Below are 56240 nucleotides of genomic sequence, written 5' to 3'. Positions count from 1 at the left end.
GGGTACGCACCGCTGCCGACTCTACATACAATTATTTTGATCATGCTTTTATTCAGCGTGGCACAGAAAAGAAGAAGCGCAAGCCAATCACGGCTGACCCCCTGATATCGCTCGTTTTCCGGCGCCGTTCTATGCTTTGCTGTGCAAACAAACTCCAGCAACTGGGAACAACTATGCCTATCCGAAATGCAAGTGCCGTATGGGAAGGGACTCTGAAGGCGGGCGCCGGCCGTCTGAAGACCGAAAGCGGAAGCTTCGAGGGGCGCTACACTGCCGCCTCTCGTTTCGAGGAAGAGGAAGGAACCAATCCGGAGGAGCTCATCGGAGCGGCTCACGCCGGTTGTTTCTCCCAGGCCTTGTCGCTCTCCCTGGAGCAGGCCGGTTTCAAGCCTGAACGGATCGAAACCAGTGCCCGGGTCCACCTCGACAAGGTACCCGACGGTTTTGCCATCACCCGGGTCGAGCTCACCACCAAGGCACGTGTCCCGAACATTCCCGAAGCGACCTTTCAGAGTGAAGCCGAAAAGGCCAAGCAGACCTGCCCCGTTTCCCAAGCGCTGAAGGCCATCGATATCACCCTGGATGCACATCTCGAGATATAAGCGGTTTCTCAAGGAGATCCAGTGATCAGGACAAGCGGCAGTGGCACTCGAGGAGAGCGGATGAAGTCTTCGGTGGGCTGGGAACCACTCGGGATGGGCTGAGTACCCGCGATTTCGATCGAAGGCACATACAGCTTTGGGCTAACAAGTACGTCAAACGGATCGGTGCCGAGAGGCAAGCGTCAATATCACCCACGGCCCGATCCCCTCGTTCAACTGGCCGCCGATGTCGATGAACCTGAAAGTGGCGGATGCCGAAATGCTGGAGGGTACAGCGACAGGCGATCGGGTGATGTTCCAGCTAAAGAGACTCCCGCCGCAGGAGTATGTGATTATCGAGATGAAGGTGGAAGAGTAGCGACAAGACCGGTTCGAGGCGCCCTGACGGGCGCCTCGTTGCATCAGCCCACCTTGTTTTCGTGGGTCAACAACCGGTCCAGATGATTGGCAAAGGATTGTCGATCACTCTGACTCAGCGGCGGCGGCCCTCCGGTATCGATCCCGGTGGCTCGCAGCGTCTCCATGAAGTCCCTCATGGTCAGACGCTCTTTGATGTTGTCGGCCGAATACATCTCGCCGCGCGGATTGAGAGCATGTCCTCCTTTTTCAATCACCTCGGCGGCCAGGGGGATGTCACCGGTAACCACCAGGTCGCCAGCCTCGAGCTGGTTGACGATCTCGTTGTCGGCAACATCGAAACCCGATGGGACTTGAACAAAACTGATGAGGGGTGAGGGTGGTATGCGTAAGGTGTGGTTGGCTACCAGCGTCAGCTCCAGACCGGTTCGCTCTGACGCTCTGAAAAGAATATCTTTAATGACTGCGGGACATGCGTCTGCGTCTACCCATATTTTCATTGGCATCACTTCCGTTGAGTGCATGTGCAACCCTATAAGAACCCGTCCCGCCATCGAATGCAAATCGTCCCTGTGCGCGATTCGACATTTCTGGCGTGGTAATGGATAAGCAGAGCCAATCGGCCGATGCTAGTAGTCCCTGAGCAAGCAGAGATTTCATGCGCAACCGGAAAATCAAAATATGGGTACTTGGGCTGGTGCTGACGATGACGATGACTGGATGTGCAAAGTCCTATTACCATGGTCCCGAATCCGATCATTTCGATGGCGAGCAGTTTTTCAACGCTGGTCCACCGCGTGATATCGGCATCCGGGATCTGCTCCGCTGGCGCTTCACCCGCGATCCGCCGGAGTGGCCGGAATCGGTGGAGGTCACGCCCGACCGCCCCCCGCAGCGCATAGATGGCGAACAACTGCGGGTCAGCTTCGTCGGACACACCACGCTGTTGATCCAGACCCGCGGCCTAAACATCCTGACCGATCCGGTCTGGTCGGAGCGTGCCAGCCCTTTTTCCTGGATCGGCCCACGTCGAGTCACACCACCCGGTGTGGCCTTTGATGACCTCCCGCCGATCGATATCGTACTGGTGAGCCACAATCACTACGACCACCTGGACCTCGCGACACTGAATCGGCTATGGAAGCGTGACCGGCCTCGCGTGATCGTTCCGCTCGGCAACGACACCATCATTCACCGGGAACATCCCGACCTTCGCGTGGAAGCCTACGACTGGGAAGATGAAGTAGCCCTGTCCGACGACGTGCATTTGCGTCTGGCGCCGATGTTCCACTGGTCGGCGCGCAGTTTGCTGGATCGCAATCGCGCCCTGTGGGCTGCCTTTCTGTTGAAGACGCCGGATGGAAATATCTATTTCGTCGGTGATTCGGGATGGGGTGAAGGACGCTACTTCGAGGATGCCGGTGAACGCTTCGGACCGATTCGGCTGGCTGTCCTGCCGATCGGCGACTACAAACCCCGCTGGTTCATGTCCTATGGGCACATGAACCCGGACGAAGCCGTACGTGCACACCGGAATATCGGCGCCCACCACAGCCTGGCGAGTCACTTCGACACCTTTCCCCTGGCCGACACGGCCTATGGGGAACCTCCGGAGGACCTGGCCCGGGCACGGGAGGCGCACGGCGTATCCGAGGAAGCCCTGCGCGCACTGCCTCCCGGAAGCGTGTGGTGGGTACCGCCTGTGTAAACGCGTTTGCCGCCCCGAAGGGATGCAATGGAGACGGGCCGTGCCCACCGCACTACTCTGCCGTCATTCGTTCCCGGGCGCATTGCGCTCATCAAGACACTCCCTACCGCCCATTTCGAAGTCGCGACAGACCTGCGGGCGTCGGGCGTAGATGGTGCACCGCATCGTTTCGCGGTCGACTGCCGTGCACCAGCCATCATCACGACGGTACATGACCTGTCCCCCCCAGTCGGTCCAATCGGTCATCGACTCGGGCACATCGTTGTCGTCGATGAGCAGGACCTGCAGCCGACAGCAATTGGCCTTGCAGGTTTCACAGGTGACATTATCAGGGTCTGAGGGCTGCATGCAGCCATTGTCGCACGTCCGGGGTCGTTGGGGTCTGCTTGTTGAACACAGTCACCCCTAACGTGTTCTTCTGGACAGGGCGGCGAACCCGGTCACGGATTCCGGTCCTCTGCTCGTGTGAAAATCCCGATCTGGTACACCCCATGGAGAATGCGTTGTGCGAAAAATGATAAAAATCGGCGCGATTGCCTGCCTCCTCTCGTTTTCAGGGGCGATAACGGCCGCCGATGTGAGCGGTCGCGCGAATATAGGTCTGGATGAGGCGGATGTAAGCATCACCTTCGGGTCGGACAAAGAGCACGAAAGAAGCCGAACAAGGGCGCGGTCCAACCCGAACATTCCTGCCGGGCACAGGCCCCCTCCCGGGGAGTGCCGTATCTGGTATCACGGGCGCGAGCCGGGACAGCAACCCCCTCCCGGCAACTGTCGCAAATTGCATAAAGAGGTACCACGCGGTGCCAGCCTGGTACGAGATTGAAACCGGGTTGTCCACGCGAACCCGGCACCACTCCCTGGACAATGATAGGTTTGGGCCACGCGGTGACAAAGAAACCGAATCTGAAAAACAGCGATGAAAAAAAAGATACCCACTATTGGACTCACGTGCTCGCTACTGCTGCTTGCTGCGTGTGGCGGACCAAAGACGCCTCAGGAAGTCACGCAATCCTTCTGGACCGCCGTCAGCCGGGGCGATGTTGAGGGGATCGTCGGGCATTCCACCCTCAGCGACATCGAGGGCTACGACCGGTTCTCCCGCGATGACTGGGAGAATGTCGAACTGTCATGGGGCAAGGTGGTCATCGATACAACTGATGCCGAAATTGTCACCAGACTGTCAGACCCGGAGGCTCCCGACGACGACCTGACGTTTTCGACCCACCTGGTTCGTCAGGGCGAACAATGGAGGGTGGATTACACCCGCACCGCCGATGAACTCCGGGCCAGAGCTGCACTGGAGGGCCTCGTCAACAGCGTCGGCGCTCTCGGCCGGGAGATCTCCAGTCAGTTCGGCCACGCCTCCCGCGAACTGGATGCCAACATCAAGAGCATGGCGGAGCAGGTGCGTACCTTTTCCCGATCGCTGCAGGAAGACGCCTCCGAACGTGTGGAACACTATGGAGCGGAGCTGGAGAGGCACATCGGTGAGCTGGCCGACTCGATCGAGCGTGCCCTGAAGGAACACCGGGACAAGACCACGGAAGAAGACCAGGACATCCTGCGCGAAGTCGTTAATGATCTGCATGAAAGCAATGACTCCCTGGCCCGTCCCACCACAGAGTCCATCGCCGATAGCAGCGATACCTTACTGACTGCACACCAGCGGCTCGATACGATTGAAGGCGACGAATTCAATTCGTACAAACAGCGCTGGCAGGACTGGAGAGCAAAGATCCAATCGAAAATGGAAGAGCTACTCAGCCCTCCGCCACCGGAACGTGACGATATGTCCCGGTGGCGGCCAGTAAGGCTGCTGGCTAAAAACGGTAGCGGACGTAGGCGGCAATCACGTGATTGTCGTAGTTTTGGCCCTCACTGCCGAGAGTGAGCACTGTAGGCAGGGTATCGGGCTCGACCCCATCCACCATCCAGTCATCACTCTCGAACCGTTCGTAGTAGTAGGCAAGCTCGGTCGAAACCGTTTCGCTGAACCGATAGCGAGCCTGTGCCTGGACGTTGGTCACCGAGCTTTCCAGGTCTGGGAAACCGGTCTCGTTCCTGATGCCGATCTTTCCGGTGGCATCGGAGCGGACGTAGTCGAGGCTCAGGTTCAGCCCTTTCTGGGTGAAGCTGTCGTGGAAGACCTCCCAGGATACCCCGACGCCGGCACTGTTGATGGCGTCCTCCGTGGTAGCGAACCAGTCGGGAACCGAAAAGTCCTGACTGCCGGTCTGCTCGTTGTCGTGGACTTCCCGGCTAGCGAAGCCATGGAAACTCAGGCTTCTACTGACCAGCACCGTGGCATCGAAGCTGACGCTGGTGTCACGGCTCGAGCGCAGCCCGATGGCCCCATCGGTATAGTCGTTGTCCCTAAAAGCGAGTTCGACTCCGAAGTCGATGTGTTCTCGCGGTGAAACGGTCAGGCGCGCCTCCGCCCGTTCCTGCTCCCGCGACGCCATGTTGAACTTCACCATCAGCGGGTTTTGCTCCGGGATCGCGGCATCCAGAACCCGGTATTCCGACGCATCCCGATCGGCATAAGCGAGGCCGACGACCAACTGGCTGGTCGGGTGGAGGCGGGAGGCGGCTTCAGCCCAGACGGTGGTCTCCTGCGTCTCCTCGACTTCCTCATCGGGCCGTCTCTTCCGGTCGTAATCCGCGCCCGTTGACACCCGCGTCTGCGGCGTCAGCTGATAGCGCCCCTGCAGCGCTAACCGGCTGTCCCTGCGATCGTACTGCCGGTTTTCGCGGGCACCCGGCAGAAAGGCATCGGTACTGACATAGTCGAAGCTGTCGGTAGGCGTCTCATCGTCTCGCTGGTCGTGGCGAAAGTCCGCCTGCAGGGTAAGGCGTTCGCTCCAGGCAGACACCAGCCTCGCATCGAGATTGGTTGTGCGGACTTCACCCTCGAGCGAATCCCGCGGCAACGCGCCCGTAGTGAGAGCGGGATTGACCGTATACGGCAGAAACTCATCATTCTGGGTCATACGCCCCAGCGACAGCTTGGCACTGGCCCGGGTCGCTTCGCTGACGTCATAACGGCCGGACAGGGTCACCTGATGGAACTCATTGTCCGGCGGCAGCGCCAGTTGCCCTTCGTTGGCACCGGTCGGGTCGCCGAAGGGGTTGTCCCAGCGCAGTGACCGGTTTTCCTCCCGGAAAAACGAGCCGTAATAACCGACCTGAACGTTCCAGTGATCCCCTTGATAACCCACCCCCAGATCAAGCTGTTCGGTGGTGTAGTCCACCGGTTCCGGCAGCAGCGTGCTGCGGAACAGCATAGAACCGCCGATGACATTGAGCCCCTCTTTCCTCTCGCGCCGGAAATCGGCTGAATAGCTCCAACGTGAAGTCGGAGTAATCTCCACGCCGACACCGACCCGGCGACGGTCAGTCCGCAACGCTACCGGACGCAGGCTGTTGTCCAACTCGGTCATGCCGTCGGTAGTGCCCGCCTTGACCCAGTTTTCCGGAAGCTGCAGGTCGTTGCCGCCGACTCCCGTAAACGGGGTCTCTGCCCCGTCGCTATAGAGCCGGGGTATCTCCAGGTAGTCGACACCGATCCGGTAGCTACCCTGACGACCACCTTCGAGCCGGACACTCCGGCTGTCCAGCGCCAGACGCGAGCTGTTCAGTCGCCAGTAGGCGGCCTCCTCTCCCCGGTAACGCAAGTCCGCTCCGAGGACGAGGTAGGCGCCGTCGTCGTCATAGCCGGTGTAGTTGCCGAAGCCGAACTGATTTTCGTCCACGGAGCCCACCCCCAACTGCACATCGCCGCTGAGTCCACTCTCGAACAGACAGTACTTGCACTCCCACTCCGACTTGTCCACCTCTCCGGCCTGGTACCACAATTCAGCCGCCGCACCACTGGTCGAAACCCCGATCAGGATCAAGCCGACCACCGGCTGTCCTGCGGAAAAACGTCGATTCAGTCTGGTCATACATCACCTCTTCAGGTTGACCCCGGAGGGGTGGTTGGAGCCGTGCACCTGGGAATGACAATTCATGCAGCTCTGTCCAAGCAGCATCCCCGCAGTGGGCGATGCGCCGGACGTCAGATCGCCGGTAAAGGCAATGCTTGGATGACCCGCCTGTGAATGGCAGCGCTGACACAGCAGAGGCGCCCGCTGCGTCAATAGCGCCGGATGGTTCGAGCCGTGGGGTTGATGGCAGTGGGCGCAGTCTTCGCTAACGGGAGCGTGCTCCCAGAGGAAGGGCCCGCGCTTCTCCGCATGACACTCGTAGCAGGTCTGATTGAGTGTCGAGCGCCGCAGCATCGATTCGGTCAAGGAACCATGGGGTTCATGACAAGAGCCGCAACTCATCGAGCCATAGCGTAGCGGATGGGACGAGGCACGGTAACTCTCCGAACGCTCCCGTGTGTGGCATTGGAAACAGACCTGCGGCTCTTCCGAAGGCGTGAGCACCCGGTCATGGGTAGTATGAATCTGATGACAGTCGGCACAGGCAACCTGTCCGGTCTGGTGGGCACTGCCGCGCCAATCGTTTCGGTGACGGTCATCGTGGCAACTCAGACACACCGCATTCTGCTCGGCCACCGGCGTCTCCGCCCCACGGTGGCCAAAGTCGCGGATCGGCGGCCGCTCTTCCTCCTCGTCATCGATGCTCATGTCGGCGTGTTCGGAACCCGGTCCGTGACACGTCTCGCACTGCAGTTTCGCGAACGGTGTGCGCGGATCCGAGGTCTCGGCATGTTTGGTCTTGAAAATATCCATGACGGGAAACTCGGAGAATTCGTCATGGCACTTCAGACAGCGGTCGGCACCGCGATCAGTATAGGTCGACGAGGTTTCTTCGCTTTCCTGCGCCAATACCGCAAAGCTGGTAGAAATCAGGAACACTAGGGCCGCAATGGCATAAGCCCATTGTTGTCGCATTAGGCACCTCACAGGGTCCACTTCTTATTGGTGCCGGCCTCCCTGCCGGCTCTCTGATGGTTTCGGCCCCCGGCGCAGGCGCCCGAAGGCGCCCGCGCTGGCCTTCACTCGACGCCGTGTATCACGGCAACGTCCGCCGTGCGACCCGGGCCGTGGCAGGTCTCGCAGGTCTCGATGGCTATCAATGCCTGACTACGGGTGGCCTCGAACAACGCACCGTTGTGCTCCATGTGTGCTTGGGCAATGGCCTTGTCGTGGCAGGAGGAGCAGACCGCCGCGGTCGGTGTGATCACCCGATCGTTGGTCGGGTCGGTGTCAACACTCGCCGAATCCGAGTCCGTCCCTGCGTCCGTGGTGTCGATCACGCTCGGCGAGACGTCACCGGAGAGCGGCAGCGCATAGGTGTCACCGTCGTGGCAGGTCTGGCAGTTGCTGAGGATGCCAGGGAACCGAAGCCCACTGTAGTCATGCACACTACCGCGATAACCGTAGAAGAGAACGGGATTCTCGCGAACCTTGGAACCGGTGGCGTGGATGGCATGGACCATCCGCTTGAAGTCGATGGACTCCTCCAGCTTGCCATCGAGACCGCCGCCCCCACCGGCCGGTCGCACGGAGATATCGGTGTTGTTGGGGTTGTGGCAGGTGACACAGATGGCGGTGTCGTTCACCCGATTATTGCCGTGCAGCGACAGGGTTTCATGGCACTGCAGGCACTTGGCATTGTCGACCACCTGTCGCCGCGCCTGGGCGGAACCGTCATTGATGGCGAAATACTCCACGGCACTCGTAATCGGGGTGTTGACGGTCGCACCATCCACATCGGCCTTCGGATAGCCCTCGATGGCCACCGAACCGCTGCCCGCACCTTGTGCCGCAGCCGGCAGGGGATCGGACGTTACCGTGTGCACCCCGGTGCCGGCATCGTAGGAGTGATAGGCCGCGTCCAGGGCACCACCGCTCAGGAAGGCAATCTGCACCGCCTTGGAGACGCCGTTGCCACTATCGGTGTTGGTGTATTCGCTGCTGTCCCAGGCAATATTGAGTCGCAGGTTGCTGGCCGTCCAGTCCGCCTCGGTGAGGTCGTAGGGCGTATCTCCGTTACTCGGGTCGGTAATGGTGAAGTTGGCCGTGACCGTCCCGGTGCTCGCATCATAGCTCGCCTCGGTGATGTTATAGGCGAACCGTTCTCTGGCCACGTGGGTAGGAATCACGTGCGAATCGGCCACCGGACCGGCCCAGCCGCCGTTAGCGTGACAGCCGCTGCACATGCTGTTGTCGGCAACACCGCCCATATGATTGAGCCCGGTGTCGAACTCGACGTCATCGTGGCAGGAGCCGCAGGCTTCGACGCTGGGACGAGTCTTCCAATTGTCCGCGTCCGGGGTATCGCTGTCGGCGCCGTCATGGCACTTGGTGCAGTTGCGCACGTCCTGCGGAAATTGCAGATCGGAATAGTCGTGTTCGCTGTTGCGATAACCAAAAATGCTGTAGGTACCACCTGCCACCACGCTGGGCAGATTGGCCCCCATGTGCAGCTTGTGGAACAGGACCTTGGCATCGATGGTGTTGCCGCTGTTGGCGTCGGCGCTGCCCGGATTATGGCAGGTCACACAGTAGCGGGTGTCGATGCGGCCGCCGCCGTGAAAGGCCAACTTACCGTGGCACTCATTGCACGATTCGGTCATCACGATGTCACGGCTGGAGATGCCGCTGGTCATTCCTGTTGATGGCTGCCAGGTATGGACCGCGTTGGTGACCGGGGCCCCTCCCTCAATCTGCATCGCAATACGATGGGTCCGGGTAGATTCATAATCGACCGCTACCGGAGAAGTCACATTGGTGATATCGGTAGCAAAGGTGTAGCTGTAAGAGCCATCGCCGTTATTGACGAAGGTGCCATCGGTGGCGCTTTCATAGTTGGCCTGCACCTTATCTTCGGTGCCGGGGCCGACGCTGCCCGCCTCTTCAGTCTTGTTGATGTAGCTCTGCCAGGCACTCGGCTCACCATTGGCGCCCGGTTTCAACTGGGCGATGGTAAAGCGCAAATCTCCGGCAGTCAGGCCGGTGAAAGGCATGCCGTCCTGGTCTTCGATATAGAACTCGACGACCGGCGGACTTTCGATTTCAACACTGGAGACCTGGACATCCAGTGCAGTCGCCGTACTCGCCGTGCCTGACGGCCCCGGCGGCCCGGGTTGACCATCGGCGCCGTCCTCGCCATCACCTCCACAGGCGGTTAGGGAAAGAATGAGCGCGAAGGCTATAAGCGCGTGGACATGCTGAAGTGCTAGACGAACGGACATGGGTCACCCCCCTTTAGGTGTTCCCGAGTCCCCTGTGCGACGCTCCTCCTGGAACGATTTCGCGGCGGGCGGTGGGTCCAACGGACCCGGTGCTCTCAAGGCACCTTTTTCCCGGGAATGGATTATCAGATTTAGTTATAAGCACATCAAATTCTGATGCATGACTAACAGATATCACGGACAAAAATCGAAAGCAAGTAACAATCGCCTGTAAGCCACTGAAAAATGGCTGTTTTTGCCTTTTGTCAATTTTTGCACAGCGAATGACTACTACCTCACTGCCGAGGGGCCGAAAAAAAAAGGAAGGAAGAAGAGAGAAGGAAAAAGATTTTTTTCGACTTTGCACTGACATCAGCGGCTCCATACTATGGGCACTAATCAGAATCCTTTCGGTGCCTATGGAACTGCCGACCCACTACCTCATTACGCCATCCCCCGGAGACCGGGCGGAATTCCTTGCAGCTCTTGAGTGCAGCCTGCAGGCGGGGACTCGCCTCATGCAATTGAAAGGGAAGGGAATGGGGACGCAAGAATATGCAGAGCTGGCCCGGGAAGTTATCGATCTGGCGCACCGGCACGGCTGCAAGGTGCTGCTTACCGGAGATCCGGGGCTGGTGGAAAAGCTCGGCGCCGATGGACTGCACCTGGACAGCAAGGCCTTAAAGTCGGCCGTTACGCGACCGGTCCCGCACCCCTACCTGCTCGCCATCTCCGGGCATACACTGGAAGCGCTTGAGAAAGGGGAGGCGATCGGCGCCAGCTTTGCCGTGCTCTCGCCCATCCAATACACCAGCGCGCACCCGGATATCGAACCGCTAGGCTGGGGCGGGTTGATGCGCATTGCCGAACAGCTCGCGTTGCCGCTCTATGCGCTGGGTGGAGTCAGTGCGGACGACGAGCAAGCGGCCATCCAGGCCGGCGCCAGAGGCGTGGCAGGTCATAAGGGCTACTGGAAGGGATAATGGGGGAGGGAGCAGCCGGGCTCCGCCTGAATCAGAGCTTGCACAGTTTCGTCACGGCTGCCGCAGGTTCACCCTGACAACTCCAGCGTATCGTGTTGCCCTCCACGACCGGGCTCAATGTCAGCTTGACCTGGTGCTGCTTGCCGCTAATCACCATCTTTCCCCGCTGGCTCACCTCCAGCGCAGCAATCAGGTCCGGGCACTTGTTTCTGAACTCGCTATCCACGGGCTCTCCCCTGATTACCTGCCGTGCCACCCGTTCACGGAAATCCAGGGTGCACATCAACATCGAGGTCGAGGCGATCTTCGCGAGCGAATCCTCGTCTCTCTTTGGCAGACTCAGCAGCAGTATCCCGAAGAGCAGGACAACGCCGATGATCATGCGGCTAATCATCGGCGTGTCGCCCCAATGCTTTTTTCGAGCGAATACCGAGGCAGACGCAGCGAAGTAAATTTCCTGCCTGTCCCCTGACCGGATACCTGTCTTTGATCAATGTTTTTTAGCGAGCGAATAGTCACTAACGCGACGCCGGACAAGACCGCTCGCCACCATTGCATCCAACTGCTTGCTCAACTGGCCTACCTGCAGACCCTTGCCGCGGAGCTTCTCCCGTAGGAGGCTCTCACTGATATCTTTCCGGTCTTTGAGGATATCGACAATCACTGCCCTGATGTCACTCGATGCAGATGCGGGGGAAGCAGCCTTGGGGCGCAGTCTTCCCGCTTCGGGATCCGTGCGCCTCTGTGTCGCCGCCATCGCGTCATCGGTTCGCTTCACCCGGCGGAGAAGTTCGGCAATTTCGCGGTCCAGTGCATCGGCAGACAGTTTATGCCTCAATATGGTGCGCGCCCGCTTCTCGTGAAGTTCACGGATTTGGGCGTCGACGTTCTGAAGATCCGTGGCGTGCTCCAGCCTCAACTCCTTCTTGCGTTCTTTCAGGCTGGCCAGTTTCGACGACAGTATTTCCTTTTCCATCGGTATCCCCATCTTTCTGTTATACCCTGACAAGATTCCACAGCCCCGATTGCTGGGCCACAGGGTTCTAACGTAGTACCGAACTGCCCGCGAAGCACCCTTTTAACCATGAATTTGTGGGGTTGTGCACGAAAACAGGTATCCCACCCTAACGTGCAACCACCCGTTCCGCCGTACCTGCCCCCAGTATGGAGTGGTACGAGCCGCATCAACGGCATTGCCACCCGTGTGGTGGCACCGCTGCCTCGGCCGTTCACCTTTCCGTAAGCTTCCCCTCGGAGTAGACAGGTAAGAAGTAGAAGCTTCTGGCACAATCATGAGCCAGGAGGTTGCTATGAAGAAGTCGAAATTCTCTGAGACGCAGCTCGTCAGCATCTTGAAGGAGGCCGACGCCGGGGTGCCGGTCAAAGAGGTCTGCCGAAACGATGGCATCAGTTCGGCAACGTACTACAACTTGAAATCGAAATTCGGCGGAATGGACGGCTCGCAGCTCAGACGGCTAAAAGAAATTGAGCAGGAACTGAATCAGATGAGGCGCATGTATGCCGATATGACGCTGGAGAACCGAGCGCTGAAAGATCTCATTGAAAAAAGCTCTAGGGCCGTCCGAACGCCGGGAGGCGGTCGAGTTCCTCGTTGAGGAGCACCACCTTCCGGTCTCCCGCAGTTGCCACAGTGTGGGACTGTCTCGGGCGGCCTACTGCCGCAAGCCGATGGCACCGCAGAAGCGGGATGCGCCGGTCATCGATGCCCTCAACAGCCTGGTTGAAGAACGTCCAACGCGAGGCTTTTGGAAGTGCTTCAAGCTTTTGCGCCGACAGGGCGATCGCTGGAACCACAAGCGGGTCTATCGGGTGTATTGCGCTAGGAAACTCAACAAGAAGCGCCGGGCCAAGCGCCGATTGCCACCAAGGGAACGCCAGCGCCTGTCAGTGCCGGAACAGCCAAACCAGGTCTGGTCGGCAGATTTCATGAGCGATGCCCTTTACTGCGGCCGGCGTTTTCGGACATTCAACATTATCGATGATTTCAACCGTGAGGCCGTCCACATCGAAATCGACACCTCGCTCAACTCTGCACGGCTCATACGGGTCTTCGAACAGGTCAAAACAGAGCGTGGTCTGCCGGAGGTACTTCGAGTCGACAACGGCCCGGAATTCTTGGGTAAGGTGTTCACGGAGTGGGCCGAGACCAATGACATGACCATCCGTTACATCCAACCGGGCAAGCCGAACCAAAAACGGCTACATCGAGCGATTCAACCGAACTTACCGTGAGGAAATCCTCGACGTCTATCTATTCCGAAATTTCGATGAGGTTCGGGAGGCCACCTACTGGTGGACGCTCGAATACAATGAGTAGCGCCCGCACGATTCATTGGGTGATCGGACGCCGCTTGAATGTTTTACTGACTACGTCAGAGGCTCTACTTTAACGGTGTCTACTTGACGGGGAAGCTTACGACCTGAAATCCTTCCCCACGATCGCGACAGAGCCTCGGCCAGACTCAAAGTCTCTACTTCAACACGCACTCATTGATAAGATCGATGGACGAGACTATGCCAAGCATGGATTGCTTATCGGTGATCACCAGGTGGTGTATATGGTTGTTGACCATCAATTCGACCACCTCATTGAGCGATGCGTCCGGGCTTGCTTCGATTACCTTATGTGTACACACCTCCCAAGCATGTCTGGCTTTCGGATTTTGTCCCTTTCTATGAAAGTGCATCAGATCGGGGGCGCTAATCACCCCAAAGCATTTCCCTTCTGAATCGACTACGGGCACGTACGAAAGGTGGCTCGAATTCAGTACCGCCTCGACTTTCTCGATCGCATCGTCAATATCGACGACCGTCAGATTCCGCTGCATCAGGGAGGATATTGGCTTGTCCATATTACAATCCATAGTATCAATCCTTAACACCCGCCTTTCACGGCGGGGCTCTATAGCTCCAGCTTCCACTCAAAAGCATTGTGCACCGCGAGAACCGCTAGCGCAAAATCCTCCATTCAGCCAGCCGGTTCTGTTCTCCCGCCAGTCTTATCGGTTGACGATGGCAAGGCCCCGCGACGGCGCGAAGAGCGACATCCAGCGTGCGAGTGCCGCCTTATCGATATGGATCTCCGACTTGCCCTTCCGAAGACCCCGCAGGATTGCCTGTGCGGCATCATCGGGACTCATCGCCGGAACATTGCTTGGCAGCCGCCCCTTGTGAAAGTTTGTGTCGACTACCGTGAGTAGGGCTTCATGGATTGCGACCCGGGTGTCTTTCAGCGCCCAGCGCAATCCCTGTGTGTACGAGTGAAGCGCCGCCTTCGCCGCACAATAAAAGGCCTGCTCCACCTTCGAAAGGTAAACCAGGCCGGTGGTGACGTTGACGACAGCAGCGTCGGGGCGATCCTGCAGGTGGCCCAGCAGGCTGGTGGTGAGTGCGACCGGGGCGTGAAAATTCAGGGCAAGGTCGGATTCAAGCGCCGCCTCCACACCCTCTCCGGTCTTGAGGTTTGTGGGCGTCTTCCCTCCGGCATTGTTGACGATAATATTGAGCTGAGGGAAGTCCCTGTGCAATCGGTCGACCATCCTTCGTCGTTGTGCCGCATCGGTAATATCGCAAACTTCCGTGACCAGTCCGGGCGTGCTCTCCGCCGCCTGCGCAAGGTTCTTTTCGCTGCGGGCGCAGACGACAACCGTATTGTCGATGACCAGGCGTTTCGCCAATGCCAGTCCTATGCCTTCACTGCCGCCGGTGATAAGAATCGTATTTCCACTCAGGTTCATGTTCGGGTCTCCAGGTGAACAGAGACCTGAGCATCGGACTAATCGTGGCGGGCCGCATTAACCCGGGTTAACCCCAGGCGGTTGCGGATACGGGAGAGGGCGACCTCGGTGATGCCGAGATAAGAAGCGATGTGATAATTCGGAATGGCATCCGCTATCGCCGCGAACTCTTCGCGAAATTTCCGGTAGCGCTCAGTGGCCGAGAGCAGCAAAAAATCCGCCTCCCGTCGCTCCTTCTTGATGACGAGCAATTCAAGCAGACGAACACGCAACCGTTCCCAATCCGGGTATTCCCGGGTGAGTTTGAGAAAATCGCGATACCGGATTTCAAGTCCTTCGGAGGGGGTAAGCGCCTGAATGGAAAACGGTGAGGGGCAGCCGTCAACCAACGATGAAATACTGCTCAGCACCTGACCCCGCCCGGAAAACGACTTATTGAACTCACGGCCGTCCCCGTCGAGGTAGTAATAACGCGCAATGCCCGAGGTGAGGAAAAGCAGGCTCTCGACCCTGTTCCCCGCTTCTACTGCATGCTCACCTTTTTGCAGCGTCACAGGCAAGAACAGGGGCACGCCTGCTGCCCATGATGGTTCAGCGATGGGCACTAGCGGCTCCAGATCGGTACGCAATTGTTTCAGGGCTTTGCTGAGGTCCACTGAGTCACATGCCTTGGCAGAGGTTGTGGTCTAGACCGGGTCCCGTTCTTTGCAGGATACGCCTTGCCGAGGAGCACTCCCCCTTGCCTCGGAATGATGCCCGTCGCATCTGGAATCCTACCGCAGCAGATACGCGTTCGGTAGCCGCATGACGTTAACGGGCGCCGGAATCACCTAAGCGTCGGAATGCCCAACTCCAAGCACAAGCAGTCAACAAATTCTCCGCTTCGCTTGCGGGTCGCCCCAGGCCTCTGCCAATTCGGAACGGACTCACGAAACGACATACCGCCGTTCCGGTGGCCAGTAGGGTCCCGAAGGGAACTGCCATTCGATGAGGTGCGGTGGCTCCCCTTTATTCCCGGGAGAGCCAGCCCTTGCGCCGGAAATAGAGCAGCATCCCTCCCGCGACGAAGAGCATGATCACCAACACCACCGGGTAGCCGTAGTACCAGTAAAGCTCGGGCATAGCCCACGGGCTTTCAGGATTATGAAAGTTCATCCCATAAACCCCGGCGATGAATGTCAGGGGGACGAAGAGGGTGGCGATGACCGTGAGCACCCGCATGGCCTCGGAGAGCCGGTTGTTAACAGCCGACAGATGCACTTCCAGTATCGAGCTGGCCATGTCCCGGTATACCTCGATCAGCTCCATCTTTCAGAGGCGGCTTATGCCCATGGCGGAATTGAAATCGTCGTAGCGTTTCTGGTCGGGGCACTGTTTGCCGCTATAGCTGCCGGGACTCTTAAGTGGTTTGCGCTGAGGAGATTTTGGTCTGGACGCCCCCGCTCCAGATTGCTCATTCCGGTCGGGCTGCTTGAGATTGTTCTGTTTTGGGGCGCACTGTTCATCGCTGCCCAGTCCGGTATCGCTTCTTTCGTCGATCTGATTTTGCTGGCAACCGTCCTATTCCTACCCCTCGCTATGTTCCCCAATCGTTTGCTGTTGCCTGAAGGACCGGGGCGAACCGTTAAGGCACTGCTGCTGTCCGCACCCTTCCCCGTGCTGCTCGGGATCGGCGGCGGGCTGGTTTTTGGCGGCAGCGGATGAAACCTTTCTAGAGCTAGGTCGCGGGAGCAAGGGGTTACGTCCCCTTTTCCTATCGTCTGCGACCTCGAACGACTCCATTCCGTTATCGAGGCACTGACGTCAGACTCCATTGTGCCAAGTGGAGAGAAACGGGTGCCGATTAGTCGATCGCTAATGCAACATGAAAGACCCCGCTTTGTGCTTTACGGAATTATAGTCCCAGGTCCTTGAAGCTACTGTACTGTTGATAATAGGCCACTAACCCAGTACCCACCGGACCACAGGCATTCTTGGCAATAATGAGCTCAGCCATCCCACGGTCGGGTGTATCTTCATTATATACCTCGTCACGGTAGACAAAGATGACGGTCTCGGCATCCTCTTCGATGCCACTAACGCGTAAGTCGCCCAGCACGGGTCTCTTGTTCGACCGACACTCCACTTGGCGGTTTAGGCTTGAGGTGACGATTATGGGGACTTTGAACTCTTTGGCCAAAACTTTGAGCGATTTTGTAATTGAAGCAGGGGGCTCATCATCAGACCGGCGTTCCAAAACGAGATTCTGCACACCATCAATTATAACGAGACCTGAACCTTGGATCTCCTTTAGTTCAGCTAAATTTTTCTTGAGCTGAGCCAATGTAAGAGAAGGGCCTTCATCTATGTACAGTGGCGCATTTGCTAGAAGCGCGACGGCACTCGTAAGGTTCGGCCAGTCATCATCATCTAGTGCGCCGCGTTGTAGACCGAACGTGCGTATGTTTGCAAGGGATGCCACGAGGCGACGCGTAATGCGGGCCGATGAAATATTGAGGCTGAAGTACGCAACAGGCAGGTTCTCATGGATGGCTGTATGCGCTGCTATACCCAGAGCCAAGTCACTCTTTCCCATACCGGGCCTCGACGCAATCACAGTGAGTTCAGAGGGATGAAGACCATCGGTACGCTCATCCAAACACTTTAGTCCTGTAGGCAAACCCCTCCGAGTGGTTCTTTCATCCTCGCACTGAAACGCAGCATCAAGTTGGTCGACTTCATCGATCAGTAGATCCCGAATACTTTGGAGGCCGAAGTCATACTCGCTACGTTGCTTTAGATTGGCTATTTCCTGAACAACATTCCGAATACCCTTTGCCACATCCAGCCAAGCTTCATCTTCATTAGTCCAACTGGTAACGGGTTTGGCATCTTTAGGGAGTGCTTGAAGCTTCGCAAAAGGGGCATCGGACCAGTCCACGGGGCGCACTAGAATCGGAACAACACGGGCCTGATTCGATTCATGGCGCTCAATTGCACCTTTTAGTTCCCTGCTGTAGCAGTATTCTGACGCTATGAAGTCCGGGCTTATCAAGAGCAAAACTATATCAGCTGTCTTTAGGTATTCATCGATTGCCGTTTCCCACTCTTCGCCCGGCAAGATGCGGCGGTCGTGCCACTGAGAAACCAGAACCTTTCCGCTCTAAGATTGCAAGGTGCGTTTCCAATTCGTCCCGCAGCGACTCGTCTTTGTGAGAGTAACTGTAGAATATCGTTACTTGCTTAGAGCTTGATTCCAACTTGTCCTTCCTAGAGTTTGGAATAAATAGGCAGAGTAAATTCAACGAGCTAAAGCTAAAACCGCTTCTGCCACACGGCAGGGTGTCGTCGCTGATGGAGTACCCCGAGGATAATAACGTGCAAGTCGCGCCGCACGAAATAAACGGCATACGGGAAACGACGGGATAGGGCACGGCGGACAGAACCGAAAACCTCTGCATACAGCTCGGGCTGCTCTTCAACGGAGGTTATCACCCGATCGATTTCCGCGATAAACACGCGTCCCAAGCCTTTCTTCTGATGCTCATACCATTTGAAGGCTGAACGGATATCGGCCTCCGCGTCCTTGCGTAAGAGCAGCATTCGTCAGTCCCTCAGAATCTCGTCCCGAACTTCGTGCCATGGCGTCCCTTGCGACGGGTCGGCGTGATAACGCTCCAGCCGCTTCTCCAGTTCATCTTTGTGCCACTCCGGGACATCCACCGCCTCGGGCAGTTCAGCGATGGAGTCCCAAATGTCCTCAACGAGCTGGATCCGTTGCTCGAGGGGCATTTCAGCGATGTCCGAGGCAGATAGCTTTTTCATCATCACTCTCCTGAGCGTCTTTTGCTCATCCCTGCGATTCTTTCTAATGAAGACTACAACAGAGCGCGGGCCGCCTGCACCCCCGTTTTGACCTGTTCCGGCGCCGTCCCCCCCACATGATCCCGCGCCGCCACTGAGCCCTCCAGCGTCAACACCTCAAACACCTCCTCTCCAATCGCACCGGAGAACTGCTGCAACTCCTCCAGCTTCATCTCGGAGAGGTCGCGGCCGGTATCCACGCCCAGCTTGACAGCCTTGCCGACGATCTCGTGGGCGTCGCGGAACGGAACGCCCTTGCGGACGAGGTAGTCGGCCAGATCGGTGGCGGTGGAGAAGCCGCGGCGGGCGGCTTCGCGCATGTTGTCGGGCTTGACCTGGATGCGGGCCATCATGTCAGCGTAGACGCGCAGGCAGCCTTTGACGGTGTCGATCGTGTCGAACAGGGGCTCTTTGTCTTCCTGGTTGTCCTTGTTGTAGGCAAGCGGTTGGCCTTTCATCAGCGTGAGCAGGCTGGTGAGGTGGCCGTAGACGCGACCCGATTTGCCGCGCACCAGTTCGGGGACGTCGGGGTTTTTCTTCTGCGGCATGATGGAGGAACCGGTGCAGAAGGCGTCGCCGAGGTCGACCCAGTCGAACTGGCTGGAGGACCAGAGGATGAGCTCTTCGCTGAAGCGGCTCATGTGCATCAGCAGCAGGGAGGCCCAACTGAGAAATTCGATGGCGAAGTCGCGATCGGAGACGCCGTCCAGGGAGTTGCGGGTGGGGCGCTCGAAGCCGAGTTCCTCCGCGGCGAAGTCGCGGTCGATGGGATAGGTGGTGCCGGCCAGGGCAGCGGACCCTAGCGGCATGACATTGATGCGCTTGCGGCAGTCCTGCAGGCGTTCGGCGTCGCGCTGGAGCATCTCGTTCCAGGCGAGCATGTGGTGGCCAAAGGTGATGGGCTGTGCGGTCTGCAGGTGGGTAAAGCCGGGCATGATGGTATCGGCTTCGCGCTCGGCAAGATCAATCAGATTGCCCTGCAGGCGCTTCAGCTCCGGGGCGATGGCGCTGTCGATCTCGTCGCGCAGGTAGAGGCGGATGTCGGTGGCCACCTGGTCGTTGCGCGAACGGCCGGTGTGCAGCTTCTTGCCGGCGTCACCGATCAGGTCGGTGAGGCGCTTTTCGATGTTCATGTGCACATCTTCCAGGGCGATGGACCACTGGAAGTCGCCCGCCTCGATCTCGGCCTCGATCTTCGTCAGGCCGCGGATGATGTCGTCGCGTTCAGCCTCAGTGAGCACCCCGACGTGGGCCAGCATCCGGGCGTGGGCAATGGAACCGCGGATGTCCTGCTTGTACATGCGCTGGTCGAAGCCGACAGAGGCGCCAAAGGCCTCGACGAAGGCGTCGGTGGGTTCGGTAAAGCGCCCGGTCCAGGGCTTTTCAACGGTGTTTTCGTCAGTCATTGCGGGACACAACCGGTCGGGGAATGGAATGAGGGGAGTATAACACCGAGGGCGGATGGCTAGTGGCGAGGGATAGGGAGGTGGGGAGTGGCTAGTGGCTAGTGGCGAGGGATGAGGGATGAGGGGAAGATTAGAAATCCCCTACTTCGCTACTCCCCACTCCCCACTCCCCACTCCCCACTCCCCACTCCCCACTCCCCACTCCCCACTCCCCACTCCCCACTCCCCACTCCCCATTCCCCACTCACCACTAGCCACTTACCCCGGGACCTAGTCGTGGTTATGATGGGGTCTGGATACAGAGACTGGCGAAATATGCCGAGCGAAGCGACGGACAGCCATCGACGGGGAAGTTTCCTGCCGGATTTTTGTGCCCTGCCGATGGTGTTCGGGGTGGTGGTGCTGTCGGAGCTGTTTGCTATCGTTCTGGTACTGGCGAGCAGTCGGCCGGAGCGGATCTGGGATGATTTGGCGCTGGTTTCGCTGTTTATGCAGTGGGCGGGGCTGTCCGGGGCGGCGCTACTGTGTGTTTTGCGCAAGCCGCTCAGCCGTTTGGGAGATATCGGTGCGGGGACGGCCAGTTACCTGCTGCTGGTGCTGTTGGTGCTTCTGCTCAGCGAGGGGGCCTATCACCTGCTGCTGGATGCACTGCCGGGTGAACCGGAGGGCCACTTCCAGTTCGTTTCCCGCAATCTGGCGGTCGGCGCCATCGTTGCGGGCATCATCCTGCGCTACTTCTATATCCGCCATCAGTGGCGGCTTCAGGTGGAGGCGAAATCAGAGGCGCGACTCCAGGCACTGCAGGCACGCATCCGACCGCATTTTCTGTTCAACAGCCTGAATACAGCCGCCAGCCTGACCCATGAACACCCGGAACTCGCCGAACAGGCGCTGGAGGATCTGGCCGACCTGTTCCGCGCGAGCCTGAGCGACAGTCGAACCCTGGTGCCGTTTGCGGACGAACTGTCCCTGAGTCGCCGTTATCTGGCCATCGAACAGCTGCGGCTTGGTGAACGGCTCAGGGTCAGATGGGATGTAGAAGCCATTCCCGAGCAGTGGGCGGTGCCACCGCTGGTCCTGCAGCCGCTGCTGGAAAACGCCGTCTGTCACGGCATTGAGCCCCTTGCCGGTGGCGGGATGATCGACATCGCCGGCCGCCGCTCCGGCCGGTTTGTCGATATCGAGGTGGTCAATCCGGAAATGCAGAACGGGGCGCCACGCACCAGGGGAAGCCGAATGGCCGTCGATAATATCCGCCAGCGTCTTGCCGCTTGCTACGGAGCCGAAGGTGAGCTGGTGGTGGAACGGGACGGCGATGAATACCGGGCGCGGCTGCGCATTCCAGAAAGGAGTAAGCGGTGATAAAGGTATTGATTGTGGATGACGAGGCCCCCGCGCGCTCCCGCTTGCGGCGGATGCTGGAGGGACTCGATGCGGAAATCATCGGCGAAGCCGCCGATGGCGAGTCCGCCCTCAAGGAGGTGACCGAGGGCAGACCGGACGTGGTGCTGCTCGACGTGCGCATGCCGGGTGTGGATGGACTGGAGGCCGCACACCACTTGGCAGGTCTCGATCCCTCACCGGCGGTGATATTCACCACCGCCTTTGAACAGCACGCCCTGGAGGCCTTCGATCTGGAGGCGGTGGACTATCTTCTGAAACCCGTCCGGCGCGAACGCCTGGAACGGGCCCTGGCGCGGGTGGTCGAGCGTCTGCCAAGCGGAGCGGGAAGACCCGACTCCCTGCGCCTCCACCAAAGGGGGGGCGTACGCCTGCTGCCGTTCGAGGCCGTCTTCTATTTTCAGGCCGACAACAAGTATGTGACCGTTTACTACGAGGGCGGTGAGGCTTTACTGGAGCAGTCCTTGAAAGTCCTTGCGCAGCAGTTCGGTGAGGACCTGGTTCGCATCCACCGTAATGCACTGGTGGTACGCGAGCGGCTGCTGGGCATGGAACGGGTTGGCGGCAGTTACCGTGCGATTCTGGAGGGTACTGCCGAACGGCCCGAGATCAGCCGGCGGCACGTCAGTGATGTGAAGGCGCTGCTGGAGGCCGCATCGGTTTGATTCCCCTGCTTATTCACACCCTCTTGAGCGAATGTGATGAGTAAAGTCAAGCCCTTTCGGTTAGGCGGGAACCCTACACAGGAACCAGTAAGTGATTGATTTAAAAGCCCATCCTGAATGGTTAAAAATTGCGCGATCCAGAACGAAGCGCACGGGGGTGCGGTACCGGAGCACCTGTCCTCAAACCATCCACAAAGTTATCCACAGCTTTTGTGGACAACCGGGAAAAACTTCCAGAGGCAGTGACTTAGCGCATCTAACGAGAAGTCACATAAAGAGTTTGTGCTAAACCGGCCGGGTGATGGACGAGCCCGGCGCGCAGACGGGGGGGACTCAGTCCAGGTTCTTGCCAGGAAGCTCGGTGGCGGCCGCGCGAACGGTTTTCTCCCGGAGCTGGTCAAGCGCGGTGTCGATACGGCGATCGATATAGTCACCGTAAAAATCGGGGGTGGTGAGGCCGACCATGTTTTCCGTCAGCGGACGCCCACCGCTGTCTACGTAGACCAGGGTCGGCGTTACCCGCACCTGATATCGCGCAGCAAATTCCGAGACGGAAACGGCAGCACCGTCGAAATCGATGATGCGGCGTGGATTCTCCAGATCGACGCGGCGGATGATCACCTTATCGGTGTAATCGCCACTGATCAGCATCGGTTCGAGGAAATCCTCCTCGACTCGCGTGCAGTAATAACAGTGCTCCGCATAGAACATCATCAGCAGCGGAACATTGCGCTGCTGTGCCAGTTTCCCATCGGCCTGCAGATCGCCGGTGATCGGCACGGTGACTCCGGCAACGATTGGTGTCGCAGCCAGCAGAATGGTAAGCAGCAGTGCCCTCGGCAGCAGCCGTTTCATGCCCCGTCTCCAGAGTACTTCACGAATCTAGGATAGACGGCCAGACATCAACCGGGCAACCACGTTTTCAGGATAGTTTGAAGCAAGTCCTTGAACCCAGCTCGCCGTGGAGACATCCTTGTGTGCTCCACACGGGTGTGGCCATGCGCCTGTCCCGCACGGGATCGGGCGTTAGCTCCCTCAGGCCGGGAGCGTGTATGATTGGGCGATACCATTTTTCGCGGCCCTGTGCCGCCATAAATAGCCACGAAGCCTAATGTCCAGAACGATTCGTATCGCAACCCGTAAAAGTCAGCTTGCCCTGTGGCAGGCGGAATTCGTCGCCAGTGCCCTCAAGCATGCCCACTCGGGTCTCGAGGTGGAACTGGTCGCCATGGAGTCCAAAGGCGACAAAATCCTCGATGTACCGCTCGCCAAGGTGGGGGGCAAGGGGCTGTTCATCAAGGAGCTGGAGGATGGCATCCTGCGCGGCGATGCCGACATCGCCGTGCATTCGATGAAGGATGTACCGGTGGAGGAGGAAATCCCCGAGGGACTTCACGTACCGGTCGTCTGCATCCGGGAGGATCCCCGCGATGCCTTCGTCTCCAACCATCATGACAGTTTCGAGGCGCTGCCCGAAGGCGCCGTAGTGGGCACATCGAGCCTGCGCCGACAGTCCCAGATCATGGCCTTGCGCCCGGATCTGCAGGTGAAATTCCTGCGCGGCAACGTCAATACCCGCCTCGCCAAACTGGACAACGGTGATTACGACGCCATTGTCCTGGCCGCTGCCGGCCTGAAACGCCTCCGGTTCGAAGACCGCATCACCCAGATTCTGGATACCAGCGTCAGTTTGCCGGCGGTCGGCCAGGGGGCGGTGGGCATCGAGTGCCGGAGCGATGATCCTGCAGTGAACGAGCTGATCGCGGTGCTCGATCACCGGGAGACCCATATCCGGGTATCGGCCGAGCGAGCCATGAGCCGTCGGCTGGAGGGCGGCTGCCAGGTCCCGCTGGCGGGCTACGCCGAGCTGGAGCACGGCGTTATCGTGCTGCGTGGACTGGTCGCGCGTCCCGACGGTACCGAAGTGGTGCGGGGCAATATCAGCGGCCGCCCGGAGGATGCCGAGGAGCTGGGCAGGGTGCTCGCCGAAGACCTGCTCTCCCGCGGCGCCGGTGAAATCCTCCAAGAGGTCTATGCAGAGGGGTGAACTGCAGGGATTGCGGGTGCTGGTAACGCGCCCGGCCCATCAGGCAGAGAACCTTTGCGGTCTGATCGCGGCAGCCGGGGGAGAGCCGATCGCCTATCCGACCCTGGCGATTACCGCTCCCCGTGATCCGGAGCGGGTCCGGCAGATCCTGGCCCGGGTTTCGACCTACGACATGGTTGTTTTTATCAGCGCCAACGCGGCCACCTTTGCCGTCGAGCTGCTGCAAGGACGCCTTCCGCAAGGGCCCACCCTGGCCACCGTCGGCAAGGGCACCGCGGCGCAACTGGAACGACTTGGCCGGGCAGCGGACCTGGTCGCGGAGGGTGGCGACAGCGAATCCCTGCTCGCGATGCCGCAGCTGAACGACCTGAGCGGTTGCAGGGTATTGATCATCAGGGGTGAACAGGGACGCGAACAACTCGCCGAAGGGCTTCGCAAGCGTGGTGCGGAGGTGGAGTACGCCGAGGTCTATCGGCGCTCGATACCGAAGCCGGTGCCGGGCATTGATCCCACCGCCGCCGATGTGGTGACCGCCACCAGTTTCGAGGCGCTGGCCAATCTGGAGCGGCTGGTGGGGGCGGAACGGGTTACAGCACTGCACGCCCTGGCGCTGGCCGTCTTTCATCCGCGCATTGCCGAGAAGGCGCGTACTTCCGGTTTCCACGGCCCGGTCATGGTGGCCCGGGAACCGGGTGACGAGGCCCTGGTGGCTGCCATCGCTGCCTGGGCGCAAACCAAACTGCAGGATTGAGACCCGATGAGTGAAAAGAGCGGGCTGGACAAAACCGAACAGAAGACGCCAACGAAGCGCAACGACCGCAAACGGCCCGGTACCCCGAAAGAGACGCAAACGCCCGCCAAATCGGCGCCAAAGGCAGGCCGTCGCGGCACCCGCCAGGAGGCAAACCCTTCTCCTGATGAACCGAAAACGCCCAGGGGCGGAGGCGGTACCCTTTTGCTGGCACTCCTGGCGCTGCTGGCGGCCGCAGCTGCCGGCGCGGGAGGCTGGTACGTCTGGCAGCAACAGCAAAGTACCACCGCTCGGATAGCGGCGACCGAGAGCGAACTACAGGCGAGCATCACGGAACTGCAGGTGAGCGTCGATCGTCGCATCAGTCGGCAATCCGAAGAGATCAGCCAGGCCTCCAACGAGGGCGACCGGCGGCTCGAAGCCCGCACCCGCGAGCTCCAGCAGGCCATTATCGAAATACGCTCCCGTCTCGGCCAGGACCGCACCGGCTGGGCCCTCTCCGAAGTCGAACACCTGCTACGCATAGCCAACCACCGAGTGCGTCTGGCGCGTGATGTGCAAGGTGCAGAGGTGGCTCTCAGGGAGGCTGACCAACGCCTGGTCGCTGTCGGCGATCCCGCTTTCCTGCCGGTACGCGAAGCAATCTCCAAAGAGCTGCAGGCACTGCGCAACACCGGTGGTGTCGATCGGGAGCATGCGGCACTACGGCTGACGGGGCTCATCGACACGGTGGACGCCCTGCCGGTAGCGGGCGCCTACAAGGCGCAACAGGGGGACGCACCAGGACAGGCAGAAGCACCCCGGGCACCCGAGAATGTCTCCAACTGGAAAGAGTTCCTGGGGGCCGTATGGGAGGATATCCGCTCGCTGGTGAGCATTCGCAGGCACGGTGAGGAAACCAATGGCCCTACGCCTCTGCTGGCGCCGGAAGAGCGCTATTTTCTGCATCAGAACCTGCGACTGAAACTGGAGACCGCCCGCCTAGCACTGCTCGAGGGTAATCCCCAGATCTACACGTCGAGCCTGGCTGAGGTGGAACAGTGGCTCAACCGCTATTTCCTCGAAGAGGCCGCCGCCACCCGAGGGGCGCTGGAGACCGTAAAGGAAATGCAAGGCGTCAAGGTCCGTCCCGAACTGCCGGACATCAGCGAATCGCTACGGATGCTGCAGCGAGTGCGGAGGCAACTGGGCGAGGAGGATCGGCAGACCGCTTCCGAACAGGAGCCGACCACCGGGGAGTCCCTGTCCGGTGAGCAGCCGGAGGCGACACCATGAAGTTCCTCCTGATCGCACTGCTGGTTCTGGGGGGAGTAGTGGGACTGGCGCTGGTGGTCCAGGAGGACCCCGGCTACGCCCTGTTCTCCTGGGGCGAGTGGACGGTGGAATCGAGTCTCAGCCTGCTGCTGGTCGCCACCATCCTGGCCTTCATCGCACTCTATTTCCTGATTCGGCTACTGGTCGGCAGTTGGCATGTACCGGGGCGCATGGCCCATTGGCGGCAGCAGCAGCGCGCACGGAAGGCCCGGCGCAGTACCCAGGACGGTCTGCTGGCGCTTGCCGAAGGCAATTGGAAGCGTGCAGAGCAGTTTCTGATTCGCAATGTCGCCGATAGCGAAATCCCGTTGATCAACTACTTGGGGGCGGCCCGCGCGGCACAGAAGCAGGGGGCCGATGAACGGCGCGACAACTACTTGTCGCAGGCCCACCAGAGCATGCCGGAAGCGGAACTGGCGGTAGGGCTGACGCAGGCAGAAGTCCAACTCTCCCATGGTCAGACGGAACACGCCCTGGCAACGCTCATGCACTTGCGTTCCATCGCACCGAGGCATGGTTATGTGCTGAATTTGCTGCGCCGCCTCTACCAACAGCTGGGAAGCTGGAAGGACCTGCTGGAGTTGCTTCCGGAACTGCGCCGACAGAAGGTGCTGGAGCCGGAGGCGGCCGAAATGCTGGAGCGCCGGGCCCTTGCGGAACTGCTGCGCCGGCCGGGCCAGAACGCCCCTTCACTGAGGGAGAGCTGGGAGCGCGTGCCCCGCGGACAACGCAATGGCGAACTGCTGCAGCTCTATGTGGAGGGACTGCTTCGAGTCGGCGAACACCAGGAAGCGGAGAAGCTGTTGCGCGACAGCATTCGCCAGAGCTGGAACCCGGAGCTGGTTCGACTGTATGGATTGGTGCAGTCCGACGATCCCGGCCGGCAACTCACATCGGCCGAGTCCTGGCTAGCGGGCCACGACCGTCATCCCGACCTGCTCCTCAGCCTCGGTCGTATTGCCGTGCGCGCCGATCTTTGGGGCAAGGCGCGCGCTTACCTGGAGGCGAGCCTCGGCGTCGAACCCCGGGCAGAGACCTATTGCGAACTAGGGCATCTGCTGGCACGACTCGGAGATGAACAAAAGTCCGGGGAATGTTTCCAAAAGGGGCTGGAACAGGCCACCGGCGGCATCTGTGCCACCTCCATCAAAAGGGGAAACCTGCCTGCCACTCCAAACCCGACGCAAACGACCGGCTGATCTTCCCTCACCTTCCCTGCCTCACCCCTTCCGGAAAAACGCACCGGCCCGGGCCGGATGCCTGTAGGTCGGCCTTCAGCCCGACGGGCTAAAGCCCGACCTACATCGCCGAAGACCGGGGCAGGCTTGAATTGGCGCTATCGATCAATCCTTGGCCCACTCAAAGGCGTCCCCGAAGCAGTGATCGGCCGGCAGACCCTTCGCCCCCAGGGCATCCCGTGCCGTGTAGACCATGTCGGGATGGCCGCAGGCATACATCTCGAAGCCGCTCAGGTCATCGAACTCGGCAGCGGCCACATTCTGCACATAGCCTTTGCGCCCTTCCCAGTCCTCACCGGGGCGGGAGAGCACAGGCCGGTAGTGCACATTCTCGTATTCGGCATCCCAGCTCCTGGCCAACTCGTCGAGATAGAGTTCATCCCTGGAACGTGCGCCCCAGTACAGATAAATGGGTCGGGTGCAGCCCTCGGCCAGGGCGTGCTCGATAATCCCCTTCACCGGGCCGAAGCCGGTGCCGGTGGCGAGCATGATAATCGGACGGTCGGAGTCCTCGCGCAGGAAGAAGCTGCCGTGCGGGCCCTCGATACGGATGATGTCGCCCTCCTTCATCTCGGAGAAGGCACGTTCGGTGAAGCGGCCTCCCTCGACATGGCGGATGTGGAACTCCAGCAGGTCATCCTGGTGTGGCGCATTGGCGAGGGAGAAGGAGCGCTTGCGACCATCCTCCATGAGGAACTGCACATACTGTCCGGCGAGGAATTGCATGCGGCTCTCTTCCGGAAGCTTCAGCCACAGGCGCATGACTTCACCAATCCGCTCCATGCGGCTGACCTTGGCCGGATACTGCTTGACCGGGATCTCTTCGGCGGCGGCAACCTCATGCACCTCCACCGTCACGTCTCCCTCCGGCTTGGCGATACAGAACAGGGCATAGCCTTCCCCCTGCTCCTCATCGGTAATGGCCATCGGTTCATCATCGTACCGGACTTCGCCCCGGCTCACTTTGCCTTTGCAGGCCCCGCAGGCACCGTTGCGGCAACCGTAGGGAAAGGCATAACCGCTGCGCAGCGCCGCATCGAGGATGCTCTCGTCGTCCTCGGTATGGAAGGCATGGCCGCTCGGTTGAACTTCGACTTTACTCATGGGTGGTCCTTTATCGCATTCAGTCCGCAAAACTAACCCGAATCGTTCATGAATTCACCGCAAAAGCCGCCGTCAACGCAGGATAATGGCTTATTATCGCCGGACGGGGCGCCGGCAACGCTGAACAATTCGGGTTAAAATGGTCAGGTATTGGACTAGTTTGCCACACTTGGGTGCTGTTTTGGATAGAGTCTTCATCATCGGTTTCGGCGATATCGGACGCCGCGTGGCCGCACAGTACCGCAATCCAGACACGATCGTCACGGGCTTGACCCGTCATCCGGAGCTAGCCGGCAGCACTCCGGAAGAGGTGCGAATGGTGTACGGTGACCTGGATCGACCCGCTACGCTGGAGGGGCTTCCGACCGCCGGTGCACTGGTGTACTACTTCGCCCCGCCACCGGCGGAGGGCATCAGCGACCCGCGCATGGCGGTTTTCCTTGAAGCAGCCTCCCATGCCCCTCCGGTGCGCGTGGTCTACATCAGCACCAGCGGCGTCTATGGCGATCGTGCCGGCGCCTGGGTGGACGAGACGGCCGAGCCTCGCCCCGAAACCGATCGGGCACGACGCCGGCTCGATGCCGAGGAGCGGTTGCGGGATTGGGGTCGGCAGCAGCAGGTTCCGGTGGTGATTCTGCGCGTCGGCGGGATCTATGGCCCGGGTCGGCTACCGGTTGCGCGGCTTCGCAAGGGCTTGCCGGTATTGCGGGAATCGGAGTGTGGCGCTACCAGTCGTATCCACGTGGAGGACCTGGTCGCGGCTTGCCGGGCCGCTGCCGAATGCGGCCAAGCGGATCGCATCTACAACGTGAGCGATGACCATCCCGGCACGATGACCGGCTACTTCAAGGCAGTGGCGGCGAGGCTCGGCCTGCCGGCGCCTCCCGAAATCTCGATGGCCGAAGCCGAAGGCCGGCTCAGTGAGGCGATGCTCTCCTATCTGACCGAGTCCCGGCGCCTCGACAACCACCGCCTGATCGAGGAGCTGGGCGTGCGTTTGCGCTACCCCGACCTGGAGAGCGGTCTGGCAACCATCGACCCCGCCCGGGAATCAATCCGCTAGACCAGGCTCCGCGTGGATGGCTCGCAAAGTGGCGGGTGAAATCTGCGACAAAGCCGGGGGAAACGGTTGCACCTGCTGGCATCCACCCGAAAACCGTAGGATGGGGTGAGCCTGCGAACCCCATCATTGCTCGGGATGCGCAGCCTCCTCGATGGGGTTCGCGGGGCCCACCCCATCCTGCATTCCTGCTGTCAGCACCGGCTATCCAACACCAAACGCTTGATGGGGTTCGCAGGCTCACCCCATCCTACATTTAAGTTGCCTACGCAAAGACTTGAGCATTCGGCTCGAGTTCAAACGTTTCGTTTCAATGATTGGAGAAATAGTTGACAGCCCAACCATCCATTATTAGACTTAGTCTTAATCTTGATGCGCCGACTCGGGATTGGACGGAAAATCGGCGGATCATGGGACAGCCGCGGTACGGCGGTCTGTCCGGGGACTGAACACCGGTCCCTGAATCGTGCACCACTTGCTGAGTACTACCCCCTTTACGGCAGCTCTCCAGCTGCCGTTTTTTTTGCCTGGGAGTGCGGCGGGGTACAGATCGCTCCACCTTTTCGCCGACTATCGTGACGGCCTGAAGGCCGACCTACGCAAAGGTGCCATCGCCGCAGAGGGCACTGACCCCCCATGGCTACCCTGTGGCTTAACGGTGACACGCAGCTGCAGGTCGACAGACGTCTTCCGGGAATCAGGGGCTTGCATTGTTTTCCCGTGAACGGCGTTTGAATTCCGTTTCAACGTCAACCCCTATGGACGCAGTTGCGGCCCGCGTGCTTGGCGGCATAGAGGGCGTTGTCCACCCGCTTCAGCAGGGTGTCGGCGCCTTCACGGGGCTGGTACTCGGCAATTCCGAAGCTGGCGGTAATGGTTCCCACCGGTGAAAACCGTGCCCGTTCCAGTTCGACCCGAAGTTTCTCCGCCAGGAACCGGCCACTCTCCAGCTGCGTTTCGGGCGTGAGAATGACGAACTCCTCTCCACCCCAACGGGCAAGAACATCGGCCGAACGCACTGCATTTTGCAGACACGAGGCGACATGCTTGAGGGCTCGATCGCCTACGTCGTGACCGTGAGCGTCGTTGACCGATTTGAAATCGTCGATATCCAGCAGTATCAGCGTCACCGGGCACTCATAGCGATCCGCGCGATCCAGCTCGCGCTCCAGGTGTTCAGTGAAACAGTGCCGGTTTAACAGCCCGGTGAGAAAATCGTGGCAGGCACGGCGCTCCATCTCGGCCTCCAGGGCCTTACGGTTACTGATGTCCATTCCCACGCCGACGATTGCGGCCCGTGTATGCTCGGGCTCGTCTATGGGCATGGCATTGATGACGTAAGGCACCTTCCGTCCCGTAAGGGTCTGCAGTTCCACCTCGATGGAAACCCCCGCAACCCTGGCGGCGGTGAATGCCTCGACACAGGCCTCGAAATCGCTTGGGGCCGCCAGATCGGTCAGCCGCATCTGTGCCAGGGCCTCGGAGGTGTAGCCCAATTCCCGTTCGAAATTGACATTCCAACGCAGTAGTCGTCCCGAGAAATCCAGAAGAAAAAATATTTCCGGAAGGCTGTTGATGACGGCATTGGCAAACTGTTTTTCCCGCACCGCGATCTGCTCCGCTGCGGTTTCCGCCTCTTTTCGATCGCTGATGTCGCGGCAAATAGTGGCGAGAAAAGCGGGTTTCCCCGAGCCATCCCGCGGTGCCAGGATGACCTGGGACACCGGCAGATTCCGGTTTTCCATGCGAATGACGCCTTCGGACTGCCAGATGCCTTCCCGCAGCGCCGTCGGAATCCCTTCCCGTCGGATCCGTTCGGAGGCCTCATCAGAAAACAGGCGGCAGGAAGCGTAGTCACTGATACCGCAGTGTTCCAGAAGCGCCCGGGCCCGGCCGTTGAAGTAGTTGGGGGTGGCGTCCACATCACCGATACAGACGTAATCCGGGCTGGCCTCGACTACGGCCGCCAGGCGCTGACGCTCCTGATCCGCGAGCTCGCGCTCGATGATGCCCGCCAAGGAGTCGGAAACGGCACGGACGAAGGCCGATTCGGCGTCGTCTTGAATATGGCCCGCCGGAACATAGAGGTTGAGGACACCGAGCACGCCTTCACTGGAGAGGATCGGCTGGCAATAATGGCCATGATCGGTGATGCCGTCGAATCGAACCGGGTGATCGTCGCCCAGGTGCTGGCGGAAAACGGTGGCACCCTGTGCTGCCGCCTGGCCGCAAAGACAGTATCCGAAAGGAACGCTGTCGCACAGGCACTGTAACTCGGGATTCAGATGGCGCTGTGCCACCAGGCGCAGTTCCCGGCCCCGGGCCAGAAAAACAGACCCCTCTTTTTCAAGCCCGAGCCAGGAGACCTCGAACAGGATATCGAGAACCTTGTCCAACTTTTCGACCAGGGAAATCGGGCGCAGGCCCAGACTTAGGATCCGGCTGAGGGCTTCCTGCGCCTCTTTTTCATTACGCAGCGCCCTCTCCACACTCCGGTGGTTCTTTTTCAGGCGAAGGGAATAGATGCCGGCCGAAAGCTTGTCCGCCAGCTCGCCGAGCTCTTCAGCTTCCCGCTGATCGAAACTCCCGGTACGGGAGGCGAGGATGACGAGAGCACCGTAGGTCTCTTTGTTCCAGCGCAAGGGCAGAGCGATACAGGAGCGACTGTTCCCAAAATCAGCTTTATCGCACCCAGGTATGGAGGAGTCGCTATCACTGCGGACAATGACCGTTTTGCCAGTGCGGATCGCAGTAGTGGCGGGGCCGCTACCCGCGCACGAAGAGGCCCGGCCGGTGCACACCTGGGCCAGGTAGCCGGATTCGTATCCTGCGTGCGCCATTGGTCGCAAGACCTGATTCGCCCCGTCCTCGCCAGGGTAGGCAACCCATGCAAAACGGTATGCGCCGTGATGTACAGTGATGTCGCATATGCCCTGGAGCAAATCCGCCTCGCACCCGGCCGAAGTCAGTACTTCGGTCGCGGCACGGACTGTGGCCAGTGCCCGATTCATGCAGGACTCCACTCCCCCTTTTGTCTCCATCCACAATCCTTATCCGACCGTTCCTTGTGAACTGCTTCGGTTGCTCCGGCTACCAGACCGCCACAGCAGGAATGAGTATAGCTTGAACTTGCCATTCGGAAACGCCGGCAAATCGCCTTGGCATCCGGGGACAAAAACCGGTTAGTCTGTCTTTTGCAGGGGCTTCAGCCCCGTCCGTGAGAGCTGCACGACCTGGGGCAGCAGACGTTCCAGGGCACGGTTCGCCGCCACGACTCCGCCATACGCATCATCTGTCGGGGCCGGCTCGGACGTCCGCAGGATACGATTGGCAATAATCTCTCCACTGGCCACATCAACGACCTGGACGCGTAGCGCCAATTCGAGCCGACTGGTATCACGACGGAAGTCGTGGATGAGATAAAGCAGCCGGGTCTGCAAACGCAAATCAGCCGGCAACCGTTGGGAGCTGTCCAGGACCGCACTAAACAAACCGGCACTCTCCAGCGCCTCAACCAGCAGCGGCTGCAACATCTTCGGCAGCGGGGCGGCCCATTCACTGAAGGCGAAGTAGGCCAGTTCGAAAGGCTGCTCCCGATAGGCCATGCCCGTAGTGCTGAATCCGGGACTGGCAACCGGCGTTGCCACCTCGATCACGGGGCCGTCGGCGTCCACCGAACACACACTCGGCTCTACCGCCAGCGTATAGGTCATGGTGGAGGGAGTGCGGCTCGGCAAACTGCACCCGGTCAGTAACAGGGCGATCAGCAAGGGCATGGTGATGTGACGGATCATGGTCTCTCTCCGGGCCCCGGCGTAGGCTCCCGACCGAACAGCAGCATGGAGGGACTTCTTTCGAGTTGCCGGGTGAAGCTGTTCAGGGTCTCGCTGAGAGAGGAAAGATCGCCGAGCAGGCGTTCGGCGCGTGGGGCGAGTTCGGCCTGCAAACTATCGGTGGTTTCGCCAACTCCCGAGGCAGCCTGATCGATGGTCTCCATTGCCTGGCGGGCACCCTCCACTGCCTGTCGGGTTTCGGTCAGCAGGGACGGGAGGGCCTCGTTGGCGCGCGCCGTGAACTGTTCCGTGTGGGAGAGCGTGCGCCCCAGCGTCCGGGTTTGTTCTGCAAGCTTTCCCGTCATGGTATCCAGGTTGGCAAGCGTGCGGTCTACTGCACGAAGATTATCTTCGCTGAGCAGTGTGGCCGTTCGCTCGGTGATCCGCGCCAGATCGACCGAAGCGCTACGAAGCTGCTCCATCAGCTCCGGCAACAGCTCCTCCAGGCTTGCCGTCAGTGAGGGTCGGGTAGAGATCACCGGATAGGGATGCTGCTCGGATGTGCGAGTAAGTGGCGGACTATCGGGACTGCCTCCGGTCAGGTTGACGAACTTCAATCCGGTGATATAGCTCTGGTATTCGATCAGGGCCTCGGTATCCTCCTTCACGGGCGTGTCCTGTTTCACCTCGAGTAGCAGCCGCACCCGCTGGGGGTCCTGTGGATCGAGACTGATGTTCGCTACACGACCTACGCTGACGCCGTGATAAGTCACCGGTGCGCCGATATTCAGCCCATCGACCGACTGTGAAGTAAAGGCGACATAGCGGTGCATCTCCGGCTGGAGGCCACCCGCTGCAAACCACAGGATGGAGATGCCAAGGCCGCCGCCCAGCAAAATGACAAACAATCCCACCAGCATATAGTTCACCCGGGGTTCCACGCAGCCTCCCTGGCACCACGACCACGGTTACCCTGGAAATAGGCCTGAACCAGGGGGTGCCCACTCCCGCTTATCTCCTCCATCGTCCCGCCCGCCAGAATCCGCCCTTCCCCGAGAAAGATGGCCCGATCCGCAGCCCGCCAGAGAGTGTCCAGATCATGGGTGATCATCACCACGGTAAGGCCCAGCGAATCACGCAGCTGCAAAATGAGTTCGTCCAGCGCATCAGCGCTTGCCGGGTCCAGCCCGGCCGTCGGCTCATCGAGAAACAGCAGTTCCGGATCCAGGGCCAGGGCACGGGCCAGGGCCGCGCGCTTCAGCATTCCGCCGCTCAACTGGGACGGCAGCTTGCGTCCGCTCTCGGAAGCCAGGCCCACCAGAGCGAGCTTCAGACAGCCGAGCTCATGGCGAAGCCGGGGCGACAGCGTAGTGTGTTCGAGGAGGGGCGCCTCCACGTTCTGCTGGACGGTCAGGCTGCTGAACAGGGCGCCGTGCTGAAACAGGACGCCGGTTCGCTGCCGCAAACCCTCCTTTTCCGCCCGCCGCGACGCCTCACCAAAGATCCTGATCGTCCCGGCGGTCGGTTCCTGCAACAGCAGGGCCTCCCGCAGCAGCACCGTCTTGCCCGAGCCGCTGCCACCCACAACGGCGAAGATCTCCCCCCGTCGGACCTCGAAGTTGAGGTCTTCGTGGATGCAGTCGCCTGCAAAGCAGGTATGCAGGTTACGCACCTCCAGGACGTATTCGTTCACCATCACAAAAGCGGCCAATGTTCTGTAGGGGCGAGTGCCCCCCTTAACGGTAGTAAAAACCACTCGCTAGGAACCTGTCCGAGAATAGCGGGCGTCACGAGGGCAAGACTGATTGAGTCAGATCTTTCGGTCATTTGCGGCGAATAGTGGTTCTATTTAACGAGAATGAGCGGGAAATCTGGCCAATCAGGCTTGGCCGCAGCAGGTCAGTCTATTCTCCGACAGGCTCCTAGATTCCAAACCAGCTGAAGAGTACAGAGAACGCCGCATCGGCGACGATTACCAGAAAGATAGACTGAACGACGCTGAGGGTGGTCTGCCGGCCGACGCTGTCGGCCGCGCCGGTAACCCGGAACCCCTGAAAACAGCCTACGGTGGCGATAATTACGGCAAACACCGGCGCCTTGACCAGGCCCAGCACAAAAGACGACATGGAGATGGCCTCGGGGATGCGGTCGAGAAACGATTGGAAGCTGATGTCGAGCAGCGATTTGGCCATCAGCATGGCCCCGAAGATTCCGGTCACGTCGGCCAGCAGGGTTAGCAACGGCAGAGTGATCACGAGCCCCAGAACCCGCGGCAGCACCAGTAAATCGAACGGGGGAATACCAATCGTGCGTAACGCATCCAGCTCTTCGGTGACCTTCATGGTGCCGATTTCAGCGGTATAGGCGGCACCGGTGCGTCCCGCAACGATGACAGCGGTCATCAAAGAGGCCAGCTCCCGAAAAATGGTGAGGGCGGTGAGGTCGACGATGTAGATATTGGCGCCGTAGATCCGCAACTGCACGCTGCCCTGGTAGGCCAGCGTGACCCCCAGAAGAAAAGAGAGCAACGCAACAATCGGCACCGCACGGACGCCGGCCTCCTCCACTTCCGCGAGGATGAGTCGCAGGCGCAGATGCCGCGGCCGCATCAAACGATTGAAAAGTGCGGCGGCGGACTCTCCGATGAAACCGAGCAGTGCACCGGACACCTTCAGATGATCATGGCTGGCACGGCCGAGCTGCTCCAGTGTGCCCTGACGCCTCGGCGGCTCCACCGGCCGGATCTCCAAGCGCCGCGACTGCACTAGATCGAACAGGGTCCGCCGATGCCCCTCCAGGTGCTCAATCCGCCACTCCCGTTGCTGACTCTCCAGTGCCCCGATCAGCTTTCCCAGCGACCAGGCGCCGGCAGTGTCCAGCGCCTGCAGTTCACCGGCGTCGATGATCACCGCCCGACCCGACCACCATCCCGGCGACGGCATGAGATCATCGAGCGACGCAACGGCGGTGGTTACCCAGTAGCCGGTCAGGCGCACGCGCGGGCGCTCGTCCTCGAAAACCAGTCCGGCACTCTTTGGCGGTAATCGTGCGGTCATGGACCGGCCCGGCTACTCACCGCAGGCGCCTGCAGTGGAGAACTGGTAACCACGGGGTGAAACGAGTTGTTCGGGTTATTTCCCCCGTGCGCCCCCGTGTTCCCCGTGGTGGGCTGCGGAGCGGCAAGTAGTCCTGGCAATGAATTCATGGAAAGTATCCGAAAATCGGGGAATCTACCGATTGAGGATAGACACCCCGTTTTGCGAACGTTTGAAACACCCGCGCGGATCAGTCGGTCCAGAGCTCTCCTTCGCGCAGGATCACACCCGCACCGAAACGGCCCATCTCCCGGTCCAGCACCGATGCCAGCCATTCGGTCTCTTCCGGCCCGGCCCGTTCCAGACGGAAGCGGCGGGTGCGCATCGGGACCATTCGCAGGCGTTCCAGGCTGCCCGTGCCGGGATCCAGAAAGGGGAAATACATCAGCGACAGATCGCCACGATAGGCGTCATGGCCGCCGATACCTTCGTAGTCGTTGAGAAAATCCCCGCAGCCGTAAAGGATCAGTCGCCCCTGATGGATCTCGAATCCTTTGATGTGGTGTGAAGAGTGGCCGTGAATCAGGTCAAAACCGGCCTTCTCGATCAAGGCGCGGGCAAAGGTCTGCTGTTCCACAGAGATGTCGTAACCCCAGTTGCCGCCCCAGTGAATGGAGGCGATGCAGAAGTCGCCCGGTGCGGCGTATTCCCGCTTCTTTTCGGCCAGTCGCTGCACGTTTCCTTCCGAAAGCGCGTCCAGACGGTTGACTCCGGCGCGCTCCTCTCCGGCCGCCCAATCATCAGGGATGCCGCTGCTGCCGGTCCCCAGCCCGAACACCAGTAGACGCTGCCCCCCCGGGAGGTCCAGCACTGCCGGCGCCGCAGCCTCCTCCCGGTTGCGTCCCGCCCCGGCCAGCTTCAGGCCGGCGTGCCGCAGCGTCTCCAGGGTCTCCTCCAGCCCGCTGTAGCCCCAGTCCATGACGTGGTTGTTGGCAAGAACACAGCAGTCGATATGAGCCGCTGTGAGGCAGGGGGTATTGCCTGGATGCATTCGGTAGTTGATACCTTTGCGGGGCCAGTAATCGGGGCTGGTGGTAATGCTGGTCTCGAGATTGATGATCCGGGCGTCGGGAGCGGCCGCCCCCAGCACATCGAGGGCATCGCCCCAGATGTAACCGAAATCCACCGGACGCGGGATCGGGCCGTTGGCGATTTCAGCGAGCTTCAGGTAGTCGCGGGCATCGCGCACATAGGGTTCATGGATAACCGGATCACCAGCATGAGGGAGTATCTGGTCGATGCCCCGCCCGGTCATGACGTCGCCGCAAAGAAAAAACTGCAGCTGTCTCCGCCCGGTCTTTGTTTTCGCCATGGAGATACCTTCTGCCATGCGCCTGTTCGAAGTCTCAGAGGTGCGGACCCGGGTGTCAAAGTGAAGGTTTTTTCCAACCGTCTGCAACATACGCGCTTTCATCGCCCGAAAATGGCACGGGGCGGGCCCGAATGCTTTACAATCCAGCGAATACCGGCCATCCCACCCATTGACTCCGGATGCATCATGACTGCTGACACTGGACTATCCGAGCAGGAACTTGTGGAACTCGACGACTTCCTGCTCTCCGAGGCGTGCGACGACGATGCACTGTCGGTCGATGAGGCGCACGGTTTTCTGACCGCACTGATTGTCGGACCCGAGCCGGTGGCGAGCGAGGCCTGGCTCCGGGCGGTTTGGGGGGAACCGCGTTTCGCCGATGAGGAGCAGGCGAAGCAGATGACCGACAAGCTGGTGCGTCTCTACGACAACATCGAGGCGACCCTCCGGGAGGGCCATCCTTTCGAACCGCTGGTGGTCGAGGAGGAGGAAGAGGGCGAGACCTTCGAGGCCTACGAGGGCTGGTGTTTCGGCTTCATGCTCGGGGTCGAGGAGCAGGAGGCACAATGGAACCCCCTGCCCAAGGATCCGCAGGCACTGCTTGCACCCATGGGCCAGCTGGCGCTGCTGACCTCGGACGAGGAGGAGCCCGATATGGACGAGGCCGAGTACGAGGCCTGGGTCGAATTGCTGCCCGGCGCGGTCGCGGGACTCTACGCCTTCTGGCACCGGGACATGTAAGGGCACTTCTAGTAATCCAACACGGTTCTGCTCGCGGCCGTTTTGTTCGCTGGCAAGGCGCAGCGAGCGATGTGTGGTTATTCTACATGAGCGAGCTGCAACGCAGTCCAGCGGACAAAACGGCCCGAGCCCGGAGGGTTGGATTACTAGAAGTGCCCTTAACCACCCAACGCCTCGGCGATCAGCCGGAAACGGAAATCGAGTTGGTCCTTCACCCTCAGGCCGCCACCCAGTGCGGAAAACGGCTCGATGCCGAACTCGCTCTGGTGCAGCGAAAAGGAGCCACGGGCCTCGATGGTATCCGATGAACCGGTCAGCGTGACGGGTATCTCCAACCGACGGGTCTGTCCGTGCAGCGTGAGATCAACCGCGAGCCGCAGGACATCTCCGTCACGCGACGCCAACGGCTCGGCACGCAGCCGGACCCAGGGATAGCGCTCCGCTTCCAGCACCTCGACAAGCATGTTTCGGCGAGTGCCGCGAATGTCTTCCTGAGTCAATTCGCTCTCGAACCCCGCTGACGCACGTATCTCCGGTTCATCGACCTCCAGGTCGTAGACCGATAGATAGAGATCCACCTGCCCGGTTTCGGCCCCTTCCCCTCTTTGCACATAACCCTCCAGGCGTTGGGTCGAGACCGTATGGGCGTGGCCGAGCGTGGGGGCGAGAGGGCCTTCGGGAAGGACGTCGACCACCATCACTGAGCGCTCCGGATCGATGCGATAGACCTGAGCCCCCTCGGCCGCAGCCTGCCGGTAGGCCTGTTCGGGAAATCCCGCAGGCGGCCCCACCGGGGGCGGTTTCTCGACCGGCGGCGAGACAGGGGCACAGCCCGCCAGCAGTAGGGCCGCGACCGACCACACAGTCAACCCTTTAAATACCCGTATACCACTCATAGCCACGATCCTCCCAGTAACCGCCTTTACCGCCGCGTATCTCACCCAGTTTTTCGACCAGTTCAATACGGTCAATGTACTTGGCCATCTTGTAGCCCAACTGGCGCTCTGCCCGAAGCCGCAGGGGCGCCCCGTAGGGAACCGGCAACGACTCATCGTTCCAGTCGTAGGCAAGCAGGGTCTGCGGATGGTAGGCCTCTTCGAAATCGATACTCTCGTAGTATTTGGCGCCGCTCGGTTCCATGGTGTCGAAGCAGTAGAACACCACGTAACGGGCTTCCGGGCGCGGCCGGACCAGCTCCAGCAAGGCCGCCAGTCGGACGCCCCGCCACTTGGCAATTGCGCTCCAGCCCTCGACACAGTCATGGCGGGTGATCTGGGTCCGGGCGGGCATCGCCCGCAACTGCTCCAGTGATAACCGTATCGGACGCTCTACCAGGCCGCCGACTTCGAGGCGCCAGGGGGCAAAACCTGCCGCAGCCAGCTGTCGGTAATCCGTATCAATGGGGAAGCGGGTGCCGTTGCTGGGGAACCGGGGCGACAGGTCGGCCTCGGTGAATTCACGCGCCATGGAGGTCCGGCTGGCGAGCAGGTGGTGCAGACGCTCGTTCAGCGTCTCGGCGCGGGCCAGCAGGCGCGGGAACCACTCGGTTCGAGAAAGGCCATCGCAGCCGCTTAAAAGGGGCAGCAGCGACAATCCTCCCATGTGCCGAAGGAAGCGGCGCCGTCCGCCGGTAGACCTTGCCTTTTTCATCCCTTGCCCCCCTTGATTCGCAGCCGCCCGATGATCATGGCGCGCAGTTGGTTCAACGGGCCGACAAACACGACCATGGCAACATGAACAAGCACGAACAGCACCAGCGCAAAGGCGACAAGAAAATGCAGACTACGCGCCGACTGGCGCCCCCCGAACAGGTCGAGCAGCCACGGGAATACGCTATTCAGCCAGGGAGACATGGTCAGTCCGGTCAAGATGATGAGCGGCCCGGCCAGGAAGATTACGCCGAGATAGCTCAGCTTCTGCAGCGGGTTGTAACCGCCCGCGACCTCGGCCCGCAGGCGGCGGGGACTGAGGTGCCGGAGGAGCGAGGTCCCGAATCCCTTCAGTTCAGTGCGGCGCAGCAGCAGATCCCGACGAAGGTGCCCTGTGATGATGATATAGACGACGTAGAACAGGCCATTGATCACAAACAGCCAGGCAAAAAAGAGGTGCCATCGGCGCCCCATGGCAAGCCAGCGGGTACTCGGAATCGTGGCCCATCCGGGGAACGCTCTCTGCTCGAGTGTGCCTGCGGGGCCTTCCGAAACACCGAGTATGCCGGTGGTATCGAATTCGCGGCTAAACAGTCGGGTATAACCGCGTAGCTGCCCAGAAGCGGCCAACCGCGCACTGAACTCGAGCCAGGCAGCGTCCGGGTCGGAACGACTGCCCCAGTAAAGGGAGGGATGCGCATTGAGGATCTGCAATCCGCTTCCGAGCATGAACGTCAGGAACAGTACATTCAGCCAGTGGGTGACCCGCACCGTCGCCGTATGACGGTAGACTTCGCCTCGAGCCTTGTGATCGGGTTCGGGCTTCGCGGATTCCATAGGCGCTCCGGAACTTTGGAGGTTCGGCTTTGCCGAAGGTATAGCCCAAAAGCCATTCGCAGCCGAAAAAAGAATGCACCCGGACGACCTGCACTTGCGTTCCCCTGGATAGCGTACGTACATTCATCTGCCTACTATCCTGTGCGGAAGTTCACTGCCATGTGAACCCGTCGCAAGAAGCCCGATTGCTGCACCGGTAAGGTCTGCGAAACCCTGAAACCCTGGAAGCCGCCGCTTACGTGATTCACCGTCTTTTGAGAACCTACCTCCGATGGTTTTTCCTGATCCTCCTCCCGGTAACCGGGGTCCTGGGGCTTCCGCTTTTGCACCACGTACAGATGCCGAGCGCGTTCGGTCAGGCCACCACTGTCGGTGAATGTGCTCAACTGCCCCCGGACTGGCTGGCCGGCGGTGCCCTTCCGGAATCCACTTTTCTGAACAATGCGCCACCCCTTCGGGCGGTCACCTTCAATCTCCACTCGGGCCTCGGCCCGGATTGGCAGCTATGGGTCGACCGCGCCACGGCAGAGCAAAACCTGCGCCGCATCGCACGCCGGATCGCGAGCGCGGCCCCCGCGAATGCACCGGTCGATGTGGTGAGCCTCAACGAGGTGGATTTCGACTCCCGTCGCAGCGGCTGGCTGGATCAGGCGGCGTTTCTGGCCGCAGAGCTGGAAAAACTGACCGGCTATGCTTACCGGATACGGAGAGGCGAGACTTGGAGCCGCGATATCCCCGGGCTGGAGGTGCGATTCGGGAACGCGCTGCTATCGCGCCACCCCATCCTGGAAACCCGGGACTGCCTGCTTGGTTCGGATTGCCCCGGCGTGCCATCGGCCTCACCGCGGCAGGCCGGTTGGCTGGGTTCAATGGAGGAACCACGCGGCGTGCTCAAGGCACGGATCGCCGTCGCCGGCCGAGAGCTCGATCTGCTGGTGACTCACCTTGAGCCGTTTGTTCCGGAGCGGCGCGAACGCCAGGCTGCCGAGGTGCTGGCCCGATTTGTCGAAAACGACGTACCGACCGTGTTGATGGGAGACATCAATGCAGTACCCAGCCCAATGACAGCTATGCGGCGGCATTTCGCGGCGGATCGGACCCATGACGTACTCTCCAGTGGTCCGCTGATCGATGCCCGGCTCTGGGTGGCTGCCCGTGATGCGGTCAAGTTGGAAACCTGGGCGACCTACCCCGCAGGGGCTCCGCAGTGGCCGCTGGATGCGGTATTCGCCACCCCGGATCTGTTGCCATCGGAAGTGACCGTGCTCGATAGCGAGGCCTCGGACCACCACGGGCTGGCGGTCCGCTATAAGTGGGCGACGGCACCGACCATGGTTGGCTATAGCGCCTGGCGCGATAGCCTGCGGCGCAACCAGTGGACCCGGATTCTGGCCTGCGATCTGGCGGGCGACGAGTCCGAGCGGATTCGGCGCCTGGAGCGACTCACTTCCATGACCGGGGGAAGTGCATCGTAACCCGGGATCAAATCGCTCGGCGGATATCCTCGACACAGAAAGCCTGACCACACAGATGGGGTAGTGCGGAATTTCTCCGAAGCCGAATCGACCGGGACAGGGAATGGCATGAAGCGTCTGCTTCGCACGATATCGATGATGGCTGCCGTGCTGGCCCTGTTATGGGGCGCCGGAAATCTGCTGCTGGAGGTGCAGCTTCCAACCGCCCCGGAAGGGCGCGGCGCCTTCCCGGACCCCATGGATCCGGAGATGAACCTCTCCGATGTATTTCTCGCGCTACCCGCCGCGAATGGGAGTGAACAGAGCCGCGTCGCGTTGCTGGATGACAATGCAACAGCATGGCTCACTCGCTGGCGGCTTCTGGCCGAAGCCCGGCAAAGCATCGACGTCAGCTATTTTATTCTCAAGCAGGATGTCTTCGGCGCCGCTCTGCTGGGGCACCTGATTAAAAAGGCGCGGGAAGGCGTGCGTATCCGAGTGCTGCTCGATGCCATGGGCACCGAAATGTCCCGGGACAGGCGCGGCAACGGCTATCTCGGGGTTCTGGTACGAACACCGGGCGTGCAGGTGCGGGTCTACCGGCCGCTCAAATACCGCTACCTCGATGCCTTCCTGACCCTCAACCCGGCAGCAGTCATCGCCAGCGATCACGACAAAATCCTGGTCGTGGATGGTCGGCGTGCGCTTACTGGCGGGCGCAATATCTCCCGGGAATACTTTAGCCCGCCAGCCGATGACCCGACTGCCTTTCACGATACGGACGTCCTCCTCGCCGGCAGGCAGATTGCAGCAGCCATGACGACGGCCTTCGAGGCACAGTTCACGAGTGGAGAAGCGAAACCGATGCAGAGCGGGGCACTGCATCTCGATGGCTCCGAGGACGACCTGCTCGAGGCCTACCAGTTGATGGATGAATGGCTGCGAGGGCTCGGGCTACCGGACAGGACCGCGGATATCGAGCAGACCTGGGCTCACCAGCTACAAGGCATGCCCGGCCTGCACGGAATCCTCGACTCTGAATCCCCGGGGTACGAATCGACACGCGTACGGCTGCTGAACAGTCGCACACGACTAATCAACCCCAATGATGCCATCACCCGCAGTCTTATTCGATTGATCCGCAGCGCCCGAGAAGAGATCTTCATCCAGAGTCCCTATCTGGTGCTGCTCAAGGACGCCGCCGAACTGCTGGAGGAGGCTGCCGAGCGGGGCGTGCGCATCACCATCCTGACCAACGGTCCCGCCGCCCGGGACCGCGCCATCGGCCAAGCCTTTTTCTTTGATCAGTGGCCACGGCTGCTCCAGCGGATCCCCTCATTACAGTTGTATGTGGGCGGAGACCGCCACAATCTCCACAGCAAGATCGCCGTCGTGGATCGGCGGGTTTCGCTGGTCGGCACCTATAATTTTGATCCACTGAGCATGCTGGTCAATAGTGAACTGGTGATCGTCGCCGATTCCGAAGCACTGGCGGAACGTGTACTCGAAAAGCCGGAACGACTGATGGCCGCCGGACCACCGCGGACCTACCGCTATCTGCTCGCGCCGGCCGGCGATCAGACCGATGCTCCTGCAATGATTGAATTCGGGCCTACGGACCACTGGCAAGCGAAACAGTGGCCCGCCGTCGCCGCCTACCAATACTGGCTGATCAAACCGCTACGGGTACTGGATACGCCGCTGCTGTAATCCCCCGGCCCTCCAATCGCTTCCCCCGTTATCGGTTTGGTGCTCCAGGTCTACTGGCTTGGGGAATCCCCCAGATCCCGATATTGCGGTGACGAGCCACGCGCTCCTGGGCATGATATTCGAAAGGAGCTTCGGGGCGGGCCATCGCCCATCCATTCTTCAACAGGAAAGACGCCAGATCTTCGCCCTCGGCAAAGGGGGCACCGTCGGTCATGCACTGCGCCTCTATGCTCCCGTCCGGTCTCGTGTCCATAGTGCGACAGCGGATAAAACCCTCCACTTTGAGGGACAACGCCAGTACCGGACGCGGACCACAGCGCACCGGGCGCATGAACGTAAAACAGGTTTCATCCTCCAGGGGAATGTGAATGCCCCACAAGTAAACCGTTCGATTCCCCACGCCTATGCTGCCGTCGTCCCGCACAAACCCCAGTCCACCAAAGCTCTGGGCATAAACCCCGGAGCCAAACAGTAACGATAACAGTACGACCCACCTGAAAAGCATGCGATGAAATGCGTTTGCAACCATGCGACAAACCTGTCCGGAAAAAGACCGATGAACGCCACTCCGGTATTACTAAAAAGCGTAGCCCTTGCGGTTGCGGTGTTTCGCGCTAGCGTTCCCGATAGAGGCATTGGCCGTTCGGATTTCCCGACCGTCCTCTGAGCTTCAAGGAGGTGTGCCATGGAACAGAGGCAGCGCTGGCAGGACTGGGTAAGCCTGATACTTGGTATCTGGCTCTTCCTTTCACCATTTTTCGGAATCGGCATTGTCGAAACAGCAGCATGGAACTCGTGGATTTTCGGTGCTGTGGTTGCCGTGATGTCCGCCTGGGCCCTCGCCCGCCCGCAGATTTGGGAGGAGTGGATCAATCTGGTGGTAGGCATCTGGATCCTCATTGCCCCATTCGTGCTGGCATTCACTGCGGAGAACGCCGCGATGTGGAATCACGTCATCGTAGGATTTATCGTGGCGGCCGATGCAGTCTGGGTGATGTCCCAGAGGCCGGTGCGGCGCCAGGCGTAACAGGCCACCGGCGAGGCCAAAACGGCCTCGCCACCTTTTTTCCCTCCCGAGCATACACTCGCCCAGGCCGGGGCCGCGGCCTTTGCACTCCTGAACTTTCTAACGTCTATCTTTGATGGCACGGTATGGAGAGACAGGAGTGCGACCTTGGAACACATCGCCGATCCGGTATTTCTATCGCGCTTTCAGATGGCGTTTACCCTGGCGTTTCACATTCTCTTCCCAACACTGACGATCGGCCTCTCGATCTTTCTGGTTGCACTGCACGGTGCGTGGCTGCGCACCCATGACCACGCCTACATGGTGTTGTTCCGGTTCTGGATGAAGATTTTCGGCCTTGCATTCGGCGTCGGCGTGGTCTCCGGCATCGTGCTTTCGTTCGAATTCGGCACCAACTTCAATGGATTCTCCCGCACCACCGGCAATGTACTGGCGCCGCTGCTCTCCTATGAAGTACTGATGGCGTTTTTTCTCGAAGCCAGCTTTCTCCCCATCCTGCTGTTCGGCTGGGGCAAGGTCGGCCCCCGGTTGCATTTTTTCGCCACCGTCATGGTCGCGATTGGTACGGTGCTGTCGGCTTTCTGGATACTCTCGGCCAACTCGTGGATGCATACGCCGGTAGGTTATACCCTGCGTGACGGCATTTTTTTCCCCGATGACTGGTGGACCGTCGTCTTCAATCCGTCGTTTCCCTATCGCCTTGCGCACATGCTGAATGCCTCCCTGTTGACAGTGGCATTTGTGGTGGCAGGGGTCTCCGCGTGGTACCTGCTTCGTGACCGCCACATCGACCTGTCACAGCGCACACTCTCCATGGCCATGTGGACCGCCTTGATTGTGGCGCCCGGACAAGTTCTTATTGGAGACTTGCACGGTCTGAACACGCTCGAACATCAACCGGTCAAGGTCGCTGCCATGGAGGGGCTGTGGGAGACCCGTGCCCACGCCCCTTTCGTGATTTTCGGGATACCGGATGAGGACCAGGAGAAGAATCGGTACGCACTGGAAATACCGGGCGCAAGCAGCTTCATTCTGAAGCACGACCCGGCGGCCGTGGTGCAGGGACTCGACAGCGTAGGCCCGGAAGAGCGCCCTCCGGTAGGCCCCGTGTTCTGGTCTTTTCGGGTGATGCTCTACATCGGCTTTTTCCTGCTGGGGATGGCACTGCTCGGCACGCTCCTGCGAGTGCGCCGCCGACTCTATGACAGCCGCTGGTTCCTTCAGCTGCTGGTCGTTGCCAGTCCCCTCGGCTTCGTGGCGGTAATCGCCGGCTGGTTCGTTACCGAAATCGGTCGCCAGCCATGGGTAGTGCAGGGCTTGTTGCGAACCATTGACTCGGCTACCCCATTGCCACTCTCTTCGGTTGCGGGTTCGCTGATAATGTTCGTAGCGGTCTACAACCTGCTGTTGGGCGCCTTTCTGTTTTTCCTCTATCGCCTGGTGAAGCGCGGACCCGATGAGCAAGTTCCCTCCGAAGGTATCCCGGGGGCCCCCCGTACTGCCTGGTTTCCATCAGCACCGAAGGAGAGATAACGCATGGATTGGGTCATCGTCGCCGCGGGTATCCTGCTGCTTGCCATCGGCATGTATGTCATCCTTGATGGCTTTGATCTGGGAGTCGGCATCCTTTTTCCCTTTGTCCCGGACGATGCGGATCGCGACAGAATGATCGCCACGATCTCACCGGTTTGGGATGGTAACGAGACCTGGCTGGTACTGGGCGGTGTCACCCTGTTTTCCGCCTTTCCGCTGGCCTATTCAGTGGTGCTGCCAGCACTCTACGCCGGAGTGATGGTGCTGTTGGCGGCACTGGTGTTTCGCGGCGTGGCGTTCGAGTTTCGCCCCAGAGCCGAGAAACGCCATCTCTGGAACTACGCCTTCTTTTTTGCCTCTGCCATTGCGGCCTTTGCTCAGGGACTCGTTCTGGGTGGTTTCGTGGAAGGCTTCGAGGTCGAAGAGGGTCGCTATATCGGCGGGACATTTGGCTGGTTGACCCCGTTCAGTCTGATGACGGGCCTGGCCCTGGTGAATGGTTATGCGCTGCTGGGAGCAACCTGGCTGATCCTGAAAACCGAAGGGCCGTTGCAGGAGTGGTGTTTTCGGGCCGGCCGGGTTTTACTGGTCGGCATGAGTTTCTTCATCGTGCTGGTCAGTATCTGGACACCCCTGGTGCAACCGGAGATCGCCGCCCTCTGGTTTACGCTGCCGAATCTGTTCTACCTCTCCCCGATCCCCCTGTTGACCGCCTGGTGCGTCTGGCGTGCATGGCACCTGCTATCGGTTCGCCGTGAGCGGGGGCCATTCCCCTTTGCCATTGCACTGTTCCTGCTCGCCTACGCGGGTCTCGGTGTCAGTCTATGGCCCTACGTGGTCCCCCGTCACTACACCATCTGGGACGCCGCCTCGCCACCGGAAAGCCTGTCCTTCATGCTTATCGGCGTGCTCCTGCTGTTGCCGCTGGTGCTGGGCTATACAGTTCACGTCTATCGCGTATTTCGCGGCAAGGTGACCCAACATACGGGTTACCATTGAGGCACTTCCGATTCGGTCCCGGCCCGATCCGTAACCGGTCGTAGCTGCGGTTCAGTCGTCGTCGTGCTCGCGGTCTTCATCATGGTCCCGGTTGCGGGGGCGGCCGAAGGCGTGCTGACTATCGAATACAAATTGTGGAACAAGCCCCGGCACACTGGCCCCGTCTTTGGCAACCAGTACCGCACCGTTCAGCGGAAGTTTCGGATCGGAGCCATCCCGGGTGTAGGGCATGGTCACCAACCGGCCATCGACAGTTGCCACCATCAGTTCATTGGCTAATCCTGCCTGGAGATTGTAATAGGCACCTGTCGGCAGATGTTCGGTGATCACCGACTCGCCGAGTTTGTCCATCTTCATCAACGGCACCACCCGACCCTCCGGATCCTCGTACAGAGATCGCTGCTCGCCGTCCGGTCCGGTGGCAAGCAGTCGTATGACTCGAACGAAGACAGCGGGGACCGTCTGGTTTGCAGGCCCAACGTCGGCCCGTATCCCCTCGTCACCGGCCCATGCGGATCCCTGCGCCCCGGGCAGGGCGATAGCGGTAACAAACATCAGTAGCAGCAATTTCATCGGTGCACTCCTCTGTGACTCGTAACCAGTTTAGGGTCGAGCCGATGAAATGAAGCTGAATAACCGAAACCGAAAACGGGAACAGCGGGTGGAGTGCCGGGCAGTGGTCTCGTCGTCCGGTTATTTCGGTCGATTCTTTTCGGTCTCCACCACTACATCGGGGATTTCGATTCCGTGTTGCTGCTCACCGAGCTCCCTTTCCACTAATTCACGTGCACGCACTGGATCCCTTCCGGTAACGGTCACCCGCCGCTGGAGGTGTGGTTCGGCGCTCTCCTCCTCCCGCTCCTCCTCCTCGAGAATGCGTTCAAGCGCTTCGGGTGCAAGCAGGCCGTGCGCTTCGGCATGCCTGGCCATCGCGAAGCTATCGGCAGCCAGGACCAGAGTGCTCCCCGCAGCTGCGATCTGTTCGGCCAGTTGTTTGATCGCGCCGACGCGTTTCGGACCCAGGCTCACATTGCGGATATAGACGGCGCTCACCCGCCCCGGATACTCCTGCACGATTCGGGTGTACACCTCCGGGTCTTGCTGGCCACTGTCACCCACCAGAACGAAGGGCATGTCCGCATAGAGCGCGAGCATGGTTCTGATCAGATCGAGCTTGTGCCCTTCGTCCCGGCGCGGAAACGGGCGCAGGGGGGAGAGCCCCCATTCGCGCAGGAACATGATCGGACCGACCGGAATGTTGTGCAGCTGAAAGAATTCCTCGAGGAGTTCATACAGTCCCCAGGGGCCGCGTGAGACGTAGAGAATCGGATTGTGCTCCCCGCCACCCGGTCCCTCGTGCAGGCCACGATAGAGGGCGCTTACACCGGGAAAGGCGGTGCGACTCTTCGGCCCCTGCATGAAGAGCCGCCACAGCATGCCTATCTTGTTGGCGACACCGGTAAAGACGACCGTGTCGTCGATGTCGCTGATAATCACGTGACGTGCTGAATCGGGGGGAATGTAGACCTGACCTTCGGTGTCGCTCTCCGGCTCCGGTGGCTGGACCAGCCTGAGTGCGACACTGTGCCAGTGCTGGTTCGCAGGCGCCTGTCGCGTTCGCAGATGGATACGGAAATAGCCGTCCCGATCGGTATTCACCCGCTGTTCGGTGCCACCGAAACTCGCCCGGACAATGACATCGGCCTGGCCCCGCCGCATCACCCGCCGGCCAATATCGCCCACATCGCCCAACAGGCTTCCCTCGCGCCCAAACAACGGTCCGGCCTGACGATATACCCGCCCCATCAGGCAGATTTCCTGACGTGTGCCATAGCCGCGATAGGGCTGGATAATCAGCCCCCGCCGTCGCGCCTCGCCCCTCACCGGGCTGGAGAGGATGTGCATGGCTTGTCGAAATGCCTTCAGCAAAACCAAAGAACCTCCTGAGCGGGACAAGCCGCTTTGCGATACGGAATAGTCGGACGCTATACGCAATCCATAGCAGAAAGGCCGCCTCCTGGTGGTCCATGCGTACTTTCACCGATTTCCATTTCTCTCTTTTTGAACAACGCTCTGGATAGAATCCTTCGCAACACCAAGGACAAGGAGGCAGAAATGGAAACGGGTCATCAAGGAAAAACCACCGGCGAATCGCCCCGGGCGGCGGCTGAGGAAGTTGCGGAAGTCGCACGTGAGCAATCCCGGGCCGTACTGGAACAGGCTCGCCGGAGCGGTTTCGGTATCGTGGATGAGCAGCGGCGTGTGTTCGCACGCTATGCGGAGCATTGGGCGTCGGCTATGCATTCGGCCGCCTCGCACCTGGAAAGGGAGGGTGACGAATCGTCCAGCCATTACGCCCACTGGGCAGGGGACGGGCTGGAGCGGCTTTCGCGAAACCTGTCGTCGGGTGACAGTCAGGAACTCATCGATCGCACGACGGACTTCGCGCGGGCGCGCCCGGCGATCTTCATGGGTGGTGCCGTTCTCGCCGGGATCGCGCTCTCCCAGGTGTTCAAGTCAGCGCGTCCATCCGGAGGGGAGCGATCTTCGGCAGTGACTGCATCGCCGCCCCACGGGGTCCAGACCGGGGCTGGTGAAAGCTACCCCCGGGCCGAGGCCGAATACGGCGAGCTGGAAACCCGCAAACCCGGAGCTCCGCACTAAGTTTAAGGAGGAAGTGATCATGGCCAATTCGGATAAATCGCTGGCGTCGTTGATCGCCGATCTCTCGCGTGAAACATCGACGTTGGTACGGGACGAGGTGCACCTGGCAAAAGCGGAAATGAGTGAAAAGGTCGATCAGGTCACGAGCGGTGCCGTGTCCATCCTCACCGGTGCGCTGGTTGCCTTTAGTGGCCTGCTGGTGTTGCTCTGGGCTGCTACCGTGGTACTTGCAGAGCTGATTGAACCTTGGACGACCCAACCCTGGGTGGCACCGTTGATTGTGGGCGTGGTAGTCGCTCTGGTGGGATTGATAATCCTGCAAAGCGGTCGCAAGAAAGTCTCGGCCGAGGGACTGAAACCTCACCACACAATCGACTCTTTCAAACGGGATCGACAGGTACTGAAGGGGTAACAAATCATGAGCGAACGGACGGCATACGAACGGCATCCCGGTGGTAACGGTCAGGCTGGCCGACCGATGACTCCGGAGGAAATCGAGCGCGACCTCGAGGATACCCGTCAGGAAATGAACGCCACTCTGGAGGAACTGACAAGGCGTTTCACACCCGAATCCATAATGCATGTAATCGCCGATTATGTTCAGAAGTCCGGCACCAAGGAGTTTGCCGGCAATTTGTCGGAAGACATCCGTCGCAATCCGTTGCCGGTAGCACTGACAGGGATCGGGATCGGCTGGCTGGCAATGAACTCGAGGAAACCGCCCGAATCCCCTGAGGAACGAGAGGCCAGGATCGCCAGGGCTGCCGAGAAGCGAGAGGCGAAGGCCGCCAGGGCTGCTGAGAAACGGGAGAAGGTACAGGCTCGGGCCGAGGAGACCCGGCAACGAATGGCCGAGAAGGCTGGTCAGACGCGAGAGCGCGCAGAGGCACTGCGGGAGCAAGGGCGCCTTTGGATGACCCGGGCCTCCCGGAGCGGCAGCGACTTGCGCGATCAGACCGGACGCATGTTCCAGGAGCAACCCCTGGTGCTGGGCGCCATCGGGGTGGCTCTCGGGGCCCTGTTCGGGGCGGCAATGCCACGCGCGAAAGCATCGCCCAAGGCACAGGAGACCGGGGAACGGCTCAGTGAGAAGGTCAGCGAGACCGCCGGTAGCCGCGCCTCCAGTGCTGCACAACAGGCGGAAGAGAAGATTCGGCAGGCCGGTCAGGCGGCAAGCTCCTCCATCGAGGAGAGCGAGCGACGTGCCAAAGAGCAGACTCGCGAGCATGAGGAAAAAAAGGGTCCGGGCGGACCACTGCCACACTGAGTGTGTCCGGCTCGGCCGATAGCGCTTCGGCCGAGCCGTCCGCCTGAGGTCGTTCTCACGCCGCGGCCTGCAAGTGCCGTGATCGGCGGCCAGCGGATTCACAACAGGGTGCATACGGGATAAGCTAGGTGCCTGATGCCTGCAAATCCGGTATTGCCTGATGTACTTTGACGGGGCGCACTCACAAGCGATGATGCCCCGGATGACCTCGTTACACGAGGCCCGTCTGGATCATGCCTATCATCGAATCAAGGCCACCGGCGCATCACGGATACTGGATCTGGGGTGCGGTTCAGGCGCTTTGCTCCATCACCTGGTCCGCGATGAACAGTTTGAGGATATCGTGGGGATCGAAACCTCCGGCCACGCATTGCTCCAGGCCAGGGATAACCTCTCGGACTATCTGCAAGGCACATCGACCCGACTGCGTTTGATCCGGGGATCTTATGCGGATTCACAGACAGCACTAACCGGTTTCGATGCCGCCGCGATGGTGGAAACCATAGAGCATGTGAAACCCGGAGCCCTCTCCGGTGTCGAACGGTCCGTGTTTGGCCAAATACGCCCGGGCGTGGTGTTCATGACGACACCGAACCGCGAATACAACCCGCTCTTCGGCCTGGCACCCGGCGAGTTTCGCGAGCAGGACCACCAATTCGAATGGGACCGGGCCAAATTCCGCAGCTGGGTTGCGGGTGTTGCGTGCCGTAACGGCTATCGGGTTACCGTCGGCGGTTTCGGCGATTACCATCCCGATGTGGGCCATCCGACACAGACTGCCTTTTTCGAGCGCCTCGATTAAGGCGGACGCTCAACACCTCCGCCGCAACGGAAGAGCCCCGGAAAATGCCCGATATCGAACATTTCCGCGCACGGCTCCTGCAGGAGCGTGAAAAAATCCTCTCACTGCAGGCAACCCGCGATGCCTCTACGGCAACCGTCAAACTGGATCAATCCAGTGTCGGCCGACTTTCGAGAATGGATGCGCTTCAGCAGCAAGCAATGGCCCAAAACGCCAGTCAGCGGGTCGATTTGGCGTTACGCCGGATTGAGGGGGCACTGCGACGCTGCGACGACGGGAGCTACGGCTACTGCATTGATTGCGACGAGCCGATCAACGAACGCCGCCTGGAATTCGACCCGACAGCAGCTCTTTGCATTACCTGTGCCGAGGCCCGGGGCGGCTGAACCACGGGGTACACGTTCTTCACCAATCCGGGGGCCTGCGAAGCGGCGGGTGAGGCTCGCAAAGACAGCAGGGCAAGTTCTTCGGAGTCAGTGCCAAAACAGAGCAACCACGACAGGGGCAGTTACTCACGAGGCGTGTGGTGGAGCTATCAGCGCAGCAACAATACCGGCACGTTGGCGCTCCGGACCACGCTGGTGGTCGTACTGCCGACCAGGAACTGTCGGATCCGTGAGTGGCCATAGGCACCCATGATCAGCATATCGATGTCGTGCTCCTTGCGGTATTCACAGAGAACGGATTCGACTTCACCGGGAAGAATGGTTGCCGGCGCCTCGAAGCCTGCGGCCTCCAACGTCTCTTTGGCCCAGTTCAGCTCTGCCTGGGTATCGGCGTCCTCTGCTCCCACCATCACCACGTGACAGGGGAGGCCACGAAACAGCGGGCTGGATGCCACCATTTCGACACCCTTGCGGGTCGTGGCACTGCCGTCAAAGGCAATCATGACGCGCCCGGGCTCCTGAAACAGCGGCGTTGTAACCAGGATGGGGCGGTGCATGATGCGCACCACGTTTTCCAGGTGGCTCCCGATGTGTTCACCGACACTGTCGCCATCCCGGCCCTGCTTGCCGATCACCAGGAGACGGATTTCCTCTTCCATCTCGGTCAGGGTCTCGACCAGATCCCCATGGCGCTGGCGGGTAGCGGGATCCGCGACGCCATCTTCAATCGCCCTCTCGCGTGCAGCCTCCAGCATCAGCCGCCCCTGCTCCAGGGCGAGCTTGCCGCGTTTCTCGTCCAGGTCGGCCAGCTCTTCCAGCAGTGCCTCACGGCTACCCAGTCCGATATTGCCACTGAGATTGCTTTGCGCCGGGTACTCGGACTTGTCCAGTACATGCAGGAAGTTCAGTGGCGCCTCCATGCGCAGGCTGGCCCAGGCCGCATAGTCACAGACCGCAGGGGATGCACTGGAGCCGTCGATACAGGCGGTAACGTTGGTCATGTTTTGATGGTCTCCGTGAAGCTGAATGGCATCGCCCCGGCTGATTACCGCCGATGAATCGTAGGGTCTTGAAACAGTGAGACCCGTTGTACCATCCCATGGCCGACAATAGAACCTTGCCCCAGAACAACCGCATAACCGAAGCGGGCGGCGGATGGGGAATGAGAGAACCGGGAAGAATTCACCTGTCGCGGCTTCCGCCGCTCCTCGAGTGAGGACGCCGGTTCCGTCAGTGCCCCATCAATTCGTCCACGACCTCCGGCTTGTCATGCACGGCAAAGCGGTCGACGATGGTGGCACTCGCCTTGTTGAGACCGATGATCTCCACTTCGGTACCTTCACGACGGAACTTGATGACCACCTTATCGAGGGCACCGACCGCGGTGATGTCCCAGAAATGCGCCTGGCAGACATCGATCACCACATGTTCAATCGCCTCCTTGAAGTCGAAGAACTCCACGAACTTGTCCGCCGATGCGAAGAAGACCTGACCGACCACCCGGTAGGTTCGGCGGCTGCCGTCCTCGCTCAACTCGGTTTTTACATACTTGAACTGCCCCACCTTGTTGGCGAAGAACAGGGAGGCCAGCAGTACCCCGACAAAAACGCCATAGGCGAGATTGTGGGTGCCGACCACCACCGCCACCGTAGTGACCATGACGATGCTGGAGCTGGGTGGATGCTTCTTCAGGTTGCGCAGCGAATCCCAGCTGAAGGTACCGATCGCCACCATAATCATCACCGCCACCAGGGCCGCCATGGGGATCTGCGAGACCCATTCGCCCATGAACACCACCATCAGCAGCAACACCATACCGGCGGTAAACGTCGAGAGCCGGCCACGGCCACCCGATTTCACGTTGATTACCGACTGGCCGATCATCGCGCAGCCGGCCATCCCACCCAGCAGCCCCGAGCCGATATTGGCGATCCCCTGCCCCTTGCATTCACGGTTCTTGTCGCTGGAGGTGTCCGTCAGGTCATCAATGATGGTGGCGGTCATCATGGACTCCAGCAGACCGACCACGGCCAGGGAGAGGGAGTAGGGGAAAATGATGCTCAGGGTCTCTAACGTCAGCGGCACGTCGGGCCACAGGAACACCGGCAGGGTATCCGGTAGCTCGCCCATATCCCCCACCGTGCGAATCTCCAGATCCAGGAACAGGGCAATGGCAGTCAGTACCACGATGGTTACCAGCGGCGACGGAATGCTCTTGGTGATGTAGGGAAAGAGATAGATGATGCCCAGCCCGGCGGCGGTCATGGCATACACGTGCCAGGTCACGTTGGTCAGCTCCGGCAGCTGCGCCATGAAGATGAGGATCGCCAGGGCATTGACGAAGCCGGTCACCACCGAACGCGAGACAAAACGCATCAGCGAGCCGAGCTGCAGGTAGCCGGCGCCGATCTGCAGAACCCCGGTCAACAGCGTGGCCGCCAGCAGGTATTCCAGCCCGTGCTCTTTGACCAGCGTGATCATCAGCAGCGCCATGGCGCCCGTGGCCGCGGAAATCATGCCCGGCCGACCACCCACAAAGGCGATGACCACGGCGATACAGAAGGAGGCGTACAGGCCGACCTTGGGATCAACACCGGCGATGATGGAAAAGGCAATCGCTTCCGGGATGAGGGCCAGGGCAACCACCACGCCGGCAAGGACGTCGCCACGGATATTCATCAGCCAGTCTTTTCTGAGCGTCTCGAGCATTTATGTTTCCAGAGTCCGTGCGGTTCACCATCACGAGCAAAAAGGACCCCGTCCATTCCTGCCAACGGGCACAGGACGGATTCCTGACAGCTCTGGTGGGACCGGTGTTCTTGTGTCTTCGAAAATCGAGGGGCGTTATGTAACGCCATCCGTGACCGAAAGCGGCCCCGTGTCCGCGGCTGGTACTGCGGATCCGGATCGATTTCGGTCGGATCGGGCTGAATCGAGGGCGTGGATGCCGGCAAGGCATCACCGTGCAGCGGTTCGGCCGGAAGGAGTGTGTGTGCGCTAGGGCGGAGTCATAGGGCGCGCACTATGAGGGTTTTCTAATATTTTGACAAGGTCTAAATCTATAAGAAAAGCTTATGGTCGCCATTCGGAACTGCCTACCTTCCGACCGTGCGTCCGAGACAGTAGCCTAAGGCGCAAGGTATCAAGGCCGGTTGAGTGGTTTTTCTCCTGAGTAGCGGCCTTGGATAAGCACTTCTGTTGAACGGACGCAGAACCAGTCATCGATCTGAGGATGACCGCTTCCGACCGATTCTGTTGAAAAACCAGGGTCAAATTTGCCGTCAGGCAGTATCAAAAGGAAGAGCGCGAGGGGTGTTTTTCTTGTTTTTGCCACCAGCCGGCCTGGATGGTGGGTTGGGATGGTGTTTTTTGGGTGGATTCGTCTCAAGTAGGCGCACCTATCCTATGGGTAGGCGGAGGTTGCCCCAACATTTTGGCTAGCTTCCGAAGATTCTGTGCCGTGGCTGCGAGGAGAAATTCGTCTTGCGCCCCGCTTAATCCTCGCAGTCGTAGCCGGTCGAGCTTCATAATGCGTTTGAGGTGCGCAAATAGCATCTCGACCTTT

The 56240-nt window shown here is 60.2% G+C and carries 54 protein-coding genes and 3 pseudogenes; 25 read left to right on the top strand and 32 right to left on the bottom strand.

The window, feature by feature from the left end:
* The first annotated feature begins 173 nt into the window (after positions 1-173).
* Together BLP65_RS15010 and BLP65_RS15005 are read left to right on the top strand one after the other, a co-directional pair.
* The gene (locus BLP65_RS15010; protein WP_092998849.1) at positions 174-602 is read left to right on the top strand and encodes an OsmC family peroxiredoxin; all 429 of its coding nucleotides are present in this window, start codon (positions 174-176) and stop codon (positions 600-602) included.
* A 184-nt stretch (positions 603-786) separates the two neighbouring features.
* Positions 787-960: pseudogene (locus BLP65_RS15005) on the top strand (copper-binding protein); the annotation flags it as partial.
* 43 nt (positions 961-1003) lie between these two features.
* On the opposite strand, the gene BLP65_RS15000 reads toward BLP65_RS15005, so the two are convergent.
* On the bottom strand, positions 1004-1459 hold the full coding sequence (locus BLP65_RS15000; protein WP_092998845.1) for a YaiI/YqxD family protein: 456 nt from the start codon (positions 1457-1459) through the stop codon (positions 1004-1006).
* Between the two features lie 206 nt (positions 1460-1665).
* Between BLP65_RS15000 and BLP65_RS14995 the strand changes: the two genes are divergently transcribed.
* Complete coding sequence (locus BLP65_RS14995) at positions 1666-2667, top strand: MBL fold metallo-hydrolase (RefSeq protein ID WP_217632017.1); 1002 nt, start codon at positions 1666-1668, stop codon at positions 2665-2667.
* A gap of 63 nt (positions 2668-2730) precedes the next feature.
* Here the strand turns inward: BLP65_RS14995 and BLP65_RS14990 are convergent, their stop codons facing one another.
* Entirely contained in the window at positions 2731-3015 is a 285-nt protein-coding gene (locus tag BLP65_RS14990; protein WP_092998843.1) for a YkgJ family cysteine cluster protein, read from the bottom strand.
* 571 nt (positions 3016-3586) lie between these two features.
* On the opposite strand from BLP65_RS14990, the gene BLP65_RS14985 reads away from it, so the two are divergent.
* Positions 3587-4561: a hypothetical protein gene (locus BLP65_RS14985; protein ID WP_092998841.1), complete on the top strand. Its 975-nt coding sequence runs from the start codon at positions 3587-3589 to the stop codon at positions 4559-4561.
* On the opposite strand, the gene BLP65_RS14980 is transcribed toward BLP65_RS14985, so the two are convergent.
* The 3 genes from BLP65_RS14980 to BLP65_RS14970 all read right to left on the bottom strand — a co-directional run bounded on the left by BLP65_RS14980 (position 4491) and on the right by BLP65_RS14970 (position 9877).
* Positions 4491-6614, bottom strand: coding sequence for an MtrB/PioB family decaheme-associated outer membrane protein (locus BLP65_RS14980; protein WP_092998839.1), 2124 nt, complete (start codon positions 6612-6614; stop codon positions 4491-4493). The genes BLP65_RS14985 and BLP65_RS14980 overlap by 71 nt on opposite strands.
* A 3-nt stretch (positions 6615-6617) precedes the next feature.
* Entirely contained in the window at positions 6618-7571 is a 954-nt protein-coding gene (locus BLP65_RS14975) for a DmsE family decaheme c-type cytochrome (protein ID WP_092998837.1), read from the bottom strand.
* Between the two features lie 104 nt (positions 7572-7675).
* Positions 7676-9877: an OmcA/MtrC family decaheme c-type cytochrome gene (locus BLP65_RS14970; protein ID WP_092998835.1), complete on the bottom strand. Its 2202-nt coding sequence runs from the start codon at positions 9875-9877 to the stop codon at positions 7676-7678.
* Positions 9878-10140: 263 nt separating this feature from the next.
* On the opposite strand from BLP65_RS14970, the gene BLP65_RS14965 reads away from it, so the two are divergent.
* On the top strand, positions 10141-10839 hold the full coding sequence (locus BLP65_RS14965; RefSeq protein WP_092998833.1) for a thiamine phosphate synthase: 699 nt from the start codon (positions 10141-10143) through the stop codon (positions 10837-10839).
* A 31-nt stretch (positions 10840-10870) separates the two neighbouring features.
* On the opposite strand, the gene BLP65_RS14960 is transcribed toward BLP65_RS14965, so the two are convergent.
* A complete protein-coding gene (locus tag BLP65_RS14960; protein WP_092998831.1) occupies positions 10871-11233 on the bottom strand; it encodes a hypothetical protein in 363 nt (120 codons plus the stop codon).
* 96 nt (positions 11234-11329) lie between these two features.
* Positions 11330-11815 (bottom strand): hypothetical protein, encoded by a 486-nt coding sequence (locus BLP65_RS14955; RefSeq protein WP_139181527.1) that lies wholly within the window; start codon positions 11813-11815, stop codon positions 11330-11332.
* Between the two features lie 334 nt (positions 11816-12149).
* Between BLP65_RS14955 and BLP65_RS14950 the strand changes: the two are divergent.
* Positions 12150-13264: pseudogene (locus BLP65_RS14950) on the top strand (IS3 family transposase).
* A 67-nt stretch (positions 13265-13331) separates the two neighbouring features.
* Here the strand turns inward: BLP65_RS14950 and BLP65_RS14945 are convergent.
* From BLP65_RS14945 to BLP65_RS14930, 4 genes and pseudogenes are all read right to left on the bottom strand, one after another.
* A complete protein-coding gene (locus BLP65_RS14945) occupies positions 13332-13712 on the bottom strand; it encodes a CBS domain-containing protein (RefSeq protein WP_175452607.1) in 381 nt (126 codons plus the stop codon).
* Positions 13713-13859: 147 nt separating this feature from the next.
* On the bottom strand, positions 13860-14597 hold the full coding sequence (locus BLP65_RS14940) for an SDR family oxidoreductase (protein WP_092998825.1): 738 nt from the start codon (positions 14595-14597) through the stop codon (positions 13860-13862).
* 38 nt (positions 14598-14635) lie between these two features.
* Positions 14636-15253 (bottom strand): Crp/Fnr family transcriptional regulator, encoded by a 618-nt coding sequence (locus BLP65_RS14935; RefSeq protein WP_092998823.1) that lies wholly within the window; start codon positions 15251-15253, stop codon positions 14636-14638.
* Positions 15254-15605: 352 nt separating this feature from the next.
* Positions 15606-15905, bottom strand: a pseudogene (locus BLP65_RS14930) (CorA family divalent cation transporter); the annotation flags it as partial.
* Positions 15906-16046: 141 nt separating this feature from the next.
* Here BLP65_RS14930 and BLP65_RS17105 point away from each other — a divergent pair.
* Complete coding sequence (locus BLP65_RS17105; protein WP_092998819.1) at positions 16047-16301, top strand: hypothetical protein; 255 nt, start codon at positions 16047-16049, stop codon at positions 16299-16301.
* A gap of 190 nt (positions 16302-16491) precedes the next feature.
* On the opposite strand, the gene BLP65_RS14920 is transcribed toward BLP65_RS17105, so the two are convergent.
* From BLP65_RS14920 to argH, 4 genes are all read right to left on the bottom strand, one after another.
* Positions 16492-17727: a DnaB-like helicase C-terminal domain-containing protein gene (locus tag BLP65_RS14920; RefSeq protein WP_281180240.1), complete on the bottom strand. Its 1236-nt coding sequence runs from the start codon at positions 17725-17727 to the stop codon at positions 16492-16494.
* 164 nt (positions 17728-17891) lie between these two features.
* The gene (locus BLP65_RS14915) at positions 17892-18179 is read right to left on the bottom strand and encodes a type II toxin-antitoxin system RelE/ParE family toxin (RefSeq protein ID WP_092998815.1); all 288 of its coding nucleotides are present in this window, start codon (positions 18177-18179) and stop codon (positions 17892-17894) included.
* A gap of 3 nt (positions 18180-18182) precedes the next feature.
* Positions 18183-18404: an addiction module protein gene (locus BLP65_RS14910; RefSeq protein WP_245688369.1), complete on the bottom strand. Its 222-nt coding sequence runs from the start codon at positions 18402-18404 to the stop codon at positions 18183-18185.
* Between the two features lie 50 nt (positions 18405-18454).
* Complete coding sequence (argH, locus tag BLP65_RS14905; protein WP_092998813.1) at positions 18455-19846, bottom strand: argininosuccinate lyase; 1392 nt, start codon at positions 19844-19846, stop codon at positions 18455-18457.
* Positions 19847-20161: 315 nt separating this feature from the next.
* On the opposite strand from argH, the gene BLP65_RS14900 reads away from it, so the two are divergent.
* Both BLP65_RS14900 and BLP65_RS14895 read left to right on the top strand, forming a co-directional pair.
* Complete coding sequence (locus BLP65_RS14900; protein WP_175452606.1) at positions 20162-21208, top strand: sensor histidine kinase; 1047 nt, start codon at positions 20162-20164, stop codon at positions 21206-21208.
* Positions 21205-21912 carry a LytR/AlgR family response regulator transcription factor gene (locus BLP65_RS14895; protein ID WP_245688368.1) on the top strand — a complete coding sequence of 236 codons (708 nt, stop codon included), beginning with the start codon at positions 21205-21207 and terminating at the stop codon, positions 21910-21912. Before BLP65_RS14900 ends, BLP65_RS14895 begins: the two co-directional genes overlap by 4 nt.
* A gap of 333 nt (positions 21913-22245) precedes the next feature.
* On the opposite strand, the gene BLP65_RS14890 is transcribed toward BLP65_RS14895, so the two are convergent.
* Positions 22246-22767 (bottom strand): thioredoxin family protein, encoded by a 522-nt coding sequence (locus tag BLP65_RS14890; RefSeq protein WP_092998809.1) that lies wholly within the window; start codon positions 22765-22767, stop codon positions 22246-22248.
* A 256-nt stretch (positions 22768-23023) separates the two neighbouring features.
* Between BLP65_RS14890 and hemC the strand changes: the two genes are divergently transcribed.
* Genes hemC through BLP65_RS14870 form a run of 4 tightly spaced genes read left to right on the top strand, consistent with a single transcriptional unit; the run spans position 23024 to position 27223 of the window.
* Entirely contained in the window at positions 23024-23959 is a 936-nt protein-coding gene (hemC, locus tag BLP65_RS14885; RefSeq protein WP_092998807.1) for a hydroxymethylbilane synthase, read from the top strand.
* Positions 23946-24710: a uroporphyrinogen-III synthase gene (locus BLP65_RS14880; RefSeq protein WP_175452605.1), complete on the top strand. Its 765-nt coding sequence runs from the start codon at positions 23946-23948 to the stop codon at positions 24708-24710. The genes hemC and BLP65_RS14880 overlap by 14 nt, the downstream gene beginning before the upstream one ends.
* A 6-nt stretch (positions 24711-24716) precedes the next feature.
* Complete coding sequence (locus BLP65_RS14875; RefSeq protein WP_092998803.1) at positions 24717-25985, top strand: uroporphyrinogen-III C-methyltransferase; 1269 nt, start codon at positions 24717-24719, stop codon at positions 25983-25985.
* Complete coding sequence (locus tag BLP65_RS14870; RefSeq protein ID WP_092998801.1) at positions 25982-27223, top strand: heme biosynthesis protein HemY; 1242 nt, start codon at positions 25982-25984, stop codon at positions 27221-27223. Before BLP65_RS14875 ends, BLP65_RS14870 begins: the two co-directional genes overlap by 4 nt.
* A 144-nt stretch (positions 27224-27367) precedes the next feature.
* Here BLP65_RS14870 and BLP65_RS14865 read toward each other — a convergent pair whose 3' ends face one another.
* Positions 27368-28366, bottom strand: a complete 999-nt coding sequence (locus BLP65_RS14865; protein WP_092998799.1) for a CDP-6-deoxy-delta-3,4-glucoseen reductase — start codon at positions 28364-28366, stop codon at positions 27368-27370.
* Positions 28367-28547: 181 nt separating this feature from the next.
* Here BLP65_RS14865 and BLP65_RS14860 point away from each other — a divergent pair, with 181 nt between their 5' ends.
* Complete coding sequence (locus BLP65_RS14860) at positions 28548-29429, top strand: SDR family oxidoreductase (RefSeq protein ID WP_092998797.1); 882 nt, start codon at positions 28548-28550, stop codon at positions 29427-29429.
* 746 nt (positions 29430-30175) lie between these two features.
* On the opposite strand, the gene BLP65_RS14855 is transcribed toward BLP65_RS14860, so the two are convergent.
* From BLP65_RS14855 to BLP65_RS14830, 6 genes are all read right to left on the bottom strand, one after another.
* Complete coding sequence (locus tag BLP65_RS14855) at positions 30176-32437, bottom strand: sensor domain-containing diguanylate cyclase (protein ID WP_175452604.1); 2262 nt, start codon at positions 32435-32437, stop codon at positions 30176-30178.
* A 171-nt stretch (positions 32438-32608) separates the two neighbouring features.
* Positions 32609-33220: an ABC-type transport auxiliary lipoprotein family protein gene (locus tag BLP65_RS14850; protein ID WP_092998793.1), complete on the bottom strand. Its 612-nt coding sequence runs from the start codon at positions 33218-33220 to the stop codon at positions 32609-32611.
* A complete protein-coding gene (locus tag BLP65_RS14845; RefSeq protein ID WP_092998791.1) occupies positions 33217-34140 on the bottom strand; it encodes an MlaD family protein in 924 nt (307 codons plus the stop codon). Before BLP65_RS14845 ends, BLP65_RS14850 begins: the two co-directional genes overlap by 4 nt.
* The gene (locus BLP65_RS14840) at positions 34125-34895 is read right to left on the bottom strand and encodes an ABC transporter ATP-binding protein (protein WP_092998789.1); all 771 of its coding nucleotides are present in this window, start codon (positions 34893-34895) and stop codon (positions 34125-34127) included. The genes BLP65_RS14845 and BLP65_RS14840 overlap by 16 nt, the downstream gene beginning before the upstream one ends.
* Before the next feature lie 226 nt (positions 34896-35121).
* Positions 35122-36255 (bottom strand): MlaE family ABC transporter permease, encoded by a 1134-nt coding sequence (locus BLP65_RS14835; protein ID WP_092998787.1) that lies wholly within the window; start codon positions 36253-36255, stop codon positions 35122-35124.
* Positions 36256-36484: 229 nt separating this feature from the next.
* The gene (locus BLP65_RS14830; RefSeq protein ID WP_092998785.1) at positions 36485-37606 is read right to left on the bottom strand and encodes a CapA family protein; all 1122 of its coding nucleotides are present in this window, start codon (positions 37604-37606) and stop codon (positions 36485-36487) included.
* Positions 37607-37792: 186 nt separating this feature from the next.
* Between BLP65_RS14830 and BLP65_RS14825 the strand changes: the two genes are divergently transcribed.
* Entirely contained in the window at positions 37793-38347 is a 555-nt protein-coding gene (locus tag BLP65_RS14825; RefSeq protein ID WP_175452603.1) for a YecA/YgfB family protein, read from the top strand.
* A gap of 158 nt (positions 38348-38505) precedes the next feature.
* Here the strand turns inward: BLP65_RS14825 and BLP65_RS14820 are convergent, their stop codons facing one another.
* The 3 genes from BLP65_RS14820 to BLP65_RS14810 are packed head-to-tail and all read right to left on the bottom strand — an operon-like array spanning position 38506 to position 40833.
* Positions 38506-39243 carry a YceI family protein gene (locus BLP65_RS14820; RefSeq protein ID WP_092998781.1) on the bottom strand — a complete coding sequence of 246 codons (738 nt, stop codon included), beginning with the start codon at positions 39241-39243 and terminating at the stop codon, positions 38506-38508.
* Entirely contained in the window at positions 39221-39997 is a 777-nt protein-coding gene (locus BLP65_RS14815) for a molybdopterin-binding protein (RefSeq protein WP_217632015.1), read from the bottom strand. The genes BLP65_RS14820 and BLP65_RS14815 overlap by 23 nt, the downstream gene beginning before the upstream one ends.
* The gene (locus tag BLP65_RS14810; RefSeq protein ID WP_092998779.1) at positions 39994-40833 is read right to left on the bottom strand and encodes a cytochrome b/b6 domain-containing protein; all 840 of its coding nucleotides are present in this window, start codon (positions 40831-40833) and stop codon (positions 39994-39996) included. Before BLP65_RS14810 ends, BLP65_RS14815 begins: the two co-directional genes overlap by 4 nt.
* A gap of 254 nt (positions 40834-41087) precedes the next feature.
* Between BLP65_RS14810 and BLP65_RS14805 the strand changes: the two genes are divergently transcribed.
* Together BLP65_RS14805 and BLP65_RS14800 are read left to right on the top strand one after the other, a co-directional pair.
* Positions 41088-42308 carry an endonuclease/exonuclease/phosphatase family protein gene (locus BLP65_RS14805; protein ID WP_139181526.1) on the top strand — a complete coding sequence of 407 codons (1221 nt, stop codon included), beginning with the start codon at positions 41088-41090 and terminating at the stop codon, positions 42306-42308.
* 108 nt (positions 42309-42416) lie between these two features.
* Positions 42417-43997: a phospholipase D-like domain-containing protein gene (locus tag BLP65_RS14800; RefSeq protein WP_092998775.1), complete on the top strand. Its 1581-nt coding sequence runs from the start codon at positions 42417-42419 to the stop codon at positions 43995-43997.
* A 28-nt stretch (positions 43998-44025) separates the two neighbouring features.
* Here BLP65_RS14800 and BLP65_RS14795 read toward each other — a convergent pair whose 3' ends face one another.
* Positions 44026-44526 carry a thermonuclease family protein gene (locus BLP65_RS14795; RefSeq protein ID WP_245688366.1) on the bottom strand — a complete coding sequence of 167 codons (501 nt, stop codon included), beginning with the start codon at positions 44524-44526 and terminating at the stop codon, positions 44026-44028.
* 156 nt (positions 44527-44682) lie between these two features.
* Here BLP65_RS14795 and BLP65_RS14790 point away from each other — a divergent pair, with 156 nt between their 5' ends.
* The 3 genes from BLP65_RS14790 to cydB all read left to right on the top strand — a co-directional run bounded on the left by BLP65_RS14790 (position 44683) and on the right by cydB (position 47556).
* Positions 44683-45024 (top strand): SPW repeat protein, encoded by a 342-nt coding sequence (locus BLP65_RS14790; RefSeq protein ID WP_092998773.1) that lies wholly within the window; start codon positions 44683-44685, stop codon positions 45022-45024.
* A 147-nt stretch (positions 45025-45171) separates the two neighbouring features.
* Complete coding sequence (locus tag BLP65_RS14785) at positions 45172-46557, top strand: cytochrome ubiquinol oxidase subunit I (RefSeq protein ID WP_245688363.1); 1386 nt, start codon at positions 45172-45174, stop codon at positions 46555-46557.
* A gap of 3 nt (positions 46558-46560) precedes the next feature.
* Complete coding sequence (cydB, locus tag BLP65_RS14780; RefSeq protein ID WP_092998771.1) at positions 46561-47556, top strand: cytochrome d ubiquinol oxidase subunit II; 996 nt, start codon at positions 46561-46563, stop codon at positions 47554-47556.
* A gap of 51 nt (positions 47557-47607) precedes the next feature.
* Here cydB and BLP65_RS14775 read toward each other — a convergent pair whose 3' ends face one another.
* Positions 47608-48129, bottom strand: coding sequence for a hypothetical protein (locus tag BLP65_RS14775; RefSeq protein ID WP_092998769.1), 522 nt, complete (start codon positions 48127-48129; stop codon positions 47608-47610).
* A 120-nt stretch (positions 48130-48249) separates the two neighbouring features.
* Complete coding sequence (locus tag BLP65_RS14770; protein WP_245688361.1) at positions 48250-49485, bottom strand: App1 family protein; 1236 nt, start codon at positions 49483-49485, stop codon at positions 48250-48252.
* A 186-nt stretch (positions 49486-49671) separates the two neighbouring features.
* On the opposite strand from BLP65_RS14770, the gene BLP65_RS14765 reads away from it, so the two are divergent.
* The 5 genes from BLP65_RS14765 (at position 49672) to BLP65_RS14745 (ending at position 52675) form a co-directional block, all read left to right on the top strand.
* Positions 49672-50220 carry a hypothetical protein gene (locus tag BLP65_RS14765; RefSeq protein WP_092998767.1) on the top strand — a complete coding sequence of 183 codons (549 nt, stop codon included), beginning with the start codon at positions 49672-49674 and terminating at the stop codon, positions 50218-50220.
* Between the two features lie 19 nt (positions 50221-50239).
* Positions 50240-50632, top strand: a complete 393-nt coding sequence (locus tag BLP65_RS14760; RefSeq protein WP_092998765.1) for a phage holin family protein — start codon at positions 50240-50242, stop codon at positions 50630-50632.
* 6 nt (positions 50633-50638) lie between these two features.
* Positions 50639-51487, top strand: a complete 849-nt coding sequence (locus BLP65_RS14755) for a DUF3618 domain-containing protein (protein WP_092998763.1) — start codon at positions 50639-50641, stop codon at positions 51485-51487.
* 202 nt (positions 51488-51689) lie between these two features.
* Positions 51690-52289, top strand: coding sequence for a methyltransferase (locus tag BLP65_RS14750; RefSeq protein ID WP_217632014.1), 600 nt, complete (start codon positions 51690-51692; stop codon positions 52287-52289).
* A gap of 44 nt (positions 52290-52333) precedes the next feature.
* Entirely contained in the window at positions 52334-52675 is a 342-nt protein-coding gene (locus BLP65_RS14745; protein ID WP_092998759.1) for a TraR/DksA family transcriptional regulator, read from the top strand.
* 149 nt (positions 52676-52824) lie between these two features.
* Here BLP65_RS14745 and BLP65_RS14740 read toward each other — a convergent pair whose 3' ends face one another.
* The 3 genes from BLP65_RS14740 to BLP65_RS14730 form a co-directional block, all read right to left on the bottom strand.
* Entirely contained in the window at positions 52825-53676 is an 852-nt protein-coding gene (locus BLP65_RS14740; protein ID WP_092998757.1) for a universal stress protein, read from the bottom strand.
* A 229-nt stretch (positions 53677-53905) separates the two neighbouring features.
* Entirely contained in the window at positions 53906-55384 is a 1479-nt protein-coding gene (locus tag BLP65_RS14735; RefSeq protein WP_092998755.1) for a SulP family inorganic anion transporter, read from the bottom strand.
* Between the two features lie 675 nt (positions 55385-56059).
* Positions 56060-56240, bottom strand: a 181-nt coding sequence (locus BLP65_RS14730; protein WP_175452602.1) for a transposase, incomplete at its 5' end; no start/stop codon positions are given.

Origin of the sequence: Thiohalomonas denitrificans, assembly GCF_900102855.1 — a bacterium.
In the GTDB taxonomy this organism is placed as follows: domain Bacteria; phylum Pseudomonadota; class Gammaproteobacteria; order Thiohalomonadales; family Thiohalomonadaceae; genus Thiohalomonas; species Thiohalomonas denitrificans.
The sequence above is the reverse complement of the archived record's forward strand: the minus strand, read 5'-3'. Positions and strand labels throughout refer to the sequence as shown.

Coding starts and splice junctions, on each gene's coding strand:
- BLP65_RS15010 (WP_092998849.1), top strand. CDS start 174: ATGCCTATCCGAAATGCAAGTGCCGTATGGGAAGGGACTCTGAAGGCG.
- BLP65_RS15000 (WP_092998845.1), bottom strand. CDS start 1,459: ATGAAAATATGGGTAGACGCAGACGCATGTCCCGCAGTCATTAAAGAT.
- BLP65_RS14995 (WP_217632017.1), top strand. CDS start 1,666: ATGACGATGACTGGATGTGCAAAGTCCTATTACCATGGTCCCGAATCC.
- BLP65_RS14990 (WP_092998843.1), bottom strand. CDS start 3,015: ATGCAGCCCTCAGACCCTGATAATGTCACCTGTGAAACCTGCAAGGCC.
- BLP65_RS14985 (WP_092998841.1), top strand. CDS start 3,587: ATGAAAAAAAAGATACCCACTATTGGACTCACGTGCTCGCTACTGCTG.
- BLP65_RS14980 (WP_092998839.1), bottom strand. CDS start 6,614: ATGACCAGACTGAATCGACGTTTTTCCGCAGGACAGCCGGTGGTCGGC.
- BLP65_RS14975 (WP_092998837.1), bottom strand. CDS start 7,571: ATGCGACAACAATGGGCTTATGCCATTGCGGCCCTAGTGTTCCTGATT.
- BLP65_RS14970 (WP_092998835.1), bottom strand. CDS start 9,877: ATGTCCGTTCGTCTAGCACTTCAGCATGTCCACGCGCTTATAGCCTTC.
- BLP65_RS14965 (WP_092998833.1), top strand. CDS start 10,141: ATGACTACTACCTCACTGCCGAGGGGCCGAAAAAAAAAGGAAGGAAGA.
- BLP65_RS14960 (WP_092998831.1), bottom strand. CDS start 11,233: ATGATTAGCCGCATGATCATCGGCGTTGTCCTGCTCTTCGGGATACTG.
- BLP65_RS14955 (WP_139181527.1), bottom strand. CDS start 11,815: ATGGAAAAGGAAATACTGTCGTCGAAACTGGCCAGCCTGAAAGAACGC.
- BLP65_RS14945 (WP_175452607.1), bottom strand. CDS start 13,712: ATGGACAAGCCAATATCCTCCCTGATGCAGCGGAATCTGACGGTCGTC.
- BLP65_RS14940 (WP_092998825.1), bottom strand. CDS start 14,597: ATGAACCTGAGTGGAAATACGATTCTTATCACCGGCGGCAGTGAAGGC.
- BLP65_RS14915 (WP_092998815.1), bottom strand. CDS start 18,179: ATGCTGCTCTTACGCAAGGACGCGGAGGCCGATATCCGTTCAGCCTTC.
- BLP65_RS14910 (WP_245688369.1), bottom strand. CDS start 18,404: ATGATGAAAAAGCTATCTGCCTCGGACATCGCTGAAATGCCCCTCGAG.
- argH (WP_092998813.1), bottom strand. CDS start 19,846: ATGACTGACGAAAACACCGTTGAAAAGCCCTGGACCGGGCGCTTTACC.
- BLP65_RS14900 (WP_175452606.1), top strand. CDS start 20,162: ATGCCGAGCGAAGCGACGGACAGCCATCGACGGGGAAGTTTCCTGCCG.
- BLP65_RS14890 (WP_092998809.1), bottom strand. CDS start 22,767: ATGAAACGGCTGCTGCCGAGGGCACTGCTGCTTACCATTCTGCTGGCT.
- hemC (WP_092998807.1), top strand. CDS start 23,024: ATGTCCAGAACGATTCGTATCGCAACCCGTAAAAGTCAGCTTGCCCTG.
- BLP65_RS14880 (WP_175452605.1), top strand. CDS start 23,946: ATGCAGAGGGGTGAACTGCAGGGATTGCGGGTGCTGGTAACGCGCCCG.
- BLP65_RS14875 (WP_092998803.1), top strand. CDS start 24,717: ATGAGTGAAAAGAGCGGGCTGGACAAAACCGAACAGAAGACGCCAACG.
- BLP65_RS14870 (WP_092998801.1), top strand. CDS start 25,982: ATGAAGTTCCTCCTGATCGCACTGCTGGTTCTGGGGGGAGTAGTGGGA.
- BLP65_RS14865 (WP_092998799.1), bottom strand. CDS start 28,366: ATGAGTAAAGTCGAAGTTCAACCGAGCGGCCATGCCTTCCATACCGAG.
- BLP65_RS14855 (WP_175452604.1), bottom strand. CDS start 32,437: ATGAATCGGGCACTGGCCACAGTCCGTGCCGCGACCGAAGTACTGACT.
- BLP65_RS14850 (WP_092998793.1), bottom strand. CDS start 33,220: ATGATCCGTCACATCACCATGCCCTTGCTGATCGCCCTGTTACTGACC.
- BLP65_RS14840 (WP_092998789.1), bottom strand. CDS start 34,895: ATGGTGAACGAATACGTCCTGGAGGTGCGTAACCTGCATACCTGCTTT.
- BLP65_RS14835 (WP_092998787.1), bottom strand. CDS start 36,255: ATGACCGCACGATTACCGCCAAAGAGTGCCGGACTGGTTTTCGAGGAC.
- BLP65_RS14830 (WP_092998785.1), bottom strand. CDS start 37,606: ATGGCGAAAACAAAGACCGGGCGGAGACAGCTGCAGTTTTTTCTTTGC.
- BLP65_RS14825 (WP_175452603.1), top strand. CDS start 37,793: ATGACTGCTGACACTGGACTATCCGAGCAGGAACTTGTGGAACTCGAC.
- BLP65_RS14820 (WP_092998781.1), bottom strand. CDS start 39,243: ATGAGTGGTATACGGGTATTTAAAGGGTTGACTGTGTGGTCGGTCGCG.
- BLP65_RS14815 (WP_217632015.1), bottom strand. CDS start 39,997: ATGAAAAAGGCAAGGTCTACCGGCGGACGGCGCCGCTTCCTTCGGCAC.
- BLP65_RS14810 (WP_092998779.1), bottom strand. CDS start 40,833: ATGGAATCCGCGAAGCCCGAACCCGATCACAAGGCTCGAGGCGAAGTC.
- BLP65_RS14800 (WP_092998775.1), top strand. CDS start 42,417: ATGAAGCGTCTGCTTCGCACGATATCGATGATGGCTGCCGTGCTGGCC.
- BLP65_RS14795 (WP_245688366.1), bottom strand. CDS start 44,526: ATGGTTGCAAACGCATTTCATCGCATGCTTTTCAGGTGGGTCGTACTG.
- BLP65_RS14790 (WP_092998773.1), top strand. CDS start 44,683: ATGGAACAGAGGCAGCGCTGGCAGGACTGGGTAAGCCTGATACTTGGT.
- cydB (WP_092998771.1), top strand. CDS start 46,561: ATGGATTGGGTCATCGTCGCCGCGGGTATCCTGCTGCTTGCCATCGGC.
- BLP65_RS14775 (WP_092998769.1), bottom strand. CDS start 48,129: ATGAAATTGCTGCTACTGATGTTTGTTACCGCTATCGCCCTGCCCGGG.
- BLP65_RS14765 (WP_092998767.1), top strand. CDS start 49,672: ATGGAAACGGGTCATCAAGGAAAAACCACCGGCGAATCGCCCCGGGCG.
- BLP65_RS14760 (WP_092998765.1), top strand. CDS start 50,240: ATGGCCAATTCGGATAAATCGCTGGCGTCGTTGATCGCCGATCTCTCG.
- BLP65_RS14755 (WP_092998763.1), top strand. CDS start 50,639: ATGAGCGAACGGACGGCATACGAACGGCATCCCGGTGGTAACGGTCAG.
- BLP65_RS14750 (WP_217632014.1), top strand. CDS start 51,690: ATGACCTCGTTACACGAGGCCCGTCTGGATCATGCCTATCATCGAATC.
- BLP65_RS14745 (WP_092998759.1), top strand. CDS start 52,334: ATGCCCGATATCGAACATTTCCGCGCACGGCTCCTGCAGGAGCGTGAA.
- BLP65_RS14740 (WP_092998757.1), bottom strand. CDS start 53,676: ATGACCAACGTTACCGCCTGTATCGACGGCTCCAGTGCATCCCCTGCG.
- BLP65_RS14735 (WP_092998755.1), bottom strand. CDS start 55,384: ATGCTCGAGACGCTCAGAAAAGACTGGCTGATGAATATCCGTGGCGAC.